At 63.6% G+C, this 56,923-nt stretch carries 50 protein-coding genes (1 of these 50 cut by a window edge); 33 read left to right on the forward strand and 17 right to left on the reverse strand.

From position 1 onward, the window contains the following. Nucleotides 1–32: 32 nt before the first annotated feature. Nucleotides 33–443: a DoxX family protein gene (locus V2I08_RS00005; protein ID WP_349633317.1), complete on the reverse strand. Its 411-nt coding sequence runs from the start codon at nt 441–443 to the stop codon at nt 33–35. Between the two features lie 135 nt (nt 444–578). Between V2I08_RS00005 and V2I08_RS00010 the strand changes: the two genes are divergently transcribed. Further along, complete coding sequence (locus tag V2I08_RS00010; RefSeq protein WP_349633318.1) at nt 579–1,448, forward strand: class I SAM-dependent methyltransferase; 870 nt, start codon at nt 579–581, stop codon at nt 1,446–1,448. A 26-nt stretch (nt 1,449–1,474) separates the two neighbouring features. Here the strand turns inward: V2I08_RS00010 and V2I08_RS00015 are convergent, their stop codons facing one another. Further along, nucleotides 1,475–4,012 carry a transglycosylase domain-containing protein gene (locus V2I08_RS00015; protein ID WP_349633319.1) on the reverse strand — a complete coding sequence of 846 codons (2,538 nt, stop codon included), beginning with the start codon at nt 4,010–4,012 and terminating at the stop codon, nt 1,475–1,477. A gap of 76 nt (nt 4,013–4,088) precedes the next feature. After that, the gene (locus tag V2I08_RS00020; RefSeq protein WP_349633320.1) at nt 4,089–5,369 is read right to left on the reverse strand and encodes an N-acetylmuramoyl-L-alanine amidase; all 1,281 of its coding nucleotides are present in this window, start codon (nt 5,367–5,369) and stop codon (nt 4,089–4,091) included. 526 nt (nt 5,370–5,895) lie between these two features. Between V2I08_RS00020 and V2I08_RS00025 the strand changes: the two genes are divergently transcribed. The 11 genes from V2I08_RS00025 to V2I08_RS00075 all read left to right on the forward strand — a co-directional run bounded on the left by V2I08_RS00025 (nt 5,896) and on the right by V2I08_RS00075 (nt 16,648). Continuing rightward, nucleotides 5,896–8,550 (forward strand): ribonuclease E/G, encoded by a 2,655-nt coding sequence (locus tag V2I08_RS00025; protein ID WP_349633321.1) that lies wholly within the window; start codon nt 5,896–5,898, stop codon nt 8,548–8,550. Between the two features lie 164 nt (nt 8,551–8,714). Continuing rightward, nucleotides 8,715–10,064, forward strand: a complete 1,350-nt coding sequence (locus tag V2I08_RS00030) for a M48 family metalloprotease (RefSeq protein WP_349633567.1) — start codon at nt 8,715–8,717, stop codon at nt 10,062–10,064. Nucleotides 10,065–10,066: 2 nt separating this feature from the next. Next, nucleotides 10,067–10,834, forward strand: coding sequence for a DsbA family protein (locus V2I08_RS00035; RefSeq protein ID WP_349633322.1), 768 nt, complete (start codon nt 10,067–10,069; stop codon nt 10,832–10,834). 206 nt (nt 10,835–11,040) lie between these two features. Further along, complete coding sequence (gene rpmH / locus V2I08_RS00040) at nt 11,041–11,175, forward strand: 50S ribosomal protein L34 (protein ID WP_006959075.1); 135 nt, start codon at nt 11,041–11,043, stop codon at nt 11,173–11,175. A 32-nt stretch (nt 11,176–11,207) separates the two neighbouring features. Further along, a complete protein-coding gene (rnpA, locus tag V2I08_RS00045) occupies nt 11,208–11,612 on the forward strand; it encodes a ribonuclease P protein component (protein ID WP_349633323.1) in 405 nt (134 codons plus the stop codon). Continuing rightward, nucleotides 11,609–11,821 (forward strand): membrane protein insertion efficiency factor YidD, encoded by a 213-nt coding sequence (yidD, locus tag V2I08_RS00050; RefSeq protein ID WP_043150905.1) that lies wholly within the window; start codon nt 11,609–11,611, stop codon nt 11,819–11,821. The genes rnpA and yidD overlap by 4 nt, the downstream gene beginning before the upstream one ends. A 32-nt stretch (nt 11,822–11,853) precedes the next feature. Next, nucleotides 11,854–13,557 carry a membrane protein insertase YidC gene (gene yidC / locus V2I08_RS00055; RefSeq protein ID WP_349633324.1) on the forward strand — a complete coding sequence of 568 codons (1,704 nt, stop codon included), beginning with the start codon at nt 11,854–11,856 and terminating at the stop codon, nt 13,555–13,557. 101 nt (nt 13,558–13,658) lie between these two features. Then, nucleotides 13,659–14,306 (forward strand): ribosome biogenesis GTP-binding protein YihA/YsxC, encoded by a 648-nt coding sequence (gene yihA, locus V2I08_RS00060; RefSeq protein WP_349633325.1) that lies wholly within the window; start codon nt 13,659–13,661, stop codon nt 14,304–14,306. 113 nt (nt 14,307–14,419) lie between these two features. Further along, a complete protein-coding gene (gene prfB, locus V2I08_RS00065) occupies nt 14,420–15,547 on the forward strand; it encodes a peptide chain release factor 2 (protein ID WP_349633326.1) in 1,128 nt (375 codons plus the stop codon). Next, a complete protein-coding gene (locus tag V2I08_RS00070; RefSeq protein WP_349633327.1) occupies nt 15,547–16,269 on the forward strand; it encodes a methyltransferase domain-containing protein in 723 nt (240 codons plus the stop codon). The genes prfB and V2I08_RS00070 overlap by 1 nt, the downstream gene beginning before the upstream one ends. A 121-nt stretch (nt 16,270–16,390) precedes the next feature. After that, on the forward strand, nt 16,391–16,648 hold the full coding sequence (locus V2I08_RS00075) for a PilZ domain-containing protein (RefSeq protein WP_349633328.1): 258 nt from the start codon (nt 16,391–16,393) through the stop codon (nt 16,646–16,648). On the opposite strand, the gene V2I08_RS00080 is transcribed toward V2I08_RS00075, so the two are convergent. The 3 genes from V2I08_RS00080 to V2I08_RS00090 form a co-directional block, all read right to left on the reverse strand. Next, on the reverse strand, nt 16,645–16,800 hold the full coding sequence (locus V2I08_RS00080; protein WP_349633329.1) for a hypothetical protein: 156 nt from the start codon (nt 16,798–16,800) through the stop codon (nt 16,645–16,647). The genes V2I08_RS00075 and V2I08_RS00080 overlap by 4 nt on opposite strands. An 18-nt stretch (nt 16,801–16,818) precedes the next feature. Then, on the reverse strand, nt 16,819–17,529 hold the full coding sequence (locus tag V2I08_RS00085) for a hypothetical protein (protein WP_349633330.1): 711 nt from the start codon (nt 17,527–17,529) through the stop codon (nt 16,819–16,821). A gap of 103 nt (nt 17,530–17,632) precedes the next feature. Further along, on the reverse strand, nt 17,633–18,856 hold the full coding sequence (locus V2I08_RS00090) for a toxic anion resistance protein (RefSeq protein WP_349633331.1): 1,224 nt from the start codon (nt 18,854–18,856) through the stop codon (nt 17,633–17,635). 228 nt (nt 18,857–19,084) lie between these two features. Here V2I08_RS00090 and typA point away from each other — a divergent pair, with 228 nt between their 5' ends. The 4 genes from typA to V2I08_RS00110 all read left to right on the forward strand — a co-directional run bounded on the left by typA (nt 19,085) and on the right by V2I08_RS00110 (nt 23,719). Continuing rightward, a complete protein-coding gene (typA, locus tag V2I08_RS00095) occupies nt 19,085–20,905 on the forward strand; it encodes a translational GTPase TypA (RefSeq protein WP_349633332.1) in 1,821 nt (606 codons plus the stop codon). Between the two features lie 103 nt (nt 20,906–21,008). After that, nucleotides 21,009–21,176, forward strand: coding sequence for a hypothetical protein (locus V2I08_RS00100; RefSeq protein ID WP_349633333.1), 168 nt, complete (start codon nt 21,009–21,011; stop codon nt 21,174–21,176). A gap of 102 nt (nt 21,177–21,278) precedes the next feature. Then, nucleotides 21,279–22,604, forward strand: coding sequence for a NupC/NupG family nucleoside CNT transporter (locus V2I08_RS00105; RefSeq protein WP_349633334.1), 1,326 nt, complete (start codon nt 21,279–21,281; stop codon nt 22,602–22,604). 68 nt (nt 22,605–22,672) lie between these two features. Beyond that, a complete protein-coding gene (locus tag V2I08_RS00110; RefSeq protein ID WP_349633335.1) occupies nt 22,673–23,719 on the forward strand; it encodes a DUF1176 domain-containing protein in 1,047 nt (348 codons plus the stop codon). A gap of 52 nt (nt 23,720–23,771) precedes the next feature. Here the strand turns inward: V2I08_RS00110 and polA are convergent, their stop codons facing one another. The 3 genes from polA to V2I08_RS00125 form a co-directional block, all read right to left on the reverse strand. Then, nucleotides 23,772–26,552: a DNA polymerase I gene (polA, locus tag V2I08_RS00115; RefSeq protein WP_349633336.1), complete on the reverse strand. Its 2,781-nt coding sequence runs from the start codon at nt 26,550–26,552 to the stop codon at nt 23,772–23,774. 437 nt (nt 26,553–26,989) lie between these two features. After that, the gene (locus tag V2I08_RS00120; protein WP_349633337.1) at nt 26,990–27,394 is read right to left on the reverse strand and encodes a hypothetical protein; all 405 of its coding nucleotides are present in this window, start codon (nt 27,392–27,394) and stop codon (nt 26,990–26,992) included. 169 nt (nt 27,395–27,563) lie between these two features. Then, nucleotides 27,564–28,694, reverse strand: a complete 1,131-nt coding sequence (locus V2I08_RS00125; protein ID WP_349633338.1) for a serine hydrolase — start codon at nt 28,692–28,694, stop codon at nt 27,564–27,566. Between the two features lie 171 nt (nt 28,695–28,865). Here V2I08_RS00125 and V2I08_RS00130 point away from each other — a divergent pair, with 171 nt between their 5' ends. Further along, on the forward strand, nt 28,866–29,714 hold the full coding sequence (locus tag V2I08_RS00130) for an alpha/beta hydrolase (RefSeq protein WP_349633339.1): 849 nt from the start codon (nt 28,866–28,868) through the stop codon (nt 29,712–29,714). 115 nt (nt 29,715–29,829) lie between these two features. Here V2I08_RS00130 and nadB read toward each other — a convergent pair whose 3' ends face one another. From nadB to V2I08_RS00150, 4 genes are all read right to left on the reverse strand, one after another. Continuing rightward, complete coding sequence (nadB, locus tag V2I08_RS00135) at nt 29,830–31,431, reverse strand: L-aspartate oxidase (protein WP_349633340.1); 1,602 nt, start codon at nt 31,429–31,431, stop codon at nt 29,830–29,832. A 1-nt stretch (nt 31,432) separates the two neighbouring features. Next, the gene (locus tag V2I08_RS00140; RefSeq protein WP_349633568.1) at nt 31,433–31,879 is read right to left on the reverse strand and encodes an endonuclease domain-containing protein; all 447 of its coding nucleotides are present in this window, start codon (nt 31,877–31,879) and stop codon (nt 31,433–31,435) included. After that, a complete protein-coding gene (locus V2I08_RS00145; protein ID WP_349633341.1) occupies nt 31,879–32,805 on the reverse strand; it encodes an ABC transporter ATP-binding protein in 927 nt (308 codons plus the stop codon). The genes V2I08_RS00140 and V2I08_RS00145 overlap by 1 nt, the downstream gene beginning before the upstream one ends. A 227-nt stretch (nt 32,806–33,032) precedes the next feature. Next, nucleotides 33,033–33,323, reverse strand: coding sequence for a LysR family transcriptional regulator (locus V2I08_RS00150; RefSeq protein ID WP_349633342.1), 291 nt, complete (start codon nt 33,321–33,323; stop codon nt 33,033–33,035). Between the two features lie 320 nt (nt 33,324–33,643). Between V2I08_RS00150 and V2I08_RS00155 the strand changes: the two genes are divergently transcribed. The 9 genes from V2I08_RS00155 (at nt 33,644) to cobA (ending at nt 45,953) form a co-directional block, all read left to right on the forward strand. After that, the gene (locus V2I08_RS00155; protein WP_349633343.1) at nt 33,644–34,690 is read left to right on the forward strand and encodes a sensor histidine kinase; all 1,047 of its coding nucleotides are present in this window, start codon (nt 33,644–33,646) and stop codon (nt 34,688–34,690) included. A 132-nt stretch (nt 34,691–34,822) separates the two neighbouring features. After that, nucleotides 34,823–35,404: an ANTAR domain-containing protein gene (locus tag V2I08_RS00160; protein ID WP_349633344.1), complete on the forward strand. Its 582-nt coding sequence runs from the start codon at nt 34,823–34,825 to the stop codon at nt 35,402–35,404. Further along, on the forward strand, nt 35,401–36,615 hold the full coding sequence (locus tag V2I08_RS00165; protein ID WP_349633345.1) for a CmpA/NrtA family ABC transporter substrate-binding protein: 1,215 nt from the start codon (nt 35,401–35,403) through the stop codon (nt 36,613–36,615). The genes V2I08_RS00160 and V2I08_RS00165 overlap by 4 nt, the downstream gene beginning before the upstream one ends. Nucleotides 36,616–36,834: 219 nt before the next feature. Next, on the forward strand, nt 36,835–38,079 hold the full coding sequence (locus tag V2I08_RS00170) for a nitrate/nitrite transporter (RefSeq protein ID WP_349633346.1): 1,245 nt from the start codon (nt 36,835–36,837) through the stop codon (nt 38,077–38,079). Nucleotides 38,080–38,158: 79 nt separating this feature from the next. Then, entirely contained in the window at nt 38,159–39,367 is a 1,209-nt protein-coding gene (locus V2I08_RS00175) for a hypothetical protein (protein WP_349633347.1), read from the forward strand. Nucleotides 39,368–39,571: 204 nt separating this feature from the next. Next, complete coding sequence (nirB, locus tag V2I08_RS00180; protein ID WP_349633348.1) at nt 39,572–42,082, forward strand: nitrite reductase large subunit NirB; 2,511 nt, start codon at nt 39,572–39,574, stop codon at nt 42,080–42,082. Next, nucleotides 42,082–42,423 carry a nitrite reductase small subunit NirD gene (gene nirD / locus V2I08_RS00185; protein ID WP_349633569.1) on the forward strand — a complete coding sequence of 114 codons (342 nt, stop codon included), beginning with the start codon at nt 42,082–42,084 and terminating at the stop codon, nt 42,421–42,423. Before nirB ends, nirD begins: the two co-directional genes overlap by 1 nt. 151 nt (nt 42,424–42,574) lie before the next feature. Further along, nucleotides 42,575–45,184, forward strand: a complete 2,610-nt coding sequence (locus tag V2I08_RS00190) for a molybdopterin-dependent oxidoreductase (RefSeq protein ID WP_349633349.1) — start codon at nt 42,575–42,577, stop codon at nt 45,182–45,184. Continuing rightward, entirely contained in the window at nt 45,171–45,953 is a 783-nt protein-coding gene (cobA, locus tag V2I08_RS00195) for a uroporphyrinogen-III C-methyltransferase (protein ID WP_349633350.1), read from the forward strand. The genes V2I08_RS00190 and cobA overlap by 14 nt, the downstream gene beginning before the upstream one ends. Nucleotides 45,954–46,041: 88 nt before the next feature. Here cobA and V2I08_RS00200 read toward each other — a convergent pair whose 3' ends face one another. Continuing rightward, nucleotides 46,042–46,563, reverse strand: coding sequence for a molybdenum cofactor guanylyltransferase (locus V2I08_RS00200; protein WP_349633351.1), 522 nt, complete (start codon nt 46,561–46,563; stop codon nt 46,042–46,044). Between the two features lie 45 nt (nt 46,564–46,608). On the opposite strand from V2I08_RS00200, the gene V2I08_RS00205 reads away from it, so the two are divergent. From V2I08_RS00205 to fdhD, 6 genes are all read left to right on the forward strand, one after another. Then, entirely contained in the window at nt 46,609–47,511 is a 903-nt protein-coding gene (locus V2I08_RS00205) for a LysR family transcriptional regulator (RefSeq protein WP_349633352.1), read from the forward strand. 244 nt (nt 47,512–47,755) lie between these two features. Then, nucleotides 47,756–48,208, forward strand: coding sequence for a formate dehydrogenase subunit gamma (locus V2I08_RS00210; protein ID WP_349633570.1), 453 nt, complete (start codon nt 47,756–47,758; stop codon nt 48,206–48,208). Nucleotides 48,209–48,216: 8 nt separating this feature from the next. Beyond that, complete coding sequence (locus tag V2I08_RS00215; RefSeq protein WP_349633571.1) at nt 48,217–49,872, forward strand: NADH-ubiquinone oxidoreductase-F iron-sulfur binding region domain-containing protein; 1,656 nt, start codon at nt 48,217–48,219, stop codon at nt 49,870–49,872. Then, a complete protein-coding gene (gene fdhF / locus V2I08_RS00220) occupies nt 49,869–52,715 on the forward strand; it encodes a formate dehydrogenase subunit alpha (protein WP_349633353.1) in 2,847 nt (948 codons plus the stop codon). Before V2I08_RS00215 ends, fdhF begins: the two co-directional genes overlap by 4 nt. 10 nt (nt 52,716–52,725) lie before the next feature. Continuing rightward, nucleotides 52,726–53,031 (forward strand): formate dehydrogenase subunit delta, encoded by a 306-nt coding sequence (locus V2I08_RS00225; RefSeq protein WP_349633354.1) that lies wholly within the window; start codon nt 52,726–52,728, stop codon nt 53,029–53,031. Between the two features lie 19 nt (nt 53,032–53,050). Continuing rightward, entirely contained in the window at nt 53,051–53,854 is an 804-nt protein-coding gene (gene fdhD / locus V2I08_RS00230; RefSeq protein ID WP_349633355.1) for a formate dehydrogenase accessory sulfurtransferase FdhD, read from the forward strand. A gap of 110 nt (nt 53,855–53,964) precedes the next feature. Here fdhD and V2I08_RS00235 read toward each other — a convergent pair whose 3' ends face one another. Beyond that, nucleotides 53,965–54,381 (reverse strand): GtrA family protein, encoded by a 417-nt coding sequence (locus V2I08_RS00235; RefSeq protein WP_349633356.1) that lies wholly within the window; start codon nt 54,379–54,381, stop codon nt 53,965–53,967. A gap of 46 nt (nt 54,382–54,427) precedes the next feature. Here V2I08_RS00235 and V2I08_RS00240 point away from each other — a divergent pair, with 46 nt between their 5' ends. After that, nucleotides 54,428–56,326: a hypothetical protein gene (locus tag V2I08_RS00240; RefSeq protein ID WP_349633357.1), complete on the forward strand. Its 1,899-nt coding sequence runs from the start codon at nt 54,428–54,430 to the stop codon at nt 56,324–56,326. Here V2I08_RS00240 and V2I08_RS00245 read toward each other — a convergent pair. Beyond that, complete coding sequence (locus V2I08_RS00245; RefSeq protein ID WP_349633358.1) at nt 56,288–56,746, reverse strand: nucleoside deaminase; 459 nt, start codon at nt 56,744–56,746, stop codon at nt 56,288–56,290. The two genes, V2I08_RS00240 and V2I08_RS00245, sit on opposite strands and share 39 nt — an antisense overlap. 40 nt (nt 56,747–56,786) lie before the next feature. Further along, nucleotides 56,787–56,923, reverse strand: partial view of a hypothetical protein gene (locus tag V2I08_RS00250; RefSeq protein ID WP_310221226.1) — the 3' portion only. The gene runs 85 nt beyond the window's last position; 137 of the gene's 222 nt are visible here — the last part of the coding sequence; the start codon falls outside the window, past its right edge; its stop codon occupies nt 56,787–56,789.

Below are 56,923 nucleotides of genomic sequence, written 5' to 3' on the forward strand. Positions count from 1 at the left end.
GTAGTGGTAACACTCGCGCCGGTGCATGCATCTCATTGAATCACAATGCCTTTTCCAAAAGCACTGTTCAAGTTGGGCCATAGCGCCCACCAGATGACCAGCGGTTGCAGCGCCAGTCGCGGCCCATGATACCACCAGCTCAAATGCACGCCGTTCAGCGGAATGTCGCCCAGCGCATGATGGATGTTGGCGGGCCATACGCACAAGGCATAAAGCGCCAGACCGATGCCAGCCGCCCGGCGCAGCGGCGGCAGCATCAACCCCACCGCGCCTGCAATCTCCGCAATCCCGGTCAGCCAAACAACGCTGGCGGGGAAGGGCACCCAGTCAGGCGTGATCGCGATGAACCCGCCCGGCGACCGCAAATGCGCGACGCCTGCGACCAGATAGGCTAGCGCCAGAACGATGCGGGCAACCTGCCGGGCGCGGCTGTCAGCGGACATCTCTTCACGATTGAGCAACTTAAAAAATGTGCGTCATAAAGCTGTGGCTACCCTGAACATCTTTGTAAGGTCAAAAATATATTTGAGACGTCACAAAGGAGATGAAGATTGCGATTATCCTCGATACGGCGGCACATGGCGCGTAAATTCAAGGTACGTGGATCGAAAATGGAGCAGTATTCTGTTGGCGACCAACAAGAGGGTGTCGACGATGATCTCAATCCGAAAGGCCAAAATATGAGTTTTCTGCCTGACATGAATCAATGGGTCCGCAACCACTATATCGGCGTTGTCGACGAGTTCGTAGCGGAAGTTGGCAGTCTGGAAGGAAAGCGCATATTGGACTTGGGTTGTGGCGAAATGTTGATGACCTACGGTTTAGCATCGCGCGGAGCCGAACATGTCGTTGGCTTGGACGTCGCCAAGCTTGATCCCGACAGGAGCCTGAAGACATTGGTCGATGGCGGTTTCCCAGATGCCGCAAATTTCAAAGATCGTGTAACCGCCACGGTCTATGATGGCATTGAGATGCCTTTCCCTGATGAGCATTTCGATATTGTCTTCTGTTGGGGCGTCATGGAACATGTCGCCAATGTCCCGGCCGTGCTAGCTGAGATCAAACGCGTGATGAAAGCGGATGGGGTAGCTTTCATAAAGGTTTTCCCTTGGTTCCATTCCTATTATGGCAGCCATCTGTCAGATTTTGTTCCGGCGCCTTTTGCGCATCTGACCCATGACCATGCCGCGATGCGGGCCATTATCGAAAAAACCGCGCATGAGCAGACGGCGGTCCATCCCAATCTGATATTGGGGCATATGTGGGATGAATATTTGACGCTGAATCGCTATTCGGCAAATATGTTCTACCGCGACGTTAAAGCGGCGGGCTTTGCTCGCGATGTGTGGAAACTGATCAGCTATCAGCATGATCTTACCAATGCTCCGCCAGCCTATGACTTGTCGGATTTGATGGTGTCGGGTTCGGATACCTTATTGTATAAATAGCTTGGCGCGGCTGTCCCGCCGCCGCCTCAGTAAATCCCGCCCTGATCCTGCAGGAAGTCGGCATCGGAACGGTGGCGGCGCTGGCCGGACGCGGCCTTGGCGGCGGCGACCTTGGCCTGGGCTTCGGCTTCCTCCTTGCGAATGGTGCGGCGCGGTTCCGATTCGGGCTTGAACGCTTCCCAGATGACGGCGGCTTTCGGCTCGCTGGTCGGCCAGGCACCATAGACGCGCTTGCCCGATCGCCGGTCGATCGGCACCATGCGGATGCCCGCCGGGGCGATGAAGGGTGTCTTGGGCATGGTTTCCAGGATCGGGGCCATCGCCGCCTTCCAGATCGGTGCGGCGATGCGGCCACCCTGCGCCCAACCGCCAAGGCTGCGCGGCTGGTCATAACCGATATAGACGCCTGCGACGAGATCGGGCGATCCGCCCACGAACCATACGTTGGTCGGGCCGTTGGTGGTGCCGGTCTTGCCGAACAACGGGCGTTTCAAATCCGCCAATACCGTCGCGGTGCCGCGCTGGACCACGCCTTCGGTGATGTGAACAACCTGATAAGCGGTCATCGGGTTCATCACCTGTTTGCCCTCCATGCCGAAGCGGGGCATCGGCTTGCCGTCCCAATTGGCCATGTTGCATCCGTCGCACGGCCGCCAGAGTTCGGGCCAGATCACCTTGCCGCGCCGGTCCTGCACATAATCCATCACCTTGGACGGGAATTGCCGCCCATGATTGGCCAGGGTGGCATAGGCATTGACCATCTTCTCTACCGTGGTGTCACCCGCGCCCAGCGCGAAGGAGAGATAGGGTTGATAATCGCCGATTCCCATGCCTTTGATGGTCCGCACGACCTTTTCCATGCCGGTCTGGCTGGCGGCGCGCACGGTCATCAGGTTGCGCGATTGCTCCACGCCCCAACGCATCGTTTGCGGCCCGGCGCTGCCGCCGGAAAAGTTGCGGAAGCATTTCTGTCCCAGCCCCGCGCCCTGATAAACGCATAAGGGGCCATCGACGATGATCGAGGCGGGCGTCATCCCGCTGTCAAGCGCGGCGGCATAGACGAACGGTTTGATCGTCGATCCCGGCTGGCGCATCGCCTGTGTCGCGCGATTATAGGAGGAGAGGCGCGCGTCGAAGCCGCCCTGCATCGCGCGGATGCGTCCTGAATGCACCTCTTCCACCACCATGCCGCCCGATACTTCGGGGATGTTGCGCAATGCCCAGTTGGCCCCATTGCGCGCGACCACAATGATGTCGCCCGGCTGCATCGCGGAAAAAGCGGGGCCGCCGCTTTTGCGATAGGCCATTTGCGCCTGGGCGGCGGGCAAGGTGCCGGTGCTGCCGTCGGCAAAGCCGATCTGCGCTTCCGATGATGTGCGGCTGATGATGACGGCGACGCGCCATTCGGCATAATCGACGTCGATATAGCTCGCTGCCAGTTCACGTTCCCAGCCGCGCTCGATATTGATCTTGGCGACCGGGCCGGACCAGCCGCGCCCGGCGTCAAAACGTAGCAGACCATTGCGCAGGGCGTTGGCGGTGCTCTCCTGCGCTACCGGATCATAGGGGCTGCGGACCCACAGGCCCCCCGCATAGACGCTGTTGGGGCCATCCTCCGCCTTTTCGCCGAACAGGCTGATCAGGCGGCGGCGAACTTCCTCCATATAATAGCCGCCCGCGCGCGCATCGAAGCTAGAACTGTGCATGGCGACGGTGCCGAGCGGCAGCGCCGCCGCGGCGTCGCGCTGCGCTGTCGTGATCCAGCCGCTTCGGACCATTTCGCCCAGCGCCCAGTTGCGCCGGTCCAGCGCGCGGGCCATGCCGCTCTCGCTTTCCGGGCGATAATTGGCGGGGCCTTTGGGCAGGATCGACAGATAGGCCATTTCATGGAGCGCCAAGTCGGCGACATCCTTGTTGAAATAGGCGCGCGAGGCCGCCTGCACGCCATAGGCGTTCCGGCCGAGGAATATCTGGTTGAGATAGAGTTCGAGGATCTGCTGCTTGCTCAGCACATTTTCCATGCGGTAGGCGAGGATCATCTCCTTCACCTTGCGCGTGGGCGAATATTCATCGCCGATCAGCAGATTCTTGGCGACCTGCTGGGTAATGGTCGAGCCGCCGCGCGCGCGCTGGCCAGAGCCGAACTTGCGGGCATAATCCAGCACCGCGCCCGCAAAGCCTGGAATGTCGACGCCATGATGCTCGAAAAAGGTCTTATCCTCGGCCGCCAGATAGGCGCGGATCAACAGCGGCGGGTAATCGCTATACTGCAATTGCACGCGACGTTCGCGCGCATAGCTGTGAACCGGCTCGCCATTAATGTCGCGTACGATGGTCGGCAACGGCGGCTCATATTCCAGCAGCGTCGCGGCGTCTGGCAGGCCGCGCGCAAAGATCAGCCAGAATAGCAGGCAGGCGGTGAGGAAGGCACCGAGCAGGATCGCGCCCCAACGAACAAAGCGGCGCTGCCACAGGCTGCGCAGCGCCCCCATTGCGCCACCTGCGTCGCGCCGCAGGCGATAGGCAAAGGATGATGGGGCGGTATCGGGACGGGCCTCTTCCATGGGAAAGAGGCTCTAGGGTCAAATTGCAGGCAAGGCTAGAGCCGTGATTGTCATTGGACGGATCGACGCGGTCGGATCAACCGCCCGACGGTCCGCCGCGCATCGCCAGCTTCCGCGCGAAATGCACTTCGATCGCACGGGCCACGCCGCGCGCAATCTTGGCCTGGCCCTCGCGGGAGGACAGAAATGCGGCGTCTTGCGCATTGCTGATATAGCCGGTTTCAAACAGGACCGATGGCGTGTCGGGGGCTTTGAGCACCATCAGCGAGGCGAAGCGGTGATAGCTGCTGCGGAACGGCACATAGGGCGCGGCTTCGCGCTGGAGCAGCCGGGCGAAGCTGGCCGAGATATTGAGCGATTCGCGCTGGGTCAGGTCGATCAGGATCGAGGAGACGTCGCCGGACTGGCCGCCCAGATTGACGCCATTGATGATGTCGGCCTTGTTCTCGCGCGCTGCGAGCCGCGCGGCTTCGCGGTCGGACGCCGTTTCCGACAAGGTATACACCGTCGCGCCCTGCGCTTCCGTATTCTCGGCCGCGTCGGCATGAATGGAAATGAACAGGTCCGCGCCCAGCTTGCGCGCAATGCCATAGCGTTCCTGCAGGATCAGATATTTGTCATCGTCGCGGGTCAGCGCCACGCGCACCCGGCCTGATTTCACGAGCTGGTCGCGGATCGCCTGCGCGATCGCCAGCGTCACATCCTTCTCGCGCTTGCCCATTTCGCTGTTGACCGCGCCTGGATCATGACCGCCATGGCCTGCGTCGATCACCACCAGCGGCCGCGCGCCGTCCTGGGCACCTTCAACAGGGGGCAGGGCGACGCCGCGCGCTGCCGTCGGGATCGGCACAGTGATGGAGTGAAGGCGCTTTTGCGGGCGCGCCGCCATATTGGCTGGCGCATCGAACCGCATCCGACCCTTGCCCATCTCGCTACGAAAGCGGCTGTCGGTCACGCCCTGAAGCGCGAAGCTAAGCGACTTGCCGTCAGCGGCGATTTCCGGCTGACCCAGTGTCGCAGGCGTTGCAAGATCAAGCACGACCCGCGCGGTGTCGTTGCTTAGCTGGCCTTGCCGTACGGCGGTCACCGTGCTGCTCGCGGGCGCGAAGTGGCCACGCCCCACCTGCGCCCCGTCAATATCCAGCGCGATCCGGCGCGGCGTGTCCAGCAGGAAGGCTGACGCGCCATTCACGCGATCGTCGAAGCGGACGACGACCCGATCATCTTGCACGAAAACGCCGGAAATCCCTCCGGCGCTGCCAGGGACGGACAGGGCGATCGTACTTGCCAGGGCCATGCTCAAAAACATGCGCGATGTGTGCAACGCAGCCCGGTGAGCCGTCCAGCCAATTTTCATGCTGCTTATATCCGTCCAGCGTCCCCACGCTAAAGGCCGGGTTAAGCATCACCGCCTTGCATCCGGTAAAATGAGAGAGTTAACGGCATTTTCAGCATGAAGGGGTAGAAGGCGTGTCGCGGATTGCCTTCGCGACATAATATTTCCCGCAGCCGTTGCTCCCTACCGCTTTGGCTGCTACCCATTCACATTCCTGCAATGTCCGCCTTTTCTATGCGGCGCGGCGCAGGCCCAAGAAGACGGCTGGTTGGCGCGATCCGCGCCGCCGCGCCGATGTTATGAACAGGTTGACGCTGCATGAGGCATGAATTTCCATCCACGCTGACCCCGGCAACGGGCGTCGCGGCGTGGTTGGTTCGGCCCGGCGCCATGTCCGGCCCTGCCGACGCAGCAGACGCGCAGTTTTCCCATCTAACCCGGACGATGCCGACATCCGCGCCCTTACCGGCGCGCAGGCGGCCGTCCCTTCACTATCGCATGGTGGCCCGGCCCAGCGCCGTCGACCGCCATCGCCGGAGAATCATAAATGACAATGCGTATGCTGATCGACGCGCGCCACCGGGAAGAAACCCGTGTCGCGGTCGTCAAAGGTAACCGGATCGAAGAATTCGACTTCGAATCCTCCGAGCACAAACAGCTCAAGGGCAATATCTATCTGGCCAAGGTGACGCGGGTTGAGCCTTCGCTCCAGGCTGCGTTTGTCGATTATGGCGGCAACCGCCACGGCTTCCTCGCTTTTAGCGAAATCCACCCCGACTATTATCAGATCCCGCGTGAAGATCGCGAAGCCTTGCTACGCGAAGAGCGCGAGCATGCCGAGCAAGAGGCCGCGTTGCGCGCCGACTTCGACGATGAGGACGAGGATGGCGAGGGCGTCGAAATCGTCGAGGCGACCCATCATCACGACGATGATGAAGACAGCGCACCCGAAGGCGAAGCGGCCGAGGGCGAAGCGTCCGAAGGTGGTCGCCCGAACCGGGGCCGTCGCGGCAAGCCGGGCGACGACGCGGCCGAGGAACTGCGCCGCAAGCGCATGGCGCTGCGCCGCCGCTACAAGATTCAGGACGTCATCAAGCGCCGTCAGGTGCTGTTGGTCCAGGTCGTCAAGGAAGAACGCGGCAATAAGGGCGCGGCGCTGACCACTTATTTGTCGCTCGCCGGACGCTATTGCGTGCTGATGCCGAACACCAGCCATGGCGGCGGTATTTCGCGCAAGATCAGTAACGCGGCCGACCGCAAGCGATTGAAGACGATCATCGCCGAAATGGCGCTGCCTTCGTCCATGGGCTGCATCGTCCGCACCGCTGGGCTCCAGCGCACCAAGCCGGAAATCAAGCGCGACTTCGATTATCTCGCTCGCCTGTGGGACGAGATCCGCGAAAAGACGCTGCAGGCCGCTGCGCCCGAACTGATCCACAATGACAGCGACCTCATCAAGCGGGCAATCCGCGATATCTACAATAAGGATATCGAGGAAGTCATCGTCGAGGGCGAGGAAGGCTATCGCGCCGCGAAGGACTTCATGCGTCTGTTGATGCCGAGCCATGTGCGCCGGGTAAAGCAATATGCCGACCCCGTTTCGCTGTTCCAGCGCGCCAGCGTCGAAGATCAACTGGCCGCCATGTACAACCCGGTCGTGCAACTCAAATCCGGTGGCTATCTGGTCATCAACCCAACCGAAGCTTTGGTGTCGATCGACATCAACTCCGGCCGTTCGACCCGCGAACATGGCATCGAACAGACCGCCGTCGCCACCAACCTTGAAGCTGCGCGCGAAATCGCGCGCCAGTTGCGCCTGCGCGACATGGCGGGCCTCGTCGTCATCGACTTTATCGACATGGAGAATAACTCCAACATCCGTAAGGTCGAGAAGGCGATGAAGGAAGCGCTGCGCGACGATCGCGCCCGCATCCAGGTCGGCCGCATTTCGGGCTTCGGCCTCATGGAAATGAGCCGCCAGCGCCTGCGCACCGGCGTGCTGGAAGCCTCGACCCGCCAATGCCCGCATTGCGAAGGCACTGGCCTTGTCCGCACCGCCTCGTCCGCGGGCCTGTCGGCGTTGCGCATGTTGGAAGAAGAAGCGGCCCGTGGTCGCGGCAACTGCATCACCCTGCGCGCCAGCCAGGAAGCGGCCTTCTACGTCCTCAACAACAAGCGTCGCGAACTGGACGAGATCGAACAGCGCTATGGCGTGCGGATTGAAATTCTGCCCGATGGCGAAGTTGAGGGCGCGCGCATGTCGGTCGAGGCCAGCGGCCCACGGCCGGAGCGCGTCGTAAGCTACGCGCCGCTTCCCGAAGACGACGAAGATTTCGACGTCATCGAGGAAGACGAAGAAGCCGAGATCGAAGAGGAAGAGGCCGAGGAAGCCGAAACGCCTGCCGAAGCCGCCGACCGCGCCGAACGGGGTGAGGATCGCGAAGGCGGTCGCCGCCGCCGCCGCCGCCGTCGTCGTCGTGGCGGACCGCGCGAGGATGGCCCGGCCGAAGGTGCTGCCGAAGAAGAAGGTTCCGCCGAATCGGACGCTGATGGAGAAGGTGAAGCCGAGGCGGAAGCCGTTGAGGCCGGTGAAGAGGAAGGCGGCGCACGTCGTCGCGGTCGTCGCGGTCGCCGTGGCGGTCGTCGCCGTCGCGAAGGTGGCGATGAAGCGGTGAACGGGGAAGCGACCGAATCGGCCGACGCCGAGCCGGTCGCGGAAGACGCGCCGGTCGAGCAAGCGCCCGTCGAGGAGGCTCCCGCAGAGGAAGCCCCCAAGACCCGCCGCCGTCCCCGTGCTCGCAAGCCCAAGGCTGAAGCCGAAGCGGTCGTAGAGACCGTCGAATCTCCTGCCGAAGCGGTTGTCGCCGAGGAAGCGCCCGTCGAAGCCCCGGTCAAGCCCAAGCGCACCCGTCGCACCAAGGCGCAGATCGAAGCTGAAGCTGCTGCGGCCGCCGAAGCGCCGACTGCCGAGGAAGCGCCGGCCAAGCCCAAGCGCACCCGTCGCAAGAAGGCGGACGTCGCTGCTCAGGAGGCCGCACCCGTTGCCGCGATTGAGGCACCCGCCCCAATCGAGCCGAGCCCGGAACCGGCTGTCGAATCGGTCGTCGCTGATGGTGAGGCGGCAGCCTCGCAGGCTGATGACGGCCAAAATGAAGATGGTACGCCCCGTCGCGGCTGGTGGCAGCGCACCTTCGGCCAATAAGCCGGACGGGACGCTAAAGTCATGAACAAGCGCCGCTGCCCTGCCGGTCCCGACCGGAGCGCAGCGGCGCTTTTCATTTCGCTCCGCTTCACGCGCGGTTCAGGGCGACCATGGCAGCGCGCGGCGGTGATGGTCTGCTCTCCTCCATTCCACGGTCACTGCTGATGCGGGGCCGGCTGAAACTTGTCGCGCTCGCGGCCCTGGCGCTTGCCAGCGTCGCGCGCCCCGCGCTGGCGCAAAGCATCTTGCGCGATGCCGAAACCGAAGCCTTCATGGCAGATATGTCCGCCCCCTTGGTCAAGGCGGCCGGCATGCAGCCGCGCAACGTCCAGATCATGGTCATCAATAACCCGGAAATAAACGCTTTCGTCGCGGGTGGCCAATATGTCTGGGTGCATAGTGGCCTGCTCGCACAGGCGGACAATGTGAACCAGGTGCAGGGCGTTGTGGCGCACGAACTGGGGCATATCGAGGGGGGGCATATTGTTCGCTTTGGCGAAGGCATAAAAGAGGCAACAGGTGTGACTCTGCTCAGCCTGGTGCTGGGCGCGGCTGCCATCGCAGCGGGTGGCGCGGAAGCGGGTTTGGGAATCATGGGCCTTGGCCAGCAGGCTGCGATGAGCCGATTTCTGGCTTTTTCCCGCGGTCAGGAAAGCTCGGCCGATCTCGCTGGCGCGCGCTATCTAAGCGCGGCAGGTATCAGCGGCAAAGGCAGCCTCGAATTTTTCAAGAAGCTGCAAAATCAGGAATATCGCCTCGCGATCCCGCAGGACAATAGCTATGGCCGCACCCATCCGCTGTCGGGAGAGCGGATCAGTGTGCTCCGCGAAGTCTATACCGTCGATCCGGCCTGGGAAAAGGCGATCGACCCGCAACTTGAAGCCCGATTCGAGCGAATCAAGGCCAAGTTGATTGGCTTTGTGTCCGAACCTACCCAGACCTTGCAGAAATATCCGGAAACCGACCAGTCGATCCCGGCCCACTATGCGCGTGCCTATGCCTGGCACAAGAGCGCCTATCCGCAGCGCGCCCTGTACGAAGCGGATGCCCTGCTGGCCGCCGCACCGAACGACCCCTATTTCCTGGAACTCAAGGGCCAGATACTGCTTGAAAGCGGCCGTCCCAAGGATGCGGTCGCCCCATTGCGCGAGGCGGTACGGATCACCAATCAGCCGCTCATCTCCGTCCTCCTTGCCCACGCGCTGATCGCGACCGAGGATGAGGCCAATTTCGCCGAAGCCGAACAGGTGCTGCGCCTCGCCGTCCAGCGCGACCGGGAAAATCCCTTTGCCTGGTATCAGCTCGGCGTCGTCTATGAACGGCGGGGGGACACGCCCCGCGCCGCGCTCGCGACGGCGGAACGCTATGCGATGATGGGCCAGCATCCCATGGCGCTGCGCAGCGCCGACGCCGCGATGCAGGGGTTGCAGCAGGGCACGGTTGACTATCTGCGGGCGCAGGATATCGCCATGACCTCGCGCGCCGCGATCGAGCAGCAGCGGAAGAAAAGATAAAGATGACAGACCAGCCCCGGCCCAGCTTTCGCGCGGCCCTTTCCAACAGGACGATCCAGATGACCCTTGGCGCTTTCGCCTTTATCGCGGCTGCCGCTGGCACGGCGTTCGCCGTGCAGGCTCCCACCAGCGTCGCCGCCACCGATAAGGCCGCGATCGAGAAGATCGTCCATGACTATATTCTCGATCACCCGGAGATCATCCCGCAGGCAATCGAGAAATTGCAGGCCAACCGGATGTCGGCCACCATCAGCGACAACCGCGCCGCGCTTGAAAAACCCTATGCCGGGGCGTGGGAAGGTGCGGCCAACGCCGACGTCACCGTGGTTGAATTTTTCGACTATGCTTGCGGCTATTGTCGCGCCTCGCTGCCTGACCTCGCCAAGCTGGTCGCCGCCGATGCCAAGGTGAAGGTCGTCTATCGCGAACTCCCCATCCTGTCGGAAGAAAGCAGCGACGCAGCCAAGGTGTCGTTGCTCGCCGCCGAACGCGGCCAATATATGGCCTATCACAAGGCCATGTATGGCGCGGGCCGGGTAACGCGCGACAGCATCATCGCTGCGGCAGGCAAGGCGGGGATCAGCAAGGCCGATACCGAAGCCGCCATCGCATCGAGCAAATATGACGCCGAAATCCAGTCCAACATCGCGCTCGCCCAGAAATTGCAGGCGAGCGGCACGCCGACCTTCGTGATCGGCGGCCAGGTGTTGAACGGCGCGGTCGGCTATGATGCGCTCCAGAGCGGCGTCGCAGCCGCGCGCGGGAAATAATCATGTCTTCGTTCGGTTCGAGCCTGTCGAGAACTCTGGCGCCAAGGGTTCTCGACAGGCTCGAACCGAACGGTAGCCGGCACCACGCTCCACCATTGACTTCCACCCCTCCTTTGCCTATCGGACGCACCCTGACTTGCGGCCGCTGCTTTGGCGGCCCTTTTTTGTCACGCCCGATTCTCTAGTTGTTTTTTGAGGAATGAACGATGAAGCGCACTTTTCAGCCGAGCAATCTGGTTCGGAAGCGCCGTCACGGTTATCGCGCCCGCATGGCGACCCCCGGCGGCCGCAACATCATCCGCGCCCGTCGTGCGCGCGGTCGCAAGAGCCTGAGCGCCTGATCGAAGGGCCGCCTTCGGCTACGCCTGCCATCATGGGCAAGCGGGCCGATTTTCTGGCGGCCAATCGCGGCAAGCGCGCACCCATGCCGGGCTTCGTCCTGCTGGTGCGCGACCGGGCCGATGGCGATCCGGCGATGCGCTTTGGCATCACGGTCACGAAAAAAGTGGGCGGCGCCGTCATCCGTAACCGGATGAAGCGCCGCTTTCGCGTTCTTGCGCGCGAATTGCTGCCGCTGCATGGCTTTGCCGGTGCAGACCATGTGCTGATCGGCCGCGATGGCGGGATCGAGCGCGATTTCACCCTGCTGCGCACCGAATTGCAAAAGGCGCTGGGCAAGATCGCGCGCGCGCCGCAAGCAGGCGACAGTCCCCCGCGCCATGGCGCGCGGGCCGGGCATGGCAGGGGCAAGGGCGGGGACAGGGGCAAAGCCTCATGATCGGCCGCCTGCTCATCCTGATCGCGCGGGCCTGGCAGCTTGGCCCTTCCCGCATCCTGCCGCCCTCCTGCCGCTTTGCGCCTTCCTGCTCGGAATATGCGATTCTCGCGATCCGCAAATATGGCGCGATCAAGGGTAGCTGGTTGGCAGGCAAGCGGCTAATGCGATGCCACCCATGGGGCGGGTCGGGCTATGACCCGGTTCCCTGACAAAGACACAAGAGACGGCGGAGCCGAATAGCGTGGACGACAAGAAGAATATCATTCTCGCGGTTTTGCTGACCGCAGCGATCCTGTTCGGCTGGCCCTATGTATCGGGCTATTTCTTTCCGGCCGCCAATCCGCCGGTCACCCGGATCGAAGGGGGCAAGACCACGCCGGTCGCCAATCCCGCTGCCGATCCGACCGCTGACAGCCCCGCCGCGATTCGCGACCGCGCGGTCGTGCTGAAGGAAGGGCCGCGCGTCCCCATCCGCACGCCCAAGCTCGTTGGCTCGATCAACCTCAAGGGTGCGCGTATCGATGACATCGTGTTGCCGACCTATAAGGAGACGATCGCCAAGGACTCTGCCAACGTCCGCCTCTATAGCCCTGCCGGGACGCAGGACGCCTATTTCGCTGGTTTCGGCTGGCAAGGGGAGGGGCTAAAGGCCCCGAACAGGGATACGGTCTGGACCGCACAGGGTAGCGAACTTACGCCAACCAGCCCTGTGACGCTGACGTGGAATAATGGCGAGGGCCAGCGGTTCGAAATCCGCCTCTCGATTGATAAGAATTACATGATCACCGCCGCACAGAAGGTGTCGAACAGCGGCACTGGCACGGTCGGCGTTAAGCCCTATGGCTATATCAGCCGGACTGGCATCCCGGCGGACCCCGACACCTGGACCATTCACATCGGGCCGATGGGCGTGTTCAATGGTGCGGCCAACTATGACGTGAACTATAGCGATCTCGATAAAGGGCCTTCGACCCGCGAGTTCCAGTCGAAGGGTGGCTGGATCGGCTTCACCGACAAATATTGGCTCTCGGCGCTTGTGCCGGGCAAGGATGCCGACTTTGCGGGTCAATTCCGCAAGGGGGCGGGCAAGCAGTATCAAGCTGATGTCGCGCTCGGCTCGACCATGCTCGCGCCCGGCAAGGCCGTCACCCAGACCCAGCGCCTGTTCGTCGGTGCCAAGGAAGTCAAAACGCTTCAGGCCTATGAGCGCGACGGCGTGAAGCTGTTCGACCGTGCGATCGACTGGGGCTGGTTCTACTGGTTCGAACAGCCGATCTTCGCGCTGCTCCATTGGCTGTTCGAAACGCTCGGCAATTTCGGCGTCGCCATCATCTGTCTGACCTTCGTGGTCCGCGCGCTGATGTTCCCCGTCGCCCAGCGTCAGTTCGCCAGCATGGCCGCGATGCGTGCGGTGCAGCCGAAGATGAAGCTGCTGCAAGAGAAATATAAGGACGACAAGCCCAAGCTCCAGCAGGAGATGATGGCGCTCTACAAGACGGAGAAGGTCAACCCGCTCGCGGGCTGCCTGCCCATCTTCATCCAGATCCCGATCTTCTTCGCGCTCTACAAGGTGCTGATGCTGACGATCGAAATGCGCCATCAGCCCTTCGTGCTGTGGATCAAGGATCTGTCCGCGCCCGATCCGCTGCATATCCTCAACCTGTTCGGCCTGCTGCCCTTCACCCCGCCGTCCTTCCTGGCGATCGGCGTGCTGGCGGTGCTGCTCGGCATTTCGATGTGGTTGCAGTTCAAGCTCAACCCGGCCCAGATGGACCCGATGCAGCAGCAGATCTTCGCGATCATGCCCTGGATGATGATGTTCATCATGGCCCCCTTCGCGGCGGGCCTGCTGGTCTACTGGATCACCAACAACTGCCTGTCGATGGCGCAACAATGGTGGCTCTACAAACGCCATCCTGCGCTTAGCGGGGCAGTCGCGAAGTAGACAGGGTATAAACGCCGTTCGGGCTGAGCTTGTCGAAGCCTTGTCCTTTCTTGAAGAGAAGAACGGCCCTTCGACAGGCTCAGGGCGAACGGAATTTAACTATGACCGAACAAGATAATACCGACCTGATCGAGGAAGCGCGCAAGGTCTTTTCCGGCCCGATTGCCTTCCTTAAATCCGCGCCCGCGCTGGAATTCCTGCCCGACATGGCGGTGAACGAAGTCGCCTTTGCAGGCCGCTCGAATGTCGGCAAATCCTCGCTGCTCAACGCGCTGACCAACCGCAATACATTGGCGCGCACGTCGAACACGCCCGGCCGCACACAGGAGTTGAACTTCTTTGACGTCGGCGAACCGCTGCGCTTCCGCCTCGTCGACATGCCGGGCTATGGTTATGCCAAGGCACCTAAGGATGTGGTGCGCAAATGGAAGTTCCTGGTGAACGACTATCTGCGCGGTCGCGCCGCGCTCAAGCGTACTCTGGTCCTGATCGACAGCCGCCATGGTATCAAGGATGTCGATACCGACATGCTCGATATGCTTGATGGTGCAGCGGTCAGCTACCGCATCATCCTGACCAAGGCGGACAAGATCAAGGCGAGCGAACTGGAACAGGTGTTCATCGCCACTGCCGCAGCGATCCGCAAGCGCCCCGCCGCCCATCCCGACATCATCGCGACGTCGGCGGAAAAAGGCATGGGCATCCCCGAACTGCGCGCCGCCGTGCTGGAAAGCGTGACCCAGGGCTAAGCGCTTGACGAACCGGCCCGGCATCGGGAAGGAAGCGCGCTTCGACAAGCCCGCCGCGACGCGCTAAGGAGCGTGCAGCGTCGGCCGGGCCGCCGTCACTTGGAGATGAGACTATGCGCGCCGAAGCGCAGCAATATATCGATCGTATCGACGCCGCGCTGGACCTGTTGCGCCGCTTCCTCGACTGGGACCGCGCGCTGCGCCGCCTCGACGAGCTGAACGCCCGCGTCGAAGATCCGACGCTGTGGGACAATGCAAAGCTGGCGCAGGAAGTCATGCGCGAACGCACCCGGCTGGACAGCGCGATCGGCGCGACCCGTGCAATCGCCGCTGAAAAATCCGACAATGCCGAACTCATCGAAATGGCCGAGGCCGAGGGCGACGAGGATATGGTCAGCGAAGCCATCGCCTCCTTGAAGGCGCTGGCCGACCGCGCCGATGAGGACAAGATCAAGGCGCTGCTGGCGGGCGAAGCCGATGCCAGCGACACCTATCTCGAAATTCACGCGGGTGCTGGCGGCACCGAAAGCCAGGACTGGGCCGAAATCCTGTCGCGCATGTATCGCCGCTGGGCCGAACGGCGCGGCTATAAGGTCGAACTGGTCGATTATCAGGCCGGCGATCAGGCGGGCATCAAGTCAGCGACTTTCCTGATCAAGGGCGAAAATGCCTATGGCTATGCCAAGACCGAAAGCGGCGTCCACCGCCTGGTTCGCATCAGCCCCTATGACAGCGCAGCGCGCCGCCATACCAGTTTCTCGTCGGTCTGGGTCTATCCGGTGATCGACGATGATATTGATATCGAGGTCAAGGAAAGCGACCTCAAGATCGACACCTATCGCGCATCGGGCGCGGGCGGGCAGCACGTCAACACGACCGATTCGGCCGTCCGCATCACCCACGTTCCATCCGGCATCATCGTCGCGTCGCAAAATGACCGCTCGCAGCACAAGAACCGCGCCACCGCGATGAACATGCTCAAGGCGCGCCTGTACGAAGCCGAACTGGCCAAGCGCGAAGCCGTCACGGCTGGCGAATATGCGGCCAAGACCGAGATTGGCTGGGGCCATCAGATCCGCTCCTATGTGCTGCAACCCTATCAGTTGGTGAAGGATTTGCGCACCGGGGTTACCTCGACCGCGCCCGACGATGTTCTGGACGGCGCATTGGACCCATTCATGGCCGCCGCGCTGTCGCAGAAGGTGACGGGCGAAAAGGTCGATGTGGAGGATGTCGACTGATGATGCGCCTGGCGCTGGTGGGCATGTCCGTCCTGCTGGCCGCTTGCGACATTTTGTCGCCGGGCGACGGAGCCAAGCGTCCCGCCGCCGCCCAGCCATTTCCCAAGGCGGATCGTCCCGTCGCCCCGATTGTCTCGACCCGCTGGTCCAGCGAGGAAGCGCGTGACCGTGTGCATGAGGCGGACGATATCATGGATAGGGCGGGCATTCGGCCCGGTATGACGGTGGCCGATATCGGTGCGGGCGAGGGCTATTATACCGTCCGCCTCGCCGCGCGCGTGGGGGCGGAGGGCCGCGTGTTGGCCGAAGATATCATGCCCGAAGTGATCGAAGCCCTGTCCCGCCGCATCACCCGCGAAAAATGGGACAATGTCAGCGTCAAACTGGGCGCGCCCGAAGATCCGCGCCTGCCCGAAAACAGCTTCGACCGGATCATGATGGTGCATATGTATCATGAGATCGCCGAGCCCTATGCCTTCCTGTGGCATCTGTCCCCGGCCCTCAAAAAGAACGGCGAGTTGATTGTCGTCGATGCTGACCGGCCGACAGATCAGCATGGCACGCCGCCACGCCTGCTTGCTTGCGAACTGGCCGCCATGGGGTTCCGCATGGAAGAGTTGATCCCCAAGCCAACCGCCGGCGGCTACTTCGCCCGGTTCCGCCGCATCGCCGCGCGGCCTGATCCGGCTCGCATCATTCCCTGCGCCTTGAATGACCAGTAAAAAGGGTTAATCCTTCCCTAGCTTTATTTGTACGGAACGGATCATCAACGCTCCTGTTATGCTAGCTTGGGGAGGCGCAGCTTTGCAGGAAAACCACGATTCTGGCGCGGCACGCCGGGCAATGCGACTCAAGCTTTTCGAGCCTGTCCGGCTGCTTCTGGCGGGACAAGCGGCGCGTGCCCATCTGCTCGACCTGTCAGTGACCGGAGCGCTGGTGCATTGCGACAGCCCCCCTTGTGTCGGCGACCATGTGCTGATTGAAACGAATGCGCTGGGCGTCAAAGGCCAGGTCATGTGGGTGCGGGTCAAACGTTTCGGTGTGCATTTCGACCAGCCTTTGCCGCAGTTAACGGTCGACCGCGTCGTGCGCGGCGACTAACTCTTGCGCCGCCAGCGCCGGAATATAGACATGCCCAGTACGCCGCTACCCACCAGCGCTGCGATGACCCCGCCCGCTGACGCCAGGGCCCATGCTCCGGCCGCAAGCAGTCCCGTCAGGAAATCGACGATGATCAGGGTGAGGTGAATCATGGTGGAAGGATGGGAGCGTCACGCCCCCAACTCCTTCGCCTCCTGATATTTCAGCTCCAGAAACCGATTTTGCGTCGCCAGCCTGTTGAGGTCGCCGCTGGCCAACTGCTCGCTCATCCGGGCGATTTCAGCGTCGATAACGCCCAGCCCGTCGATCAACTGCTGTTCGGGCACCCGCCCATTACGCTCTTCGCGTCGCATTGGCTGGGGAATTGACTGATAGCCGGTCACCAGTTCGGGCAGATGATCCGATAGCAAGCGGCGCACATCCTGCGCGGCGGGATCTTGCGGGTCGAGCCGCTCCAGTTGCGGGGCCAGCGTTTCCAGCTTGACGCCAATACTGTCGACCAGCGTGATCGCGGGCGCGGGAAGTGCCTTGCGCTGATTTTCCAGCCAGATTTCGGTCTGGAGCGGCAGGGCGGTGAGCGGCGTCTGGGCCAGCGCCTCGGACTTCACCTTCGTCTCCGTCGGCAATAGCGCAATCAGCAGCAACGCCGCGATCATCACGCCCAATGCGATCATCACGCCGGTCGTGCCGAGCGGCAGCACGAACCCCGCGACCGCGCTACCCAGCAGCACCGCCAGCATAGCCCAAAAGGCATATTTGACCTTCCGCATCAGCCCGGCATTGCGTCGCTGTCGTGCCCGTGCGCTCAGGCTCTGCCCGCGCTCGCTATGACGGCGCAGCACGGCCTCGGCATCGGCCAGGACACGGTCGGACCGGCTCATAGCTGCAACCTCCGTTCGTTTCGAGCGAAGTCGAGAAACGCTGGCATTGCACGAGCCGCTTCTCGACACGCTCGAAGCGAACGGAGAGGGGGGCGGATCATCCTCACCCCTCGATTGCGCTCAACAGCGAATTGTCCACGCGCGCATCGCGCGCCGCTTCGGCCTGGCCCTGCGCGCGGGCGATATAGCCCTTGGACTTTTCCACCTCGTTCGACAACGTGCCCACCGTCGTCTTCATGCTCTCCAGCGCTTTCATCTTGAAGGCGTCGATATTGTCCATCGTGTCATAGATATTCTGGAACGCACGCTGCAGCGTTTCGATCGGGATCGTGCTGGACGCGGCCTGTTCGTGGATCTGCGCGGTCTGGCTTTTCAGCAATTCGCCGGTGCGGTCGATCATGTTCGCGGTCGTCGTGTTGAGCGCGCTGATCTGTTCCAGCACCAGTCTTTGCCCGGCGAGCGCCTGCGCCACCGTCACCGCCGTCCGCAACGCCGCGACCGTGGTGGTGCTGGCGCGGTCCACGCCCTTGACCAGTTCGATATTATTCTTCTTCACCAGATCGAGCGCCAGATAGCCCTGTACCGTCACCGCCATCTGCGTCAGCAGATCCTGCGTCCGTTGACGGATGTAGAACAGCGCACTCTCGCGGATCGCCTTGGCCTTCGCCGGATCGCTCGAATCCAGCTCCAGCGCCTTGGCCTCCAGCCGCGCATCCATCGTTTTGCTGATATGGATCATCTGTTCCAGCCGCCCCATGGTCTGCCACATATTCTGCCGCTCGACGTCGATCGCGGCATTATCCTTGATCAGCGTATCCTTGCCGCTGGCCAGCGATCCCAAGATCGCATTGATATGCCCCTGCGCGCTCTTATAGCCGTCGAAATAGTCGCGCATCTTGTTGCCGAACGGGATGATGCCGAACAGTTTCTTGGGCGCGAGCAGGTTGCCGCGCTTGCCGGGGTCCAGATCCTCGACCGTGCGGCGCAGTTCGGCGAGGTCCGCGCCGACCTTGGTATCGCTGTCCATCGCGCGCACGGGACGGTCCAGGAAGCGATTGCTGTGCCCGGCCGCCTCGGCGATTTCCTTGCGGCCCATATTGGTCAACTGGTCGACGCGCACACCGAATTCCGGGCTGTTGGCATCCTGCGCCACCAGATCGTCGATGAAGGCATCGACCTTCTCGTCCAGCTTCGACTTCTTTGCCTCGTCGATCGGCACCAGCCCGGCTGCCTTGTCGGGCGCGACGACCGGAACCGGATCGGGCGCGGTCAGGTTCAACATATCGGCGGTCGTGGTCTGGGTCGCGGTGGGCGCAGTCGTAGCCATGCTGTCTCCTTGGGTGTTATATTGATATAGAACACCTGCGCTTCAAGGCGCAATCGTCGCGTTGATGATAGGGCCGCTGTTCCGTCATGGGAAGCGCGAAGGCATGGGTTCGCGCGCGCGCCTGCCGACCCGCACTTGCCGCGCCGCGTCATTTCCTGTAGTGGCGCGCCCGAAGCCTCTGCGCGGCCTTGTGTCGGCTTGGGTGAACACATATCCCGAAGGCAAGACATGTCCCTGCGTAATATCGCCATCATCGCGCACGTCGATCACGGCAAGACCACTCTCGTTGACCAGCTTTTCCGCCAGTCCGGCACCTTCCGCGACAATCAGCGCGTCGAAGAGCGCGCGATGGACAGCAACGATCTCGAAAAAGAGCGTGGCATCACCATTCTCGCCAAGCCGACCTCGGTCGAGTGGGAAGGCACCCGCATCAACATCGTCGATACGCCGGGCCACGCCGATTTCGGCGGCGAAGTCGAACGCATCCTCTCGATGGTCGATGGCGTCGTCCTGCTCGTCGATTCGTCCGAAGGCGCGATGCCGCAAACGAAGTTCGTGACCGGCAAGGCGCTGGCGCTGGGCCTCAAGCCCATCGTTGTCGTCAACAAGGTCGACCGTCCCGACGAGCGTATCCAGGAAGTGCTGGACGAAGTGTTCGACCTGTTCGTGTCGCTCGACGCGACCGATGAGCAGCTCGACTTCCCCGTCCTCTATGCGTCGGGCCGCAACGGCTATGCCAATGAAGACCCCACTCTGCGGTCCGGCACGTTGAAGCCGCTGTTCCAGAAGATCGTCGATCATGTCCCCGCGCCCGCCGTGGAAGTCGAGGGCGTGCCCTTCACCTTCCTGGTCACGCTGCTCGATCGCGACAATTTCCTTGGTCGCATCCTCACCGGCCGCGTGACCAGCGGTTCGGTCAAGGTGAACCAGGCGATCCACGCGCTCGACATGGATGGCACGGTCATCGAGACGGGCCGTGCGTCGAAGATCATGGCGTTTCATGGCCTTGATCGCGTCCCTGTCGACGAAGCCAAGGCAGGCGACATCATCTCGCTGGCCGGTCTCTCCGTCGCGACCGTCGCGAACACCATCTGCGACATCTCGGTCACCGAACCGATCCAGGCCCAGCCGATCGATCCGCCAACACTGTCGATGCGCTTTGCCGTCAATGATTCGCCGATGGCTGGTCGCGAAGGCACCAAGGTCACCAGCCGCATGATCCGCGATCGCCTCGCCCGCGAAGCCGAATCGAACGTCGCCGTGAAGGTCACGGAGAGCGCCGACAAGGACAGTTTCGAAGTCGCCGGCCGCGGCGAATTGCAGCTTGGCGTGCTCATCGAAACGATGCGCCGCGAAGGCTTCGAACTGTCGATCAGCCGCCCGCGCGTGCTGTTCGGCGAGGACGAGAATGGCAACAAGACCGAGCCTTACGAAACCGTCATGATCGACGTCGATGATGAATTTTCCGGTACGGTCGTCGAGAAGATGAACCTGCGCAAGGCCGAGATGACCGACATGCGCCCGTCGGGCGGCGGCAAGACCCGCATCACCTTCTCCGCGCCCTCGCGTGGTCTGATCGGCTATCATGGCGAATTCCTGTCCGACACGCGCGGCACCGGCATCATGAACCGGCTGTTCGAGAAGTACGGCCCCCACAAGGGCACGATCGAAGGCCGCAAGAATGGCGTCCTCATCTCCAACGGTTCGGGCGAAGCCAATGCCTATGCGCTGGGTCCGCTCGAAGAACGCGGCATCCTGATGGTGGGCGTCGGCGAAGCGCTCTATGAAGGCATGATCATCGGCCAGAATGCCAAGCCCGACGATCTCGAAGTCAACCCGATGAAGTCCAAGGCGCTGACCAACTTCCGTGCGAGCGGTAAGGACGACGCCGTTCGCCTGACCCCGCCATGGAAGCTGACGCTGGAACAGGCGATCGCCTATATCGACGATGATGAACTGGTCGAAGTCACGCCCAAGACCATCCGCCTGCGTAAGCGCTGGCTCGACCCGAACGAGCGCAAGCGCATGAGCCGCTCGAAGGCAGCTTGACGATAATTCCTCCCCGGCACGGGGAGGGGGACCATCGGCACAGCCGATGGTGGAGGGGGCGGGCGGCAACGCACCGCCCCCGATCTTTTTACAGGAGCCCCAAATGGCCGACCTCTATCTCAAGGCCCTCACCGCCGAACGCCGTGCGCTCTGGGCCGAATGCCGGCTCAAGGGGCTGGCGAAGGACACGCCCCAACGCCAGCGCATCGTCGAAATCGACGCCCTGCTGGCGGCGCACAAGGCGAAGCAGGACGCCAGCAAGGCCAACTAGGCTGACAAAGCTCATGATTGCGTTGCACGGCAAAGCGGCTGGCCATGCCGCTGCCCCGCTCATATAGTCGCGCTGATTGTCCTCCCGCCGCGAAAGCGCTTCATGCATCTTCTTATCGGCCTAGCCGGCATCCTGCTCATCCTCGCTGTCGCCCTTGCCCTCTCGTCAGACCGCCGTGCCATCCGGCCGCGTGTCGTCGGCGCGGCCTTCCTTCTGCAGGCAGGGATCGCGCTGCTTGTGCTGTATGTGCCCGCTGGGCGCGCCATCATCGGTGGCATGTCAAAGGGTGTGTCGAACCTGCTGGGCTATGCGCAGGCGGGCACCGACTTCATCTTCGGCCCGCTCGCCAGCCCGGAGATTGGCGGGGCCAGCTTTGCTATCGCCGCGTTGCCGGTCATCATCTTCTTCGCCAGCCTGGTGTCGATCCTCTATTATCTGGGCGTGATGCAGTTCATCGTCCGCTGGGTCGGCGGCGCGATCGAAGCGGTGACGGGCGTGTCGAAAGTCGAAAGCCTGTGCGCCGCCGCCAATATCTTCGTCGGGCAAAGTGAAAGCCCGCTGGTGATCCGCCCTTATCTGGCGGCTCTTACCCCTTCCCAACTCTTTACCATCATGACCAGCGGCATGGCGGGGGTCGCAGGCACTATTCTTGCGGCCTATGCGTCCATGGGTATCCGCATCGACTATCTGCTCGCCGCCAGCTTCATGGCGGCACCCGGCGGCCTGCTGATGGCCAAGATCATGATGCCCGATCCGCGCGTCCCGGTGCAGGGCGAATTGCCGCTTGGCGACACGCCTGATGTCCCGCTGCCCGAAACGCGGATCAGCGGCGTCGGCCCGGCCGCGCTGCTTCCTGAAGGCACGCCGGGTGAACCTATGCCTGTCGCCAGCCATGACGAGGAAAAGCCCGCCAATCTCATCATGGCCGCGGCGCAGGGTGCCCAAACCGGGGTGAAGCTCGCCGTCGCGGTCGGTGCGATGGTGCTGGCCTTCGTCGCGCTGGTGGCGCTGGCCAACGGCATATTGGGCGGTATCGGTGCCTGGTTTGGCTATCCTGACCTCAGCTTCCAGATGCTGCTCGGCTATGTTTTCTCGCCGATCATGTATCTGCTCAACATCCCGTGGGAAGAGGCGCAGGTTGCAGGTGGCCTGTTCGGGACGAAGGTCGTGCTCAACGAATTCGTCGCCTATATTAACCTTGGCCAGGTGCAGGGCGCGCTGTCGCCTGCCACCATCGCCATCGTCACTTTCGCGCTATGTGGTTTCGCTAATTTCAGCTCCATTGCGATCCAGATGGCGGTGACCGGCAATCTGGCTCCCAATCAACGGCCAATGATCGCGCGGCTGGGGCTGAAGGCTCTGGTGGCAGGCAGTCTTGCCAATCTCATGAGCGCAGCGCTCGCTGGACTGATGCTCAGCCTGCGCTAAGGGGCAGTCCTTTTGCTATCGTAACGGAAATGCTACCATCGTACCGCCAAATCGGTTATGGTTAACTGATGGGGGCAAAGACACTTTCCGCAGCCGCACTAGCGGCCCTGCTGGCATCGTCGCATAGTCTGGCGCAGGCACCAAAGCCGGGCGCGCTTGAAACTTACAAGGACTGGACCATCGGCTGCGACAATCGCAACCGATGCGAAGCGGTCGCGCTGATGCCCGATGGCGCTGACTGGCCGGAGATACCGTTGATGATCGGCGTCGCCCGTGACGCGGGAGCCGATGCTGCCGCTGAAGTCTGGATCAGTCGTGAGGGCAGGGGTGCCGTCGATGTCAGCTTTCTGGTGGACGGCCGCAAGATCGCGACTGCCCGCGCTCGCGATGGAGAGGCCAAGGTTCGTGGACCGCAGGCCTCCGCCCTCGCCATCGCGATGGCGCGCGGCGTGACGATGGAAGTGCGTGGCGGGAACAAAATATGGGGCCGACCGTCACTTGCGGGCTCCGGTGCCGCCTTGCGCTATATGGATGCCCGGCAAGGCAGGGCTGGCACGATGACCGCGCTGGTCGCAACCGGCCCGATGGGGTCCATGGCCGTCAAGCCCGCCCCGGCCGCTCCAGTCATCCGCCGCGCGATCGTACCAAATGGCCCGGCCCCGGCACCTTTGTGGCGGGAGGAACTGGTCAAGCTCATCGCTTTTACGGGGTGCGCTGGTGAGATGCGCAGTGACCAGACCCCGGAACTGCATCGGCTGAGCAAGACGGAAACCTTGGTTCTCGTTCCTTGCGGGTCGGGAGCCTATAATGTCACCTCGGTTCCCGTTATTGCGACGGGCGTCCCTGGTCGCCGCACATTCCGCTTCGCGCCTTTTGACGCCGCGCCCGGCTGGCTCAGCGACGACAAGCATCCTACCTTGGTCAATGTCGGCTGGGCCCCCGAAAAATCCCGTCTCGACAGTTTTGCCAAGGGACGGGGAATTGGCGACTGCGGCGGCAGCGAGGCCTATGTCTGGGACGGTGCCCGCTTCCGCCTGGTCGAAGCGACCAGCATGGGGGAGTGCCGCGGCGTTTGGCACTGGATACCCACCTGGAATGCCGAGGTAACCGACTGATTTTGTAACCCTTCGGGGGATCGCTGCTTCTTTCCTGCGTTACACCTGGCCGTCAATGCGCCGCGCCCCAACTCGGCCCCGTGCCGATCTCTACGCCCAGCGGCACGCTCAGTTTCACGATCGGTTCAGCGGCGCTCTCCATCACGCTGCGAATGACGGCGCTGGCCGCCTCGACATCCCCCTCCGGCAGTTCGAACACCAGTTCGTCATGGACCTGCAGCAGCATTTTGACGGCGGATAGCCCGGCCGCGTCCAGCGCGGGTTCCATGCGGGCCATGGCACGCTTGATAATGTCGGCGCTCGTCCCTTGTATCGGGGCGTTGATCGCGGCGCGTTCGGCCCCTTGGCGTTCGTGCTGGACCGATGCCTTGATGCGCGGGAACCAGGTCTTCCGCCCGAACAGCGTCTCGGTATAGCCGCAGGCGCGGGCCTTTTCGATCGTCTCGTTGATGTAGATGCTGATGCCGGGGAAGCGTTCATAATATTTGGCGATCATATCCTGTGCCTCGTCCGCGCTGATCTCCAGCCGCCCGGCCAGCCCCCAGCGCGAAATGCCGTAGAGGATGGCGAAATTGATCGTCTTCGCCCGGCCGCGCGTGTCGCGGTTGACCTCGCCGAACAGTTCCTTGGCGGTCGCGGCGTGAATATCCTCGCCCGCCGCAAAGGCATCGCGCAGCGCTGGCACATCGGCCATATGCGCGGCCAGCCGCAGTTCGATCTGGCTATAGTCCGCCGCCAGGATGACATTGCCGGGTTCGGCGACGAAGGCATGGCGGATCTGCCGCCCGACTTCGGTGCGGATCGGAATATTCTGGAGGTTCGGATCGGTCGAGGACAGTCGCCCGGTCTGCGCCCCGGTCAGCGAATAGCTGGTGTGGACGCGGCCCGTATCCTTGTTGATCTGCGCCTGCAACGCATCGGTATAGGTGGATTTGAGCTTCGACAATTGCCGCCATTCCAATATCTTGGCGGCGATCGGCGCGCCCTGCGCCTGCAACTGTTCCAATATGGTGACGTCGGTCGAATAGGCCCCGGACTTGCCCTTCTTGCCGCCCTTATAGCCCATCTTGTCGAACAGGATCGCGCCCAGTTGCTGGGTCGATCCGATCGCGAAAGGCTGCCCCGCCAGTTCGTGGATCTCCGTCTCCAGGGCTGCAATGCCAGCGGTAAACTCGCCCGACAGTCGCGCCAGATGCTCCCGATCCACTTTGATCCCGCGATGCTCCATCCGCGCGATCACTGATACCAGCGGCCGGTCAACCAGTTCATAGACGCGGTTCGCGCCCTCATTCGCCACGCGGGTCTTGAACAGGCGCCACAGCCGCAGCGTCACGTCGGCATCCTCGGCGGCATAGGCGGTCGCCTTGTCCAGCGGCACTTCGGCAAAGCTGATCTGGTTCTTGCCGGTGCCCACCACCTCCTTGAAACTGATACAGTCATGGCCAAGATGCGTGCGCGCGGCCTCGTCCATGCCATGACCCGACAGGCTTTGCCCGGCGTCGAGGTCGAAGCTCATGACGATCGTATCGTCATAGGGGGTGATCTCGATGCCGTGCCGCCGCAACACGGTCATGTCATATTTGAGGTTCTGGCCGACCTTGAGGACCGCATCATCCTCCAGCAGCGGCTTGAGCTTGGACAACACCAGCGCCTTGTCGAGTTGTTCGGGCTTTTCCGCGAACATGTCGCGGCCACCATGGCCGACCGGAATATAGCAGGCCTGGTTGGGGCCGGTGGCGAGGCTAATGCCGACCAACTGGCACGACACGCAATCGAGCATGTCCGTTTCTGTGTCCACCGCGACGATGCCTTCGGCCCGCGCCTGCGCGATCCAGCGGTCGAGCGCGTCTTCGCTCACGACGGTTTCGTATAGGCTTCGGTCGATCGGCGGCGCTTGCGGCGCAACCGGCACGGCGACCGGCTCGGCCACGCCCGCAGCGGCGGCAGCAACCGCGACGGCAGCCGCAGGGGCACCCAGCCGATTGAGCAGCGTCTTGAACCCATGATGCGTCAGAAAGTCCTGCAACGGCTCCTTGGGAATGCCCTTCAACGCCAAATCTTCGAGCGGTTCGGGCAGGTCCATGCTGTCGTGCAGCGCCACCAACCGCCGCGACAGGCGCGCCATGTCGGCATGGGCGATCAGATTTTCCTGCATCTTGGATTTCTTCATCGTGGGCGCGGCGTCCAATGCCGCCTCCAGCCCGCCATGTTCGATGATCAGCTTGGCTGCCGTCTTGGGGCCAATGCCCGGCACGCCCGGCACATTGTCTACACTGTCGCCCATCAGCGCGAGGACGTCGCCCAACTGTTCCGGCTGCACCCCGAACTTGCCGACGACATAGTCGGCCCCGCGCCGCTCATTCTTCATCGTGTCATACATATCGACGCCGGGCTGGATCAACTGCATCAGATCCTTGTCCGAACTGACGATAGTGACATGCCATCCCGCCGCAAGCGCCGCCTTGGTATAGCTGGCGATCAGATCGTCCGCCTCATAGCCTGCCTCCTCGATACAGGGCAGTGAGAAGGCGCGGGTCGCGTCGCGGATCATCGGGAATTGCGGGACCAGGTCTTCGGGCGCGGGCGGACGATTCGCCTTATACTGGTCATACATGTCGTTGCGGAAGGTGTGCGATCCCTTGTCGAGGATCACCGCCATATGGGTCGGGCCTTCCGCCTTGCCCAGTTCTTCGGCCAGCTTCCACAGCATCGTCGTATAACCATAGACCGCGCCGACGGGCTGGCCATGCTGGTTGGTGAGCGGCGGCAACTGATGATAGGCGCGGAAGATGTAGCCGCTGCCATCGACGAGATAGAGGTGATTCTGGGTCATGGGCAGGGGATAGCCGGTAACGCTGCCCCGCTCCAGTAGCGCGGTGCCCGCTCTATTCGTCAGCGAACCATCACCTAGCGGCCTTTCTTACCCCTCTCCCTTGAGGGAGAGGGCTGCGCAGACTTGGCAGCTTGCTGGCTAGTCGTAGCTGGGTGAGGGTGTCGAACCATCGGGGAGCCGCGCTGCCTCAGCGTCGCCCCCCTCATCCAACTTCGCCTAAGTGCCTTCGACACTAAGGCTGCATATCCTTCTCCCCGGCGGGGAGAAGGGGTGGTAAGAAGATGCTTCTCAAACGTCGTCACCCCGGACCCTTCGACAGGCTCAGGACGGGCTTGATCCGGGGTCCATGAGCCTCCCCCTCTCAGTAACGCCAAACGGTTGAGCCAATGGATGCCGGGTCAAGCCCCTCATGACGGCAATGGGTGGATTGGAGACCGTCAGCTTTCTGATTGCTGCGATGTCTCGTAGGCGGCGAAGGGACCAAGCACTGCTTTGTGTTCGGCCATTTGAGCGTAAAACTCAGCCTGGCTGGGAAGTTCATGCGCGAGATCAGGCCACTGGTCCGCAACAAGATTTGCGAAATCCGATGCTTTCATATGATCTACTTTATTTGGGATTTCTGGCACTGAATAACCCATGGCTTCAATAGCTTGAATAGCTGACCAAGCAGCAAGGTTCGGGTCGTCTGCTCGACAAAGCACGCTTACAAATGCACCGATGAAACGATCAGGGAGCGGTTCCGCACCGGCTTTCACATGAAGCGGCACTATCCACACATCCAAATCTGCCAGTGGATGCGAAGTGTTCTTTTTCCGGCGAAATAGACCCATCCGGCTTTTCATAAGGAAGGAAACGAGTGTCCGCTAGTGGTCGTTCGCGGAAGGCCCATTCCTATCCTAGCGACACTGCGGATCGCGTTGACCATCGGTATTGCCCTACCGCGGCAAGCGCGCTATAGCCAACCTGTCACGCGACAGCACGGACAGACCGTCCCTCACCGATCGATCGCAATCAGCGCTGATGGTTCGCCGCCACCGCCTTCGCCACGCCCTGCATCAAGGCCCAGCGTTCGGGGATCGACACGGTGGTCGATCCGATCAGCACGGCCACGGCATAGCTGGTGCCATCGGGCGCGGTCATGATGCCGATGTCATTGAACCCGGTCGAGCGCGGGGCGAGATCCTGTCCCGTTCCCGTCTTATGTAGATAGGTCCAGCCCGGCGGCACCCCGCCCTTGATCCGCTGCGGCCCGGTCTTTGCTTCCGCCATGACGGACAGCAACAGACGGGAGGATTCGGCCGAAAGCATATCGCCCTGCTTCAATTTCGCCAGTGCCGCGACGATGGCGGTAGGGGCGGCACCGTCTGGTGGATTGGCGAGATAATTGTCGAGCGCCTTGACCCGCGCTGCCATCGGCAGTTGGGCGCGCGCCGTGTAGAAATTGCGCCCGACCGAATAATCCTGCCGCCAGTCAAGGCCCGCCGTCGCCGATTGCAGCAATCGCTCGCCGGGGCCGAAGCGAACATCCTTGATCATCCGCCGGGCCAGATAGCTGCGTACCGCTTCCGGCCCGCCGACGGCGCGCAACAGGGCGTCGTTGGCGGTATTGTCGCTCTGCGTCATCGCCCGGCGCATCAGGTCGGAATAGCTGGTGGTCCAACCGCCCGCCTTCACCATGGCGGCCGATGGTTGATGGAACAGGGTCAGGTCGTTTTTCGTAATCGTGGTCGTGTCTGTCAGACGCAATTTGCCCCGGTCGACGGCGTCGAGGAATGTCAGCGCTACCCACAGTTTCGATACGCTCTGCTGCGGGAACAGGGCATTGCCGTTCCAAGCGACGGTCCAGTCGGCATCGACCCGGCGGACGGCAATGCCGACCTTGCCGTTAAAGCTCTGTCCCAGATTGCGAATGACGCTGACCAAGGCGGGTGACGGGGCGTCATTCTGATTGACGGCGCGATAGGGCAGGGGCTGCTGGGGGGCCTGGCGGATGGGCCAGCTATTGGTCGCCGGTTGCGGCTTCTGGGGCGCGCTCGCCGCCGCTTGCGCCGGGCGCGGATCAGGAGCGCTTACACAGGCCGACAGGGCCATAACCAAAAGGAACAGACGCGCGACCCCGCCCCGGTTGTCATTCGATGTCATATATTCCCCGCACTCTGAACCAACATAGGGGCGGCCGCTGCTATTGCGAGCAAGAGTGATGCGATGAATGATTCCACAAATGGGATGTAAGGAGTCTGAACGGCGCAACCCTTTGATCATTGGTATCATTGCTCAGTTGTGGTTCAGCGACGGGAGGGCAATAGCGGGCGGATGACGATGATAGCTATAAACAGGCGCAATTGGCTGCTGGGCGCATTGGCCGCCGGCGGCTTGCTCCGGGCGGGCGTCGCGCAGGCCGCACCCTTTGCCTCGCGCCGGATCGCCGTGACGGTGCGTGGCACGGGCCGCGACGTGCTGCTGATCCCCGGCCTCGCCAGCGGCCCCGGCATCTGGAGCGGCGTGCTGGCGGCGGTTCCCGGCTATCGCTTTCACCTGGTCCATGTGCGCGGCTTTGCCGGGCTGGCAGCGGAGGCCAATGCAGGTGGCGACGCTCTCCTCCAGCCGATCGCCGACGAAATCTCGCGCTATGCCAGTGCAGCGGGATTGAAGCGTCCCGCGATCGTCGGCCATTCGATGGGCGGCACGCTGGCGATGCTGCTGGGCCTAAAAGGGCTGGCGAGCCGGGTCATGGTGGTCGACATGCTGCCCGCAGGCGCGGCGATGGTCGGCGGTACGGCGAGCGGGCTTGGCTATTTGGCCGACCAGATTGGTGGCTATCTGACCGGCACGGCGGCGGGGCGGCGCTATCTGGGACAGATGGTGGCGCAGACGCCGGGGGCCAAGGGCAGCGATCCCGATGTCATCGCCCAGGCGCTGCGCGATCTGGCCAACACCGATCTTGGCCCGCAATTGCCGCGCCTGACCGTGCCGCTGGAGGTGGTCTATGCGATCGGATCGGATCGCGAACAGGCCGCCGCCATCGCCAGCCGCTTCCGCACCGCCTACGCCCCCAAGAAGGATACGCTGCTCCGCGCCATCGGTCCCAGCGGCCATATGCTGATGGCGGATCAACCCGCGCGCTTTCATGCGGCGCTGGGCGATTTTCTGAAAGCTCTTTGACGATCGTCAAAGCCCATGATCGGGCCGGGCCGTATAGCGAAGATCCCGGACAGGCTTTCAGCATGTTCCCCCTCCCCCTCAAGGCGCGGCGTCCCCCGACGACCGCGCCGCTTTTTTACGGCGCCAGCACCGTATCGACCGCCGCGTCCAGCATGTCGGGATAGTCGAGCGTATAATGAAGCCCCCGGCTTTCCTTGCGATGCAGCGCCGATCGCACCACCAGCCGCGCGACTTCCAGCAGGTTGCGCAGTTCGATCAGGTCGGGCGTCACCCGGAAATTGCCGTAATAATCGTCAACCTCGCGTGAGAGCAGGTCGATGCGGTGCTGGGCACGTTCCAGCCGCTTGGTGGTGCGGACGATGCCGACATAATCCCACATGAAACGGCGGATTTCCTTCCAGTTGTGCTGGACGATGACTTCCTCGTCGCCATTGGTGACGCGGCTTTCGTCCCATGGGCGGATCGGCGGCGGAGCGGGCAGGTCGTCCCAGTTCGCGCGGATATGCTTGGCCGCCGCTTCGCCGAACACGAAACATTCGAGCAGCGAGTTCGACGCGAGGCGATTGGCCCCGTGCAGCCCGCTTTCGCTGACTTCGCCCGCCGCATAGAGGCCGGGCAGGTCGGTGCGGCCATCCAGGTCGATCACCACGCCGCCGCAGGTATAGTGCTGCGCGGGCACGACCGGGATCGGTTCCTTGGTGATGTCGATGTCCAGGTCCAGCAGCCGGGCATAGATGGTCGGGAAGTGATGCTTCACGAATTCCGGCGGCTTGTGGCTGATGTCGAGATGGACATAGTCGAGGCCCAGGCGCTTGATCTCATGGTCGATGGCGCGGGCCACGATGTCGCGCGGAGCCAGTTCCTCGCGCGGGTCGAAGCGCGGCATGAACCGCTCGCCGCCGCCAGGCACGCCGGGGGGGAGCTTCAAATGCCCGCCTTCGCCGCGCACGGCTTCGGTGATCAGGAAATTCTTGACCTCCAGATTATAGAGGCAGGTGGGATGAAACTGGTTCATCTCCATGTTCGACACGCGGCATCCCGCGCGCCAGGCCATGGCGATGCCGTCGCCGGTCGCGCCGCGCGGCGCGGTGGAGAAGAGATAAGTGCGCCCCGCGCCGCCGGTGCATAGGATCGTCGCACGACCGAGCAGCGCATCGACCCGCCCCGTCCGCTTGTTGAACGCATAGACGCCCCAGACATGGCCAGCCCCCGAATAGCGCTCGCCATGGCGGGATGTGATAAGGTCGATCGCGACCATATCCTCCATCAACGTGATGTTCGGGTTGGCGCGCGCGGCCTTGAGCAAGGCGACCTGCACCGCATGGCCGGTCGCGTCATCGACATGGATGATGCGACGGTGGCTATGCCCGCCTTCGCGCGTCAGGTGCCAGCGTTCGCCAAATTCCTCGCCGCCGTTGAACGGCACGCCCAAGGCCGCCAGCCGCTCGATGGCGGCGGGCGCTTCGGACACGACGAATTCGACCGTCGCCCGATCGTTGAGGCCCGCACCCGCGACCATCGTGTCATGGACATGCGCCTCGAAACTGTCACCGGCGTCGAGTACGGCAGCAATGCCGCCCTGCGCCCAGTTGGTCGACCCGCCATCCAGCGCGCCCTTGGCCAGCACCAGCACCTTGCGGTCCTGCGCCAGGTTGATGGCGGCCGTGAGGCCCGCAGCGCCCGAACCGATGATGACGACGTCGTGGGTAATGGGCATTCTACTTCTGCTCCCCTCCCGCTTGCGGGAGGGGCCGGGGGTGGGCCTGCGCAAGGGTGGTGTGGATGTGCGTTACGACGCCTTCAAGATTTCCCATCACATCGGCATTGGAAAAGCGCAAGATTTGATAGCCTTGGGAATGGCAATAATCGTCCCGCCGCTTGTCATATTCAACCGTGTGATCATGACTTTCGCCATCGAGTTCGATGATGAGCTTGACTTCACGGCATAGGAAGTCGGCGAAATAAGGACCGATCGGCATCTGGCGGCTGAATTTATGGCCGAGTTTTCGGTTGCGTAGCTGTTGCCACAATAGGCGTTCGGGTGTCGGGGCGGCGTTGCGGAGACTTTTTGCGCGGGCTGTGTCGCGTCGTTTGAATGTGGGCGCTGGCCCACCCCCTAGCCCCCTCCCGCTTGCGGGAGGGGGGACAAGAGGGGCTTCATCCATCACGCCGCCGCCGTCAAATTCAAGAACACATCTTCCAGATCCGGGTCGCGGGTCACCACGTCGACGATCGCCAGCCCGTTCGCCTGCACGGCGCTCAGCACTTGCCCCGCATTGGCGCGGTCCTTGAGATAGGTGATGGTCAGCGTGCGCTCGCCTGTCAGTTCGATCTTTTCGAAGCAGGGGGCATCCGGGGCCATGGTCACGTCGCGGTCGACGGTGACCTGCACCACCTTTTCCTGCGCCATCGCCAGTAACTCGCGGGTGGGTTTGTCAGTGATGACCTTACCATGGTTGATGATGCCGATGCGGTCGCACAATTGCTCGGCTTCCTCCAGATAATGGGTCGTCAGCACGATCGTCACGCCGAGCGCGTTCAATTCGCGGACATATTCCCACAATTGCTGGCGCAATTGCACGTCCACGCCCGCGGTCGGTTCGTCCAGCACCAGGATCGGCGGGCTATGCACCATCGCCTTGGCCACCAGCAGGCGGCGTTTCATGCCGCCCGACAGCGTGCGGGCATAGGCGTTGGCCTTGTCCTCCAGATGGACGGCGCGCAGCAATTCCATCGACCGGCGCTTGTCCTTGGGCACGCCATAAAAGCCCGCCTGATTTTCCAGCGTCTCGAACGGCGTGAAGAAGGGGTCGAACACGATTTCCTGCGGCACGATGCCGATGCTGTTCTTCGCATTGCGCGGATTGGCGTCGATGTCGAAGCCCCAGATGCTGACCGACCCTTCGGTCTTGTTCACCATGCCCGCCAATATATTGATGGTGGTCGACTTGCCCGCGCCATTGGGGCCGAGCAGCCCGTAAATCTGGCCGCGCGGGATCGACAGGTTGATCCCGTCGAGCGCGCGCTTGCCGCCCTTATAGACTTTGGTGAGGTTGCGTATGGCGATGGCGGGGGGCGAACTGTCGGTCATGGCTAATCTCTATGGGGATCGGCGGCGGCGAAGGAAAGAGGGCTGATTGTCCTGCGGCAAGGACGGAGGGACGCGACAGGGCGAAGTTCACACCGTCGTCGAGGGTCGTCGGGCCGATTCGCAGAAATTGGGACGGGGAAGCGGCAGGAAAGTAATAGAGACGTACTGCCGACGCGACACCCGCGCGACAGGTGCGCCCCATTGGCGCGACAGGGACGCGACAGGCATCAGCGCGCCTTGTGCGGGGTGTGGTGAACGGCGCTGGCGGCGAAGGGATCGGCCATGCGGTCGGCGTGCAGGGCCAGGGCTTTGTCCCATGTGCGGTCGAAAACAGTCCCGGCCAGCCGTGCGCGGAGCCGATGCGCGCTCGACCGCGACATGCCCGCCGCGCGCGCGGCGCGGGAGACATTGCCGGTTTCAAGCAGCGCCGCGAGAAAGAGGCGCTGCCGGGCCGGGGTCCAATGGGCGCGATCGGGCTGGACGGTCGCGGGCGAGGGGGTGGGGATAGGGTGCTTCATCGGACAGGATAAAGCAGAGGAAATCCTACATTGAAAGGGGGTGTGGTTCGCGGCGTGCTGGGTCGCAACGGGGCGGGCTTCTACGTATTTGCTCGCGCCCGATTTCGGGTATCCTGCAGCCAAGTTTAACACCCTCCCTGCCGGGCCACCGGCCTTTTTCACAATGGGCTGAGGGGGGAGGTGATTTCAAAAATATCCGCCGCTTATTATTAATTTATGATAGGGGTGGCGCAAGTCGACAAGCGTTTCCCGAAGGAGCGCCGCTCCCCGGATCAGCTTTCATACCCGCAAGCTTGCCGGTCTGGCTGAATGGGAATGACATGACGACGGACCACCATACCGATCTGGTGCAGAATCTGGGCCTGGCACTTCTTGCCTGTTCCCACGCGCCTGCCCTTTTGCTGGATGGCGATATGGGCGTCATCGGCGCTAGCGAGTCATTCTATCTCGCCTTTCCTTTGAAGCCTCAGGATGTTGCCGGCCGCTGTCTTTTTGAGTTGGGGGCCGGCGAATGGGACGTGCCGCAGCTTCGATCGCTTATGAGTGCCACACTCGGCGGTTACGCAAGGATCGAGGCCTATGAGATGGATTTCGGACCGGGCACGCCGCGCCGCCTGGTGTTGAATGCCCAGAAGCTCGATTACGGCAATGCCGATCAGCCCCTCCTTCTGCTGACCATCACCGATGTCACGGAAGCACGGATCAGTGAGAAGCTCAAAGACGACCTGCTGCGCGAAAAAGCCATATTGCTTCAGGAAATTCAGCATCGCGTCGCCAACAGCCTCCAGATCATCGCGAGTGTCCTGATGCAAAGCGCGCGGCAGGTGCAATCGGAGGAAACACGCGGCCATCTGACCGACGCCCACAACCGCGTCATGTCGATTGCGACCGTTCAGCAACAGCTTACCACCTCACGGATCGGGGAGGTAGAATTGCGCAGCTACTTTACCCAACTTTGCCAAAGTCTTGGTGCCTCGATGATCCACGATCATAAAAGGCTGTCGCTCGATGTTACCGTCGATGAAAGCCGGGTGGGTGCGGATATTTCTGTGAGTCTTGGCCTGATCGTCACTGAACTTGTCATCAATGCCCTTAAGCACGCCTTCCCCGGAGACCGGCAAGGGAAAATCGAAGTCGATTATCATTCCGACGATTTGGACTGGAATCTGTCGGTCAGCGATGACGGCATCGGCACAACCGCCACAATGAGCAGCGCGAAATCGGGACTTGGAACAAGTATTGTCGAAGCGCTTGCCGATCAGTTGGGAGCCAAGATCGACATTCAGGACAAGGACCCCGGACTCATCATTTCCGTCATTCACAATCAGAAGAGCACTGAAGGATCGCCACCTGTAAAAGCGGCCTGAAGCCCGTCTCCAACGGCAGTTTAATAATTAAAGCCGTCCGCAACCGGACAGCCGCTTTCCACCCACATCCTCCCGCGCAATTGACGCGGCGCAGCATCGGCGGCACTCAGGGGGCGAAGAGGCTTTGGATTGATGCGAATCGTCATCATCGACGACAGCGGCCTGCGCGCGACGGTTCTGGAGGAGGGGCTGCGCGAGGCGGGCTATGACGATATTCATATCGTGCCACCGCGCGGCGCTTTCGTCGCGCGGCTCGAACGCATGGCACCCGATGTCGTGCTGATGGACCTGGGCAGTCCCAGCCGCGATACGCTGGAGGAAATGCTCATCGTCAGCCGGGCGCTGGCCAAGCCGATCGCGATGTTCGTGGACCAGTCCGACGATGCGATGATCGGCGCGGCGATTGATGCCGGGGTCTCGGCCTATGTCGTGGACGGGTTGCGCAAGGAGCGGGTCAAGCCGGTGCTGGAACTGGCGGTGCGGCGTTTCAATGCCTTTGCCAAGATGCAGAGCGAGTTGGACGAGGCGCGCACGGCGCTGTCGGATCGCAAGATTATCGACCGCGCCAAGTCGATCCTGATGAACCAGCGGTCGCTGAGCGAGCAGGATGCCTATGCGCTGTTGCGGTCGGCGGCGATGAACCAGGGCAAGAAGATTGTGGAGGTGGCGCAGGCGCTGATCACCGCCAGCGATTTGTTGGGAGGGGGAGTATGACGACGGGCCTGCGGATCGCCTTCCTGCCGCTAACGGATGCGGCCGTGCTGGTCGCGGCGCGCGAGCGGGGGTTTGCGGAGGCCGAGGGCATTGCGCTTGATCTGGTGCGGACCACCAGTTGGGCGACGCTGCGCGATCGGCTGGTCTATGGTCAGGTGCAGGCGGCGCATATGTTGGCCCCGCTGGCGGTTGCCGTAACGCTGGGTCTGAGCCAGCAGCCTGCCGCTTTGGCCGCGCCCTATAAGCTCAATGTCAACGGCAATATGCTGGTGATGACCTGCGATTTCGCCGCTGCGCTGGAGCCTGATGTGGCGGCGCGGCTGGCCGACCCGCTGGGGACGGCGCATGATTTTGCCGCTGCGATCGGTCTGTGGCGGCGCAAGCCGGTGATCGGCGTCGTGCATCGTTTTTCCAGCCATGCGATCATGCTGCGTTACTGGTTGGCGAGCGCGGGGGTGGACCCGGATCGCGACGTGGTGCTGCGCGTGCTGCCGCCGTCGTTGACGGTCGAGGCGATGCGGGCGGGCGAGATTGATGGCTTTATCGCGGGCGAACCATGGGGCAGCGCGGCGGTCGAGGCGGGCCTGGCCGAAGCCGTGGCGATCGGCGAGCGGATCTGGCGGCGGGGCGTCGAGAAGGTATTAGCCTTTCGGGAGGCGTGGGCGGAGGAAAATCCCGATACGGTCGATTGCCTGCTGCGCGCGCTGGTGCGGGCGGCGGCCTGGTGCGATGATCCGGCCAATCATGCCGATCTGGCCGGGTTGCTGGCGGCCCCCGCCTATGTCGATCAGCCCGCTGACCTGATCGCGCGGGCTTTGTCGGGGCAGATCGTCGCGCGAGCGGGCGAAGCACCGATCGCCAGCCCCGATTTCATGCTGTTCGCGCGGGAGGCGACGCCCTTTCCATGGCGCAGCCAGGCGCTGTGGATCTATTCGCAACTGGTGCGCTGGGGGATGGTCGATCATGATCCCGCGACGGTGGCGAAGGCGGGGGCGGTGTTCCGGCCCGACATCTTCCGCCGCGCGCTGGCCGACAGCGATGTGCCGATGCCGGGCGCGAGCATGAAGCTGGAGGGGGCGGTCGGTAAGCCGCTGGCGGTGGGATCGCGCCGGGGCGAGTTGACGCTGGGGCCGGATCGATTCTTCGACGGGCGGGTGTTCGACCCCGAACGGATCGACGAATTTCTCGCGGGCTTTACGCCGCCGCGTTGAAAGCAGGCGCAAAATTGTGCCTTGCAACATGATGCGAATCGGGAGATAGTATAGGCGTCGCGCGATGAAGCGCGCCTATATCTGGATGCGCTCTCCCAAGGACGGGACCGCCATCCCAATCCACATCGCAGCAAAGCCGCTGACTGGACTACGCCCTTCGTGCGTGCGCCCGGCCTGCGGCTTTTTTCGTGTCCATTTCCGTTTATTGGGGGACGTATCATGGCTACTGCTTATTGGGATCGCGACAAGGAGGGTGAACAGCCCGCCGCCGCGATCAGCTTCTGGAAGGCCGGCCACACGCCGACGCTCATTGCCGCCTTTCTTTACTTCGACCTCGCCTTCATGGTGTGGGTGTTGTTGGGGCCGCTGGCGCCGATGATCGCGCAGACATTGGCGCTGACCCCGGCTGAAAAAGGGCTGATGGTCGCCACGCCGACATTGATGGGCGCGTTGCTGCGCGTCGTGAACGGCCTGCTGGTCGACCGGATCGGGCCGAAAATGTCGGGTGCGATCAGCCAGTTGATCGTGATCGTTGGGCTGTTCGTGGCCTGGATGATGGGGGTCAGCAGCTTTGAAGGCACGCTGGCGCTGGGCGTCGTGCTGGGCTTTGCGGGCGCGAGCTTCGCGATCGCGCTGCCGCTTGCGAGCCGTTGGTATCCGCCTGAGCATCAGGGCAAGGCGATGGGCCTGGCTGGCATGGGCAATTCGGGCACCGTGCTGGCGGCATTGTTCGCGCCGGGGCTGGCCAAATTGTTCGGCTGGAACGCGGTGCTGGGCCTCGCCTGCATCCCGCTGACCATCGTGTTCGTCATCTATATGGTCATGGCCAAGGATGCGCCCAACGCGCCGCCGCCCAAGAAGATGATCGACTATTTCCAGCCACTGAAACAGGCCGATGCCTGGTTGCTGATGGCCTTCTATGCCGTGACCTTCGGCGGTTTCGTTGGCCTCGCCGCCAGCCTGCCGATCTACTTTACCGACCAGTTCGGCCTGACGCCGGTGATGGCAGGCTATTGCACCGCAGGCTGCGTGTTCGCCGGGTCGCTGGTTCGGCCGATCGGCGGGGCGCTGGCGGACAAGATCGGCGGCGTGAAGGCGTTGATGATCGTCTACATCGTTGCCGCGGTTGCATTGGCAGGGGTCGCTTTTGCCACGACGCTGGTGACGGCGTTGGGCCTCTTCGTCCTCGCCATGCTGGCGCTCGGCACGGGCAATGGGTCGGTATTCCAACTGGTGCCGCAGCGGTTCCAGGCGGAAATCGGCGTGATGACCGGCCTTGTCGGCATGGCGGGCGGCATTGGTGGCTTCTACCTTGCCAGTTCGCTCGGCTTTGCCAAGCAGTTGACCGGCAGCTTTTCGGCCGGTTTCCTGATCTTCGCTGGCCTTGCGGTCGTCGCCTTCATCGGTATCGCGCTGGTGAAAAGGCGGTGGCGGGCGACCTGGACCAGCGGCGCGCGCATCTGACTTTGGAGGGGCGGGGGCGGACCGGCATAGCCAGGCCGCCCCTAGTCGTTATCGCGAAGTCCGAGGGGGACAGATTTCCATGAAATATATATTCGCAACGGCGGCCTCTCTGGCCGTCGCAGGGACCGCTTGTGCCCAGGAATTGACGCTCAAGCCGATCGCCGAAGCGCGGTTGCGCTATGAGCAGGCCGATCAGGCGGGGCTGGCAACCGAGACATCCGATGCGCTGACCATCCGGGCGCGGGCCGGGCTGTCGGCCAGCAGCGGTGCCTTTTCCGCGATGCTGGTGGGGCAGGGGACGCTGGCTGCCATCGACGACTATTATGACGGGCTGAACGGGGCGGCGACCCGGCCAATCATTGCCGACCCGGAAAATATCGCGCTCTACATCGCCCAGCTTCAATATAAGACCAAGGCGGTGACGCTGACCGGCGGTCGGCAAAGGATCGTGCTGGATGATGAGCGTTTCGTCGGAAATGTCGCCTTTCGCGACAATGGCCAGACGTTCGATGCGGTGCGCGCCGAACTGACCCCGGCCAAGGGGCTGAAGCTCGACCTCTCCTATGTGTGGAGCGTGCGGACGATCTGGGGCTTTCAGGGGCGCGGGCCGCGGCAGCAGGCGGTGAGTGGCGACACGATCCTCGCCAACCTGTCCTATGCCACGCCGGTCGGGGCGCTGACGGGCTTTGCCTATCTGGTCGATCAGGATGAGGCGGCGATGCAGGGCTATCGGTTGTCGAGCCAGACCTATGGCGTGCGGCTGGCGGGCGCGCGGCCTTTGTCCAAGGCGGCGAAGCTCAGTTACCAGCTCAGCTATGCGCGTCAGTCGGACTATCATCGCAATCCCAACGCTTACAGCGCGGATTATTGGCTGGCGGACCTGACGCTGGACGTGAAGGGCTGGAAGCTGAATGCAGGCTATGAGGTGCTGGGCGCGAGCAGCGGCACGCCGTTGACCAGTTTCCAGACGCCGCTGGGCACCAATTTCAAGTTTCAGGGCTGGGCCGACAAATTCCTGACCACGCCCGCCAATGGCATTCGCGACCTCTATGTCGGCGGTGGCTATGGCTGGAAACAGGTGGGGCCACTGACCGGCGTGTCGGTGCAGGCGGTGTGGCATCGATTCGACAGCGACCGGCTCGACCTACATTATGGCGATGAGATCAACCTGATCGCATCGGCGAAGGTCAGGAAGACGGCGCTGTCGGTTCGCTATGCCCGTTACGATGCCAAGACGATGGCGACCGACACGCAGAAATTATGGGTGCAGGCCGATTGGGCCTATTGATCGGACCAGGAACAGGAATCGCTTGAGGCATCGGGCGATTCTGTTATGGTGCAGTGCAAGAGGACAAAGCTGTCCTTCCAACCATAGCCGAAGCGATCCAGGGACGGATCGAAAAGGCGCATATGATGGCAAAGCCGCCATCCTGACTTCCGGTTCTCACCGGGGGTCAGGATGGCGGCTTTTTTGTTTTCTGGAGTCACGAATATGGAATTTCAGATCGGAACGGAGCCGATGGCGGGCAGCGAGGCGGCGATCTTCGTCCCTGCCGACGAGGCGCGCGAGCATCTGGTCGTGATCGGCAACGGCATGGCCGGGTGCCGCGCGGTCGAGGAACTGCTGGCGCGCGATGCGGGGCGCTATCGCGTCACCATCTTCGGCGCGGAACCGCATGTAAATTATAACCGCATCATGCTCTCGCCGGTGCTGGCGGGGGAAAAGACGTTCGATGAGATCATCATCAATGACCGCGCCTGGTATGCGGACAATCGCATCGACCTGATCGTCGCCGATCCGGTCGTGGCGATCGACCGGACAGCCAAGACCGTCACCAGCCAGTCGGGCCGCACCGTCGCCTATGACAAGCTGTTGATCGCGACCGGCTCCGACCCGTTCATCATCCCGGTGCCGGGCAAGGATCTGCCGGGGGTCATCAGCTTTCGCGACATGAAGGATGTCGATGCGATGCTGGATGCGGCCAATCGTGGCGGCGACGCGGTGGTGATTGGCGGCGGGCTGCTGGGGCTGGAGGCGGCGCATGGCCTGATGCTGCGCGGCATGAAGGTGACGGTGCTGCACATCATGCCGACGCTGATGGAACGGCAACTGGATGAGGCGGCCGGCTGGCTGCTCAAAAGCGCGCTTGAAGCGCGCGGCCAGACGATACTGACCGGGGCCGACACGGCGGAAATCTGCGGCGATGGCAAGGTCGAGGGCGTGCGGTTGAAGGACGGGACGCTGATCCCCGCCAGCCTGGTGGTGATGGCGGTGGGCATCCGCCCCTGCGTCGCGCTGGCGCGAGCGGCTGGGCTGGAGATCGGGCGCGGGATCAAGGTGGACGACCATATGGTCACCAGCGACCCGGACGTGCTGGCGGTCGGCGAATGCGTCGAACATGACGGCAATGTCTATGGCCTGGTCGCGCCGCTATGGGACATGTGCCGCAGCCTGGCCGATGGCCTGACCGACCGGCATACGGGCTATAAGGGCAGCGTCACGTCGACCAAGCTGAAGGTCGCCGGGTTGGACGTGTTTTCCGCCGGTGACTTTTCGGGCGGCGAAGGGTGCGAGGACATCGTTCTGCGCGATGCGTCGCGGGGCGTGTATAAACGGGTTGTGGTGAAGGAGGATCGCGTCATCGGCGCGGTGCTCTATGGCGATACCGCCGATGGCGGCTGGTATTTCGATTTGTTGAAACGCGGCGAAAATGTCGCCGACATTCGCGACCTTCTGATCTTTGGCCAAGCCTTCGCCTCTGGAGGAGGCGCGCTGGACCCTAAGGCGGCCGTTGCAGCGCTCTCGGACGATGCCGAGATTTGCGGCTGCAACGGCGTGTCCAAGGGTCAGGTCGTCGCCTGCATCGAACAGGGCGCGTGCAGCCTGGATGCGGTGCGGGCCGGGTGCAAGGCGTCGGCAAGCTGTGGTAGTTGCACCGGATTGGTCGAAAATATCCTGGCACTGACGCTGGGGGAGGATGTCCAGTCCGGCCCCAAAACGATGTGCAAATGCACCAGTTTTGGCCATGACGATGTGCGGCGCGAAATCGTGGCGCAGGGCATGACGTCGATCCCCGAAGTGATGCAGAAGCTGCATTGGTCGACCCCCGATGGCTGCTCCTCCTGCCGCCCGGCGCTGAACTATTATCTGCTCTGCGCGTTGCCCGGCGCCTATGTCGATGACCAGCAGAGCCGCTTCGTCAATGAACGGATGCACGCCAATATCCAGAAGGACGGCACCTATTCGGTGGTGCCGCGCATGTGGGGCGGCCTGACCAACCCGCGTGAGTTGCGCGCGATCGCCGATGTTGTGGAGAAGTTCAACGCGCCGATGGTCAAGGTCACCGGCGGCCAGCGGCTCGACATTTTCGGGATCAAGAAGGAGGATCTGCCCGCTGTCTGGGCGGACCTGAATGCGGCGGGGATGGTGTCGGGCCATGCCTATGGCAAGTCGCTGCGCACGGTGAAGACTTGCGTCGGGTCTGAATGGTGTCGCTTTGGCACGCAGGATTCGACTGGCTTGGGCGTCAAGACCGAGCGGATGACCTGGGGGTCGTGGATGCCGCACAAGTTCAAGATCGCGGTGTCGGGCTGCCCCCGCAATTGCGCGGAAGCGACGATCAAGGATTTCGGCATCGTCTGTGTCGACAGCGGCTATGAGCTGCATGTTGGCGGCAATGGCGGCATCCATGTCCGTGTCACCGACCTGTTGTGCAAGGTATCAACCGAGCAGGAAGCGCTCGATTATTGCGCCGCCTTCACGCAACTCTATCGCGAAGAGGCCCGCTATCTGGAGCGCACCGCGCCGTGGATCGAGCGGGTCGGGGTCGACTATGTGAAGGCGCGGATCGTTGAGGATGATGTCGGCCGCGAAGCGCTGCGCGCGCGCTTCCTCTTTTCGCAGCAGTTCATGCAGGACGATCCCTGGGCGGAGCGCGTCGCGGGCGAACATGCCGAACTGCATCAGCATATCGCGCAAGTGCGCCCGTTGGAGACCGTATGATGACCGGAGACTGGCTCGATATCGGTTCGGTGGATCAGATCACGCCGGGCAATGCCCGCACCCTGCCGGTGCTGGGCGGCGAAGAGATTGCGATCTTCCGCACCACCGGCGGCGATTTCCATGCGCTCGTCAATCGCTGCCCGCACAAGCAGGGGCCGCTCAGCCAAGGGATCGTCCATGGCGGGGTCGTCACCTGCCCGCTGCACAATTGGAACATCTCGCTCAAGACTGGCGAGGCGCTGGGCGAGGATAAGGGATGCGTGCCGGTGATCCCGCTCAAGGTCGATGCCGGGCGCATCTTCCTGCTGCGCGATGCCGTCATCGGGAAGCGCGCGGCGTGAGTATCCTCCCCGGCACGGGGAGGGGGACCACCGGCGAAGCCGGTGGTGGAGGGGGGCGGCCGCTAGGTGCGACCTCTCCTTCCGCTGCGCTTGACGCTGGCCCCCTCCACCAGCCTGCGGCTGGTCCCCCTCCCCGTACTGGGGAGGATTTATGACCAACCCCATCCGCACGACCTGCGCCTATTGCGGCGTCGGTTGCGGTATCTCCGCGAGGCCGACCGGCCCGCGTGCCGTAACGATCGCGGGAGATCCAGCGCATCCGGCCAATGGCGGCAAGCTTTGTTCCAAGGGCACGCATTTGGGCGAGACGGTAGGGTTGGAGGGGCGACTGCTCCATCCGATGATCGGCGACAAGCGGGCAAGCTGGGACAAGGCGCTGGACCTTGTGGCGAAGCGCTTTCGCGAGACGATCGCCAAGCACGGGCCTGACAGCGTCGCCTTCTACGTCTCCGGCCAGTTGCTGACCGAAGATTATTATGTCGCCAACAAGCTGATGAAGGGGTTTATCGGGTCGGCCAATATCGACACCAACAGCCGCCTGTGCATGTCGAGCGCCGTGGCGGGGCATATGCGCGCGTTCGGCGAGGATGTCGTGCCCGCCAGCTATGACGATCTGGATGAGGCCGACCTGATTGTCCTCGTGGGGTCCAACACCGCCTGGTGCCATCCGATCGTCTATCAGCGGATACAGGCAGCGCGGGCCGCGCGTGGCACCAAGCTGGTGGTGATCGACCCGCGTCGCACCGAAAGCTGTGAAGGGGCGGACCTGCATCTTGCCTTGAAGCCCGGCAGCGACGTGGCGCTGATGAACGGGTTGCTGGCCTGGATGGATCAGGCCGGGTTGCTGGATGGGGACTTTCTGCGCGATAGCGTTGCTGCCCCCGATGGCTTCTGGGAGGCGATCCGAGACGGTAATGACCTGTGGACCACGGCCAAGGCGTGCGATCTGCCGCCTACCGAATTGCAGCAATTTTACGAGATGTTCGCCGCGACCCCGCGCACCGTCACGCTGTTCAGCCAGGGGATCAACCAGTCGATCCGTGGCACGGATCAGGTCAATGCGATTATCAACGTCCACCTCGCCACCGGCCGTATCGGCAAGCCGGGCGCTGCGCCCTTTTCGATCACCGGCCAGCCCAATGCCATGGGCGGGCGCGAGGTGGGCGGGCTGGCGACGACGCTGGCGGCGCATATGGATTTCGCGCCCGACAATGTCGCGCGGGTCGGGCGTTTCTGGGCCGCGCCGAATGTGGCGGCCAAGCCGGGGCTGAAGGCCGTCGACCTGTTTCGCGCGATCGACGAGGGGCGGATCAAGGCGCTGTGGGTGATGGCGACCAACCCCGCCGTCTCGATGCCCGATGCGGGGCGCGTGCGCGAAGCGCTGGAGGCCTGCCCGTTCGTGGTCGTGTCGGACGTGATGGCCACCACCGATACCGCCGTCCACGCCCATGTCCGCCTGCCAGCCGCCGCCTGGGGCGAGAAGGACGGGACCGTCACCAATAGCGACCGAACGATCAGCCGCCAGCGCGCGCTGCTACCGCTGCCAGGTGATGCCAAGCCCGACTGGTGGATCGTCACGCAGGTTGCGCGGCGGATGGGGTGGCGCAATGCCTTCGCCTATGACCGGCCCGCCGACATCTGGCGCGAACATGCGCGGCTGACCGCTTATCAGAATGATGGCGCGCGGCTGCTCAATTTGCGTGCGCAGGCGACGATCGGCAATGAGGTCTATGAAGCGATGACACCGTTCCGCTGGGGCGGGATGCCTTTTGCAGACGGGCGGTTTCCGACGCCTGATGGCAAGGCGCGGTTGGTGCCGGTGACGCAGATGGCGTTGCAGGGGCCGTTGCGCGACTGGCCGATGACGCTCAACACCGGCCGCTATCGCGACCAATGGCATACGATGACGCGCACCGGCCTGTCGCCGAAACTGGCGCGGCATCGTGAGGAGCCTTTGGTCGAGTTGCATCCGCACGACGCGACGGCGCTGGGCATCGCCGATGGCGATCTGGCGCGGGTATCGACGGCGCAGGGGGAGAGCCTGTTCCGCGCGCGGATCAGCGAGGGGCAGCGCCCCGGTGAAGTGTTCACGCCGATCCACTGGACCGACCAGCAATCGAGCGGCGGCCGCACAGGCCTGTTGCCGCGCCCGCTGACCGACCCGCATTCGGGGCAACCGGGTTTCAAATCCACCCCCGTTCGGGTCGAGAAGATTGCCACCGAATGGAAGGGATTTCTCATCCTGCGCGGGGCCGAACCCGTCCGTGTGCCGTGCCTTTGGGCCACCCGCATCACCGTGCCGTGCGGTGCGCTGTATGAAGTGGCGGGCAATGGTGATCCGGCGCGGCTGGAAGCCTGCCTGCCCAAAGGCGAACGGGTCGAGGCGATCGACCAGACGCGCGGCACGCGCCGCGTGGCGATCATCCGCGAAGGGAAACTCGCGGGCGTGCTGATCATCACCCGCAGTGGCCTGTTGCCGACGCGCGACTGGCTGATCGGGCAACTCGCGGTCGATGGCGTGGGCGCTTCCGTGCTGGCGGCGCGGGGGCCGGGGAGCCAGCCCGACAAGGGCGCGGTGGTGTGCGTCTGCTTCGATATCGGCCTCAACCAGATCGTGGCGGCGATCCGCGACCAGCAGTTGGTCGATGTGCCGGCGATCGGCACCGCGATCGGCGCGGGGACCAATTGCGGATCGTGCCGTCCCGCGCTCGCCAATATTCTCGTCCAGACTTCGCAGGAGACGTTGCATGCAGCCGAATGACCTGATCGCGCCGGGCGATGTCTGGCTGGTAGGGGCAGGGCCGGGCGACCCGGACCTGCTGACGCGCAAGGCGGAAAAGCTGATCGGCGCAGCGGATATCGTCTTTTACGATGCGCTGGTGGGGCCGGGCGTGCTGGATCTGATCCCCGCTGGTGTCGAGCGCGTCAGCGTCGGCAAGCGATCGGGGCGGCACAGCAAGCAACAGGACAGCATCAACGACTTGCTGTTGGCTGCGGCGCGCGCGGGCAAGCGTGTCGTGCGGCTGAAAGGGGGCGATCCGTCGATCTTCGGCCGGTCGGCGGAGGAGATGGCGCATCTGGGCGAAGGTGGCGTGCGGGTGCGGATCTGCCCCGGCATCACCACGGCTAGCGCGGCGGCGGCGAGCGGCCATGCCTCGCTCACCCTGCGCGGCAAGGCGCGGGGGCTGACGCTGGTGACGGCGCATCTCAAGGCTGACGAGCCGCTGAAGCTCGACTGGGCCGCGCTGGCGCAACCGGGCGGGACGATCGGCATCTATATGGGCCGCGCGGCAGCGGGCGAGATTGCGCGCAACCTGATCGCGGCGGGGCGTGACCCGGAAACGCCGGTGATGGTGGCGGTGAATGTCTCGCTGCCGAACGAAAGGCTGATCCGGGGGAAGCTGTCGGCGCTGGCCTTTCTGGTGGCGACGATCAGCGACGAAGACCCGACCTTGCTGCTGATTGGTGAGGCGGTAGCGGGGACAGGGCTGTTGGCGGAGATTGCGGCGAGCGTGGCTTTGCCAGCTTAACTCGCTCCGTTCGTTTCGAGCGAAGTCGAGAAACGGGGGGCAGGACAAGCGTTTCTCGACTTCGCTCGAAACGAACGGGCGTTGAGCGTTACAACCCCGCCATATCCTCCGGCCGGTTGATATTGGGCAGCAGCAGTCCCGGCATTTCCACCACGCGCGCGCCGATGCGGTCGAGCCAGCCATGGATGGAGCGGTTATTGGCTTCGGCCAGATGGGCGTCGAGGTCGGGCGCGAGGGGTGCGGGCCACCAGCCGAGCAGTTGCTGGCCCTTGAGGATCGCCGCGCCCTCGCCGATCAAGGCGGCGGGCAACTCCGCCGGATAAAGCGGCATGTCGCAGCCGGTGGTCAGCACCCCGGTAAAACCTTCGGTCAGCGCATGATGCAGCGCCGCGTTAAGCCCGCCCAATGGTCCCATATCGGGCGCGGGCCGATCAGAAAGGCCGCCTGCGCGTCCGCAAATCACCACCTGCGCGACATGCGGGGCAAGACCCGCCACCGCATGGTCGATCAGGGGGCGGCCATCGGGCATCAGGGCCAGCGCCTTGTCGCTGCCGAAGCGGCTGGACCGTCCCCCCGCCAGCACCGCGCCCAATATCCGTCCCGTCGCCATAGCGCTTCCTTGATAGCTTCGCTCTATAAAGCCTATAGCAAAGCGATGCAGACCCGCCTTGTCGAATATTTTCTGGCGCTGGAGCGCGAAGGCCATTTCGCGCGAGCGGCGGCGCAATGCCATGTGTCGCAACCCACGCTGTCGGCCGGGATCGCCACGCTGGAGGCGCAATTGGGCAAGCGGCTGATCCGCCGCGACCGCAAATATGGCGGATTAACGCCGGAAGGCGAAGCGATCCTGCCCTGGGCGCGGCAATTGGTGGCTGCCGCCGAAGCGCTGGGGCAGGCGGCGGAAACGGCGCGCGGACCGTTGAAGGGCGAGTTGCGGCTAGGGGCGATCCCCGCCGCCATGCCCGCCATCGGTTGCCTCGCGACGGCGATGTTGGCGCGCTATCCCGGTCTGAATATTTCGGTGCGGGCGTTGACCTCGCGCCAGATCGAGCGCGAGCTGGCGGCGTTCGAGCTGGACGCGGGCCTTACCTATCTCGATTTCGAACCGCCCGCCCATGCACTGTCGGTGCCGCTCTATGCCGAGCGCGCGATGCTGGTGAGCGCGGCGGACGGCGTGCCGATCCCTGTCGTCATCGACTGGGCGGACCTCGCCAGTCTACCGCTCTGCCTGCTGCATCAGGGGATGCAGAACCGGCGGATATTGGACGCGCGACTGGCCGAACGCGGACTGGCGCTGCGGCCGCTGGTGACGGCGGACAGCTATGTTGCGCTGCTGGGGCTGGTGCAGCAGGGGCGGCTCTGTTCGATCATTCCCGACAGCCATGCCGCGCTGCTCGATGGCCTGCGCTGGGCACGCACCGCGCCGTTGCCGGATATGGGGGAGGGCAGCCGGGTCGGCGTGATCGTATCCGACAGCGCGCCGATGGGACCATTGGCACAAGCGGTACTGGCCGTCGCGCGGGAGTTGCGGTTGCCGCCCGGCTTTAAGACGATTTAGGGCAAAATATCCTCGCCTGTAAGGGGAGGGGGACCGTTCGCGTAGCGAATGGTGGAGGGGTGTCCCCCTCTCGATAGCGCGACACCCCTCCGTCTGGCCTGCGGCCAGCTACCTCGCCCGCAGGGGGAGGATGATGAATTTTCATAGTCAATCTCTATCAAGCATCGCCTGCTTCGATTTGACCGACACGCCCCGCCGCCGCACTATGGCGCAAAATAGCGGCCAACAAGGGCAGGGTGTCGGGATGGACGAGTTTATCGAAGGCTGGACGGCGCAGCATGGCGCAACGCGCGACCAGCTCTTGCCGCTGCTCCATGCCGTGCAGGAAGAGGCCGGGCATATTGCTGATGCGATCGTGCCGGTCATCGCCAAGGCGCTGAACCTGTCGCGTGCCGATGTGCATGGCGTCGTCACTTTCTATCATGATTTTCGCCGCACGCCGCAGGGTCGCCATGTCGTGAAATTGTGCCGGGCCGAAAGCTGCCAGGCGCGCGGCGGCGCGGCGATCGAGGCGGCGGCGGCGCAGCGGCTGGGCGTGGCGATGGGGCAGACGCGCGGCGATGGCGCGGTCAGCCTGGAGCCGGTCTATTGCCTGGGCCTATGCGCGATCGGGCCGAATGCTTTGGTCGACGGCCGCCCGGTGGCGCGGATCGACGGTGCGGCGCTGGAGCGGATCGCGGCGGAGGTGGCGGCATGAAAATCCCTATGAAAATCTATGTGAGCCGCGATATGGCCTCGGTCGCGCTGGGCGCGGATGATGTGGCGCACGCCTTTGCCGACGCCGGGTGCGAGGTGATCCGAACCGGATCGCGCGGGCTGTTCAGTATCGAACCGCTGGTCGAGGTCGAGACGGCGGACGGCCGCATCGGCTATGGCCCGGTCGGGCCTTGGGATGTTGCGGCGGTGCTGGATGGCACGCATTCCAATCGGCTGGGACCAATTGAGCAGCTATCTTTCTTTGCCGGGCAGCAGCGCTTCACCTTTGCCCGCTGTGGCGTAATCGACCCGGTTTGCCTGGACGATTATGCCGCCACAAGCGGATGGAAAGGCCTGGACGCGGCGCGCGCGCTTGCGCCGCAGGCGGTGGTCGATGCGGTCAAGGCGTCGGGCCTGCGCGGGCGTGGCGGCGCGGGTTTCCCCACCGGCATCAAATGGCAGACGGTGCTGGATGCGCCCGGAACCCAGAAATATATCGTCTGCAACGCCGACGAGGGCGACAGCGGCACCTTCGCCGACCGGATGCTGATGGAGGGCGACCCCTATTGCCTGATCGAGGGCATGGCGATCGCCGCCCATGCCGTCGGCGCGCACCATGGCTATATCTATATCCGCTCCGAATATCCCTTCGCCATTTACACGATGCGGCTGGCGATCGAGCGGTCGGCGCATCTGATCGCGCCCTTCACGCTGGAAGTGCGGGAGGGTGCGGGTGCCTATGTCTGCGGTGAGGAAACGGCATTGCTCGATTCGATCGAGGGCAAACGCGGACAGGTGCGCGCCAAGCCGCCCTTGCCTGCGCTCAAAGGGCTGTTCGGCCAGCCGACCGTCATCAACAATGTGCTGAGCCTCGCCGCCGTGCCGTTCATATTGGCGGAAGGGGCGGAGGCCTATGCGGCGGTCGGTTTCGGCCGGTCGCGCGGGACGATGCCGGTGCAACTGGCGGGCAATGTCCGCCACGGCGGGCTCTACGAGATCGGTTTCGGCATCACGCTGGGCGAATTGGTGAACGATATTGGCGGCGGCACTGCCAGCGGCCGCCCGGTACGCGCGGTGCAGGTGGGCGGGCCATTGGGCGCCTATTTCCCGCCCAGCATGTTTCATCTGCCGTTCGACTATGAAGCTTTTGCGGCAGCCGGTGGCCTCATCGGCCATGCCGGGATTACGGTGTTCGACGATAGCGTCGATATGGCGCATATGGCGCGCTTTGCGATGGAATTTTGCGCGGTGGAAAGCTGCGGCAAATGTACGCCTTGCCGGATCGGATCGACGCGCGGGGTGGAGATTGTCGATCGGATCATGGCGGCGCGCAATACGTCTCACACCGTTCGCCCTGAGCTTGTCGAAGGGCTTTCCTTCTTGAAGGATCAGGGGAAGGGTTGGCCTACGGCCGCCTTCGGCTCGACAGGCTCAGCCCGAACGGGGGAGGGGTATATTGATAAAGCTCTCTATTCCCGTTCCCCATCCCGCATCGACACCTCGCTCAGCGCTCAATCCGACCTGCTGCGCGACCTGTGTGACACGATGAAATATGGCTCACTCTGCGCGCTGGGCGGCTTCACCCCTTATCCGGTGCTGAGCGCGCTCGACTATTTTCCAGAGGATTTCGGCCTGGCCAAGCCCGTTCAGGAGGCTGCGGAATGACCTACACCCGCGAAACCGATCATGGCACCCCGGCAGCAATCGCCACGAGCAAGAGCGTATCGCTGACCATCGACGGGCAGGCCGTGACCCTGCCCGAAGGCACCAGCATCATGCGCGCCGCCTCACTGCTGGGCGGCTCCATCCCAAAGCTGTGCGCGACTGACAATGTCGAAAGTTTCGGCTCCTGCCGCCTCTGCCTGGTCGAAGTGGAGGGCCGCAACGGCTATCCAGCCTCCTGCACCACCCCGGTCGCCGAAGGCATGGTCGTGCGGACGCAGACCGAGCGGCTCAAGAAATTGCGCCGTGGCGTGATGGAACTCTATATCTCCGACCATCCGCTCGATTGCCTGACCTGCGGCGCGAATGGCGATTGCGAATTGCAGGATCAAGCCGGGGCCGTCGGCCTGCGCGAGGTGCGCTATGGCTATGATGGCGCGACCAATATGGGGCAGGCGAAGGACCAGTCGAACCCCTATTTCGACTTCGATCCCAGCAAATGCATCGTCTGCTCCCGCTGCGTCCGAGCCTGCGACGAAGTGCAGGGGACGTTCGCGCTGACGATCGAGGGGATGGGGTTCGACTCCAGGGTCGCCGCGTCGCAGGGCGAGGATTTCCTCGGCTCTGAATGCGTATCCTGCGGTGCCTGCGTTCAGGCCTGCCCTACCGCCTCGCTGATCGAGAAGAAGGTGGTAGAGGTCGGCACGCCCGACCGCGCCATCGTCACCACCTGCGCCTATTGCGGCGTCGGCTGCACCTTCCGCGCGGAAATGCGCGGCGAGGAGCTGGTGCGGATGGTGCCGTGGAAGGACGGCAAGGCCAATCGCGGTCATAGCTGCGTCAAGGGGCGCTTCGCCTGGGGCTATGCCCAGCATCAGGACCGCATCCTCAACCCCATGATCCGCGCCAGCGTCGATCAGCCATGGCGCGAAGTGTCGTGGGACGAGGCGATCGCTCATACCGCCAGCGAATTTCGCCGCATCCAGGCGAAATATGGCACCCGCTCGATCGGCGGCATCACGTCGAGCCGCTGCACCAATGAAGAAACCTTCCTCGTCCAGAAGCTGATCCGCCAGGGGTTCGGCAATAATAATGTCGATACCTGCGCCCGCGTCTGTCACTCGCCGACCGGCTATGGCTTGAGCAAGACCTTCGGCACATCGGCAGGCACGCAGGATTTCGACAGCGTGATGCAGGCCGACGTGATTCTGGTGATCGGGGCCAACCCCACCGACGGCCACCCCGTATTCGCCAGCCGCATGAAACGGCGCTTGCGTCAGGGTGCAAAGCTGATCGTCATGGACCCGCGCCGCACCGATCTGGTCAAATCCCCCCATGTCGAGGCGGATCATCATCTGCCGCTGCGCCCCGGCACCAATGTCGCGATGCTGACCGCGATGGCGCATGTGATCGTCACCGAAAAACTCTATGACGAAGCCTTCATCCGCGAACGCTGCGACTGGGACGAATTTGCTGATTGGGCCGAGTTCGTCTCGGAACCCGCCCGCTCGCCCGAAGCCATCGAGCCGCTAACCGGCGTAAAAGCCGATGAAGTGCGCGCCGCCGCCCGGCTCTATGCCACTGGCGGCAACGGTGCCATTTACTACGGCCTTGGCGTTACCGAACATAGCCAGGGCAGCTCGACCGTCATGGCGATCGCCAACCTCGCCATGGCGACCGGCAATGTCGGGCGCGAAGGCGTGGGCGTGAACCCGCTGCGGGGGCAGAATAATGTGCAGGGTGCATGCGACATGGGCAGCTTCCCGCATGAATTTTCGGGCTATCGGCACGTTTCCGACACCGCGACGCGCAGCCTGTTCGAACGAGCCTGGGGTGTATCACTCGACGCTGAACCCGGCCTGCGCATCCCCAACATGCTGGACGCCGCGACCGACGGGACGTTCAAGGGCCTGTTCGTGCAGGGCGAGGACATCCTTCAGTCCGACCCCAACACCCATCATGTCGCGGCGGGCCTCGCGGCGATGGAATGCGTGGTGGTGCAGGATCTGTTCCTTAACGAAACCGCCAATTACGCCCATATCTTCCTGCCCGGATCGACCTTCCTGGAGAAGGACGGCACCTTCACCAATGCCGAACGCCGCATCCAACGGGTGCGCAAGGTGATGGCCCCGCTCAACGGCCATGCCGATTGGGAGATCGTGCAACTGGTCGCCAACGCCATGGGCCTCAACTGGACCTACAGCCATCCGTCGGAAATCATGGACGAGATCGCAGCGCTGACCCCGACCTTTGCCGGCGTCCATTATGACCGGCTGGAGGCGGAAGGGTCGCTGCAATGGCCCGCCAATGACGCAGCGCCGGACGGCACGCCGACCATGCATGCCGACGGCTTCGTGCGCGGCAAGGGCAAGTTCGTCGTCACCGATTATGTGCCCACCGACGAGAAAACCGGCCCGCGCTTCCCGCTGCTGCTGACCACCGGGCGCATATTGTCTCACTATAATGTCGGCGCGCAGACGCGGCGGACGGCCAACACCGCCTGGCACCCGGAGGATCGGCTGGAAATCCATCCGTCCGACGCCGACAATCGCGGCCTCAAGGATGGCGACTGGGTGACCTTGCGCAGCCGCGCGGGGGAAACGACCTTGCGCGCGCAAGTGACCGAGCGGGTCGCGCCGGGCGTCGTCTACACGACCTTCCACCATCCAGAGACGCAGGCGAACGTCATCACCACCGACTATAGCGACTGGGCCACCAACTGCCCGGAATATAAGGTGACGGCGGTGCAGGTGATGCCATCCAACGGTCCCAGCGACTGGCAGCAGGATTATGCCAGCCAGGCGCAGAGGAGCCGTCGCATCGCGCCGCTCGAAGCAGCGGAATAGGGCCGGGCCGATGAGCGACGAACCCCAGATCATGTCCACCGCCGACCGGCTGGTCTATATGGCGCATCAGATCGCCCGCAATCTGGCAACGATGGGCGAGGTCAAGGCGACCGAAACCCTGGCCGAGCATTTGGCGAGCTTCTGGGATCCCCGGATGAAGGCGCGGATCATCGCCATGGCGCAGGAAGAGCCTGATCGCTTTTCGCCCGTCGTCGCGGCGGCCGTCGCCCGGCTTGCAGGCGGCAGGCCAGTGTCGCAGGACCAGGCGACACCGTTCAACGCGGTGGATGAAGCCGGGCATTGCGACGCGGGTTGACCATCGCTACCCCGCAATGATGGATAGGCCATCAGACAGCGCGACGATGCAGTTCGACCGGCTGACGCCCGATGGCGCGACGCAGGCGATCAACCGCGCGCTGGCACAGGAAGTCCCGGTCGCAATTGAGTTTAGCGGCATCGGCTATGCGGTGCTGATGGCGACGCCCGCCGACATTGATGATCTGGTGCTGGGCTTTGCGCTGGCCGAACGGTTGATCGAACCGGGCGACGGGGCGTTCGCTGTCGATGTTCATGCAACGGCGCAGGGGCTTGTGGCGCGCGCCACCTTGCCGCCCCAACGGGTCGAGCGCTTGCTGGACCGGGTGCGCCATCGCGCCTCGGATTCCTCCTGCGGCCTGTGCGGGATCGAAAATCTGGAACAGGCGATCCGGCCGCTGCCGCGCGTCACGGCGCAGGGAAGGGCCGACCGCGCAGCAATCTTCCGCGCGCTGGCGGCGCTGGGCGAACATCAGCCGTTAAATGCCGCGACCGGCGCGGTCCATGCCGCCGCCTGGGTGGGCGCGGACGGGACGATCCGGCTAGTGCGGGAGGATGTCGGGCGGCATAATGCGTTCGACAAGCTGATCGGCGCGATGGCGCGCATGGGGGCGGACTGGGACGGCGGCTTCGCGCTGCTCTCCTCGCGCTGCTCCTATGAGCTGGTGGAAAAAGCGGTGCTGGCCAATTGCCCCCTGCTCGTCACCATCTCCGCCCCGACGCAATTGGCGGCGGACCGCGCGGCGGCGGCGGGCCTGCCGCTGGTCGTCCTGGCGCGCGCGGATGCGGTGCTGATGCAACACCCCAAAAATCCTCCCCTGTAAGGGGAGGTGGCTGGCCGTAGGCCAGACGGAGGGGTGTCGCCCCATCGATAGGGCGACACCCCTCCACCGCCTTCGGCGGTCCCCCTCCCCTTACAGGGGAGGATTACCGATCACCGAAACACCCATTGCCGGTTGAGTACGAACACCAAAGCCGGCGTCACGAACAGCATCGCCGGGATCGGCGACCAGGCGGGCCAGCCCATATGGGTGACGCACAGCCACACCCATAGCGCGTTGAGCGCATAGCTGACCAGCGACACGGCAATAAACTTCGCCCCGCGCGCGGCATGGCCGTCATTCGCCCCCTGGCCGCGAAAGGTGAAGGCGCTGTGCGAGACATAGCCGATGACGACCGCCGCGCCATAGCCGATCAGATTGGCAATCTGGACATGCAGCCCCGCATAGGTGGCGAGCGACCAGTAGATCGCCGCCTGGCAAGCGGTGACGAACAGACCGGTCAGGCCATAGCGGACGACCTGCCAGAACAGCGCCCGGTGCTGCGACGACACGCGTTGCGCGAATTTCATGGCTGGTCCCCGTTGCGCTTTGATGCGCAGCCTCTAATCCACGGGCATGACCTTGCATAGCGGCGAAACCCTGCGCGCCCGCGCCTGCCACATCGCGGCCTTCCTGTCCGCCTATGGCGCACGCCATTGGAAATGGCTGACCTTTCTGATCTGGATCGCCATTGCCGTGACGATGGTGGCGACGCGCTGGTCCGCGATCCACTGGCTGGTGCTGGGCGATACCGACGACAATATCCGCTATGTCCAGGTCAAGGACTGGCTGGCGGGGCAGGGCTGGTACGATTTGCGCCAATATCGGCTCGATCCGCCGGGCGGGGCGAATATCCACTGGTCGCGGCTGGTCGATTTGCCGCTCGCGGGACTGATGCTGTTCTTCCGCGCCTTCGTCGATCAGGGCATGGCCGACCGGCTGGCCTGCGGGATCGCGCCCTTGCTGCCGCTGTTATTGCTGATGCTGAGCCTCGGCTTCATCGGGCGACGATTGGCGGGGCCGAATGGCTGGTTGCTGGCCGTGCTGGCGCCCCTGGCGGCGCAAATGGGCTTTGGCATGTATGCGCCGATGCGGATCGACCATCATGGCTGGCAATTGGCGCTGGCGCTGACGATGCTGGCCGGGGTGATCGACACCAACCGGCTGCGCGGCGGCATCATGGCCGGGGTCAGCAGTGCGCTGTCGATCACGATCGGTATGGAGATGATCGTCTATCTGGCGGCAGGCGGCGGGTTGATCGCGCTACGCTGGGTGTTTCGCGACGGCGCGGAGCGGCGGATGCTGCCCTATGCGCTCAGCCTCGGCGGCGCGACCTCGCTCTGCTATCTGCTCTTCGCCAGCACCGCCAACCGCGAACAGGTCTGCGATGCGCTCTCGCCGATCTGGGTCGCGGTGTTCGGCGCGGCATCGGCGGGCATGGTGCTGCTGGCGCTTGCCCCCTTGCGCGGCTGGATGGCGCGGCTGGGCGCAGGCGTGATCGTGGGCGGCGCGGTGGCGCTCTTCTTCTGGCTCAACTGGCCCCAATGCCTCAGCCCCTATCAGATTTCGCCCGAACTGGAGCGGCTGTGGCTCGCCAATATCCGCGAGGCCAAGCCGATCACCGCGCAAGCCCAATCAATGGTGGTGCCGCTGCTGGCGGTCCCGCTCGCCGGGCTGGCCGGGCTGCTCTGGGCCTTGTGGGATGCGCGGCGCGACGCTGAGCGGCTCTGGGCCTGGGCGACCGTGGGGCTGATGATGGTCTTCGCCATCGCCTTGCTCTTCTGGCAACTCCGCGCAGGGCCAGCGGCGCAATTGCTGGCGATCCCGCCCGCCGCTTGGGCCGCGCATCGTCTGGTCGCTGCCATCCTGACCGGATCGCGCCGGGCGAAGATTGCGGGCGGGGCAGGGGTAGCGCTGCTCGTAGCGATCGCCTGCGCCTATCCGCTCTATCCGCAGGCCGTGAAACTCTATCAACAGGCGACCGGCAAGACGCCGCGCCCTTGGCGCCCGTCCGCCGTCGTGCGCACGGATGCGATCAAGAAAGCGAATGGCCGCTGCCGGACTCAGCCCGCGCTCGCGGTGCTGGACCAGTTGCCGCCCGCGACCATCTTCACCATGGTCGATCTCGGTCCGCGCCTGATCGCGACGACCCATCATAGCGCGCTCGCCGGACCCTATCACCGCAATGGCGCGACGATCCTCGACATCCACCATGCCTTCGACGGCCCGGCGCGCGATTTCCGCGCTATCGCGGCGAAACATCATGCGACCTATCTGCTGGTTTGCCCCTGGTTTCCCGAAGGCACCATCTATCAGTCGCGCAGTCCCGCTGGCTTCTATGCCGACCTGATGCGCGACAAACTGCCCGACTGGCTGGTGCCGGTCACGCTTAACACCGGCATGACCTTGCCCTATCAACTCTACCGCATCGACTATTCAGCGCCGGGCGGCGAAAAAGTCCCGCAACAGCGCTGAGGCTTCCGCCTCGGCCAAGCCACCATAGACATCGGGGCGGTGCAGGCATTGCGGCTGGGCAAACAGCCGCGGCCCTTGCTCGATCGCACCACCCTTGGGATCACCCACGGCATAATAGAGCCGGGCGATTCGCGCGTGAGAGATTGCCCCCGCGCACATGGCGCAGGGTTCCAGCGTCACCCACAGGTCGCAGCCGGTCAGGCGAAAATCGTTCAGATGGGCCGCCGCCGCCCGCATCGCGACGATTTCGGCATGGGCGGTCGGATCGCGATCGCGGCGATTGCGATTCTCGCCCTCGCCGATGATCGTCCCATCCCTGGTCACGACCGCGCCGATCGGCACTTCGCCCGCCGCCTCGGCCAAGCGGGCAAGATCAAGCGCACGGCGCATGGGGGCGGGCAAGGGAAAGGGCGGAGCCATGGCTCCGCCCGTTACAGGATCAGACTGGGAAGGGGAAGAATCAGGGCTTCTTGACATCCACCGTGGGCACATCGACCGTTTCCTTGCGGCTGCCGACTTCCACCTTGGCGACATTGGCCTCATATTTGGGCAGCGTGCCTTCCTTGACCGCGATCTGCGGCAATTGCCCGTCGCGCG

Source organism: Sphingobium sp. MK2, from assembly GCF_040170545.1.
Taxonomy (GTDB): Bacteria; Pseudomonadota; Alphaproteobacteria; order Sphingomonadales; family Sphingomonadaceae; genus Sphingobium.

Excerpts from the sequence above, each read along its gene's own strand:
- V2I08_RS00240 (WP_349633357.1), top strand. The coding sequence starts at position 54,428 with ATGACCTTGCATAGCGGCGAAACCCTGCGCGCCCGCGCCTGCCACATC.
- V2I08_RS00080 (WP_349633329.1), bottom strand. The coding sequence starts at position 16,800 with ATGATTCACCTCACCCTGATCATCGTCGATTTCCTGACGGGACTGCTT.
- polA (WP_349633336.1), bottom strand. The coding sequence starts at position 26,552 with ATGACCCAGAATCACCTCTATCTCGTCGATGGCAGCGGCTACATCTTC.
- V2I08_RS00235 (WP_349633356.1), bottom strand. The coding sequence starts at position 54,381 with ATGAAATTCGCGCAACGCGTGTCGTCGCAGCACCGGGCGCTGTTCTGG.
- yidD (WP_043150905.1), top strand. The coding sequence starts at position 11,609 with ATGATCGGCCGCCTGCTCATCCTGATCGCGCGGGCCTGGCAGCTTGGC.
- V2I08_RS00160 (WP_349633344.1), top strand. The coding sequence starts at position 34,823 with ATGCGAATCGTCATCATCGACGACAGCGGCCTGCGCGCGACGGTTCTG.
- V2I08_RS00210 (WP_349633570.1), top strand. The coding sequence starts at position 47,756 with ATGGACGAGTTTATCGAAGGCTGGACGGCGCAGCATGGCGCAACGCGC.
- V2I08_RS00005 (WP_349633317.1), bottom strand. The coding sequence starts at position 443 with ATGTCCGCTGACAGCCGCGCCCGGCAGGTTGCCCGCATCGTTCTGGCG.
- V2I08_RS00105 (WP_349633334.1), top strand. The coding sequence starts at position 21,279 with ATGCATCTTCTTATCGGCCTAGCCGGCATCCTGCTCATCCTCGCTGTC.
- V2I08_RS00130 (WP_349633339.1), top strand. The coding sequence starts at position 28,866 with ATGACGATGATAGCTATAAACAGGCGCAATTGGCTGCTGGGCGCATTG.
- V2I08_RS00010 (WP_349633318.1), top strand. The coding sequence starts at position 579 with ATGGCGCGTAAATTCAAGGTACGTGGATCGAAAATGGAGCAGTATTCT.
- fdhF (WP_349633353.1), top strand. The coding sequence starts at position 49,869 with ATGACCTACACCCGCGAAACCGATCATGGCACCCCGGCAGCAATCGCC.
- nirD (WP_349633569.1), top strand. The coding sequence starts at position 42,082 with ATGACCGGAGACTGGCTCGATATCGGTTCGGTGGATCAGATCACGCCG.
- V2I08_RS00155 (WP_349633343.1), top strand. The coding sequence starts at position 33,644 with ATGACGACGGACCACCATACCGATCTGGTGCAGAATCTGGGCCTGGCA.
- V2I08_RS00030 (WP_349633567.1), top strand. The coding sequence starts at position 8,715 with ATGCGGGGCCGGCTGAAACTTGTCGCGCTCGCGGCCCTGGCGCTTGCC.
- typA (WP_349633332.1), top strand. The coding sequence starts at position 19,085 with ATGTCCCTGCGTAATATCGCCATCATCGCGCACGTCGATCACGGCAAG.
- V2I08_RS00025 (WP_349633321.1), top strand. The coding sequence starts at position 5,896 with ATGACAATGCGTATGCTGATCGACGCGCGCCACCGGGAAGAAACCCGT.
- V2I08_RS00175 (WP_349633347.1), top strand. The coding sequence starts at position 38,159 with ATGAAATATATATTCGCAACGGCGGCCTCTCTGGCCGTCGCAGGGACC.
- rpmH (WP_006959075.1), top strand. The coding sequence starts at position 11,041 with ATGAAGCGCACTTTTCAGCCGAGCAATCTGGTTCGGAAGCGCCGTCAC.
- V2I08_RS00205 (WP_349633352.1), top strand. The coding sequence starts at position 46,609 with ATGCAGACCCGCCTTGTCGAATATTTTCTGGCGCTGGAGCGCGAAGGC.
- V2I08_RS00215 (WP_349633571.1), top strand. The coding sequence starts at position 48,217 with ATGAAAATCTATGTGAGCCGCGATATGGCCTCGGTCGCGCTGGGCGCG.
- nadB (WP_349633340.1), bottom strand. The coding sequence starts at position 31,431 with ATGCCCATTACCCACGACGTCGTCATCATCGGTTCGGGCGCTGCGGGC.
- V2I08_RS00015 (WP_349633319.1), bottom strand. The coding sequence starts at position 4,012 with ATGGAAGAGGCCCGTCCCGATACCGCCCCATCATCCTTTGCCTATCGC.
- V2I08_RS00150 (WP_349633342.1), bottom strand. The coding sequence starts at position 33,323 with ATGAAGCACCCTATCCCCACCCCCTCGCCCGCGACCGTCCAGCCCGAT.
- V2I08_RS00165 (WP_349633345.1), top strand. The coding sequence starts at position 35,401 with ATGACGACGGGCCTGCGGATCGCCTTCCTGCCGCTAACGGATGCGGCC.
- V2I08_RS00145 (WP_349633341.1), bottom strand. The coding sequence starts at position 32,805 with ATGACCGACAGTTCGCCCCCCGCCATCGCCATACGCAACCTCACCAAA.
- V2I08_RS00085 (WP_349633330.1), bottom strand. The coding sequence starts at position 17,529 with ATGAGCCGGTCCGACCGTGTCCTGGCCGATGCCGAGGCCGTGCTGCGC.
- fdhD (WP_349633355.1), top strand. The coding sequence starts at position 53,051 with ATGGATAGGCCATCAGACAGCGCGACGATGCAGTTCGACCGGCTGACG.
- V2I08_RS00170 (WP_349633346.1), top strand. The coding sequence starts at position 36,835 with ATGGCTACTGCTTATTGGGATCGCGACAAGGAGGGTGAACAGCCCGCC.
- V2I08_RS00225 (WP_349633354.1), top strand. The coding sequence starts at position 52,726 with ATGAGCGACGAACCCCAGATCATGTCCACCGCCGACCGGCTGGTCTAT.
- V2I08_RS00245 (WP_349633358.1), bottom strand. The coding sequence starts at position 56,746 with ATGGCTCCGCCCTTTCCCTTGCCCGCCCCCATGCGCCGTGCGCTTGAT.
- V2I08_RS00070 (WP_349633327.1), top strand. The coding sequence starts at position 15,547 with ATGATGCGCCTGGCGCTGGTGGGCATGTCCGTCCTGCTGGCCGCTTGC.
- V2I08_RS00090 (WP_349633331.1), bottom strand. The coding sequence starts at position 18,856 with ATGGCTACGACTGCGCCCACCGCGACCCAGACCACGACCGCCGATATG.
- V2I08_RS00110 (WP_349633335.1), top strand. The coding sequence starts at position 22,673 with ATGGGGGCAAAGACACTTTCCGCAGCCGCACTAGCGGCCCTGCTGGCA.
- V2I08_RS00120 (WP_349633337.1), bottom strand. The coding sequence starts at position 27,394 with ATGAAAAGCCGGATGGGTCTATTTCGCCGGAAAAAGAACACTTCGCAT.
- V2I08_RS00035 (WP_349633322.1), top strand. The coding sequence starts at position 10,067 with ATGACAGACCAGCCCCGGCCCAGCTTTCGCGCGGCCCTTTCCAACAGG.
- yihA (WP_349633325.1), top strand. The coding sequence starts at position 13,659 with ATGACCGAACAAGATAATACCGACCTGATCGAGGAAGCGCGCAAGGTC.
- V2I08_RS00075 (WP_349633328.1), top strand. The coding sequence starts at position 16,391 with ATGCGACTCAAGCTTTTCGAGCCTGTCCGGCTGCTTCTGGCGGGACAA.
- V2I08_RS00200 (WP_349633351.1), bottom strand. The coding sequence starts at position 46,563 with ATGGCGACGGGACGGATATTGGGCGCGGTGCTGGCGGGGGGACGGTCC.
- nirB (WP_349633348.1), top strand. The coding sequence starts at position 39,572 with ATGGAATTTCAGATCGGAACGGAGCCGATGGCGGGCAGCGAGGCGGCG.
- V2I08_RS00140 (WP_349633568.1), bottom strand. The coding sequence starts at position 31,879 with ATGGATGAAGCCCCTCTTGTCCCCCCTCCCGCAAGCGGGAGGGGGCTA.
- V2I08_RS00020 (WP_349633320.1), bottom strand. The coding sequence starts at position 5,369 with ATGAAAATTGGCTGGACGGCTCACCGGGCTGCGTTGCACACATCGCGC.
- rnpA (WP_349633323.1), top strand. The coding sequence starts at position 11,208 with ATGGGCAAGCGGGCCGATTTTCTGGCGGCCAATCGCGGCAAGCGCGCA.
- cobA (WP_349633350.1), top strand. The coding sequence starts at position 45,171 with ATGCAGCCGAATGACCTGATCGCGCCGGGCGATGTCTGGCTGGTAGGG.
- V2I08_RS00190 (WP_349633349.1), top strand. The coding sequence starts at position 42,575 with ATGACCAACCCCATCCGCACGACCTGCGCCTATTGCGGCGTCGGTTGC.
- V2I08_RS00100 (WP_349633333.1), top strand. The coding sequence starts at position 21,009 with ATGGCCGACCTCTATCTCAAGGCCCTCACCGCCGAACGCCGTGCGCTC.
- V2I08_RS00125 (WP_349633338.1), bottom strand. The coding sequence starts at position 28,694 with ATGACATCGAATGACAACCGGGGCGGGGTCGCGCGTCTGTTCCTTTTG.
- prfB (WP_349633326.1), top strand. The coding sequence starts at position 14,420 with ATGCGCGCCGAAGCGCAGCAATATATCGATCGTATCGACGCCGCGCTG.